The sequence below is a fragment of the Methylobacillus glycogenes JCM 2850 genome (assembly GCF_000617925.1).
GTDB lineage: Bacteria > Pseudomonadota > Gammaproteobacteria > Burkholderiales > Methylophilaceae > Methylobacillus > Methylobacillus glycogenes.
The window spans coordinates 57,672-114,604 of record NZ_BAMT01000004.1 but is presented as its reverse complement, the minus strand read 5'-3'; the positions used below and the strand labels follow the sequence as shown (position 1 = coordinate 114,604).

The 56,933-nt window shown below is 52.8% G+C and carries 53 protein-coding genes, 1 tRNA gene and 4 pseudogenes (2 of these 58 cut by a window edge); 29 read left to right on the top strand and 29 right to left on the bottom strand.

Going from position 1 to position 56,933, the window contains the following annotated elements; translation table 11 throughout:
- From JCM2850_RS07825 to JCM2850_RS07800, 5 genes are all read right to left on the bottom strand, one after another.
- Positions 1-2,038: the 5' portion of a cellulose biosynthesis cyclic di-GMP-binding regulatory protein BcsB gene (locus JCM2850_RS07825; protein WP_025870973.1), read on the bottom strand. It extends 242 nt beyond the left edge of the window; the window shows 2,038 of its 2,280 coding nt (coding positions 1-2,038); the start codon lies at positions 2,036-2,038; its stop codon lies beyond the left edge, outside the window.
- A gap of 35 nt (positions 2,039-2,073) precedes the next feature.
- Positions 2,074-4,275 carry a UDP-forming cellulose synthase catalytic subunit gene (gene bcsA / locus JCM2850_RS07820; protein ID WP_025870971.1) on the bottom strand — a complete coding sequence of 734 codons (2,202 nt, stop codon included), beginning with the start codon at positions 4,273-4,275 and terminating at the stop codon, positions 2,074-2,076.
- Positions 4,276-4,642: 367 nt separating this feature from the next.
- Positions 4,643-4,837 (bottom strand): hypothetical protein, encoded by a 195-nt coding sequence (locus JCM2850_RS07810; RefSeq protein WP_025870969.1) that lies wholly within the window; start codon positions 4,835-4,837, stop codon positions 4,643-4,645.
- A gap of 51 nt (positions 4,838-4,888) precedes the next feature.
- Complete coding sequence (locus JCM2850_RS07805) at positions 4,889-5,368, bottom strand: DUF421 domain-containing protein (RefSeq protein WP_036265753.1); 480 nt, start codon at positions 5,366-5,368, stop codon at positions 4,889-4,891.
- A 204-nt stretch (positions 5,369-5,572) separates the two neighbouring features.
- Positions 5,573-6,628, bottom strand: a complete 1,056-nt coding sequence (locus JCM2850_RS07800) for a methyltransferase (protein ID WP_025870964.1) — start codon at positions 6,626-6,628, stop codon at positions 5,573-5,575.
- A 273-nt stretch (positions 6,629-6,901) separates the two neighbouring features.
- Here JCM2850_RS07800 and JCM2850_RS22615 point away from each other — a divergent pair.
- Positions 6,902-7,464 (top strand): annotated as a pseudogene (locus tag JCM2850_RS22615) (DUF4142 domain-containing protein).
- 273 nt (positions 7,465-7,737) lie between these two features.
- Positions 7,738-7,989, top strand: a complete 252-nt coding sequence (locus tag JCM2850_RS07790) for a KGG domain-containing protein (RefSeq protein WP_234406156.1) — start codon at positions 7,738-7,740, stop codon at positions 7,987-7,989.
- A 286-nt stretch (positions 7,990-8,275) separates the two neighbouring features.
- Here the strand turns inward: JCM2850_RS07790 and JCM2850_RS17990 are convergent, their stop codons facing one another.
- Together JCM2850_RS17990 and JCM2850_RS17985 are read right to left on the bottom strand one after the other, a co-directional pair.
- On the bottom strand, positions 8,276-8,587 hold the full coding sequence (locus JCM2850_RS17990) for a hypothetical protein (RefSeq protein ID WP_159105138.1): 312 nt from the start codon (positions 8,585-8,587) through the stop codon (positions 8,276-8,278).
- On the bottom strand, positions 8,581-9,801 hold the full coding sequence (locus JCM2850_RS17985; RefSeq protein ID WP_081775000.1) for an iron-containing redox enzyme family protein: 1,221 nt from the start codon (positions 9,799-9,801) through the stop codon (positions 8,581-8,583). Before JCM2850_RS17985 ends, JCM2850_RS17990 begins: the two co-directional genes overlap by 7 nt.
- 345 nt (positions 9,802-10,146) lie before the next feature.
- Between JCM2850_RS17985 and JCM2850_RS07775 the strand changes: the two genes are divergently transcribed.
- From JCM2850_RS07775 to JCM2850_RS07755, 5 genes are all read left to right on the top strand, one after another.
- Positions 10,147-10,223, top strand: a tRNA-Met gene (locus JCM2850_RS07775).
- 422 nt (positions 10,224-10,645) lie between these two features.
- On the top strand, positions 10,646-12,829 hold the full coding sequence (locus JCM2850_RS07770) for a sensor domain-containing phosphodiesterase (RefSeq protein WP_025870959.1): 2,184 nt from the start codon (positions 10,646-10,648) through the stop codon (positions 12,827-12,829).
- A 171-nt stretch (positions 12,830-13,000) separates the two neighbouring features.
- Positions 13,001-15,256 carry a nitric-oxide reductase large subunit gene (locus JCM2850_RS07765; RefSeq protein ID WP_025870957.1) on the top strand — a complete coding sequence of 752 codons (2,256 nt, stop codon included), beginning with the start codon at positions 13,001-13,003 and terminating at the stop codon, positions 15,254-15,256.
- Between the two features lie 28 nt (positions 15,257-15,284).
- A complete protein-coding gene (locus tag JCM2850_RS07760; protein WP_025870954.1) occupies positions 15,285-15,617 on the top strand; it encodes a cupin domain-containing protein in 333 nt (110 codons plus the stop codon).
- Between the two features lie 179 nt (positions 15,618-15,796).
- Positions 15,797-16,312, top strand: a complete 516-nt coding sequence (locus JCM2850_RS07755; protein ID WP_025870952.1) for a hypothetical protein — start codon at positions 15,797-15,799, stop codon at positions 16,310-16,312.
- Positions 16,313-16,407: 95 nt separating this feature from the next.
- Here the strand turns inward: JCM2850_RS07755 and JCM2850_RS07750 are convergent, their stop codons facing one another.
- Both JCM2850_RS07750 and JCM2850_RS07745 read right to left on the bottom strand, forming a co-directional pair.
- Complete coding sequence (locus JCM2850_RS07750; RefSeq protein WP_088177741.1) at positions 16,408-16,974, bottom strand: PEP-CTERM sorting domain-containing protein; 567 nt, start codon at positions 16,972-16,974, stop codon at positions 16,408-16,410.
- 382 nt (positions 16,975-17,356) lie between these two features.
- Positions 17,357-17,563, bottom strand: coding sequence for a cold-shock protein (locus JCM2850_RS07745; protein WP_025870948.1), 207 nt, complete (start codon positions 17,561-17,563; stop codon positions 17,357-17,359).
- A gap of 263 nt (positions 17,564-17,826) precedes the next feature.
- Between JCM2850_RS07745 and JCM2850_RS07740 the strand changes: the two genes are divergently transcribed.
- Positions 17,827-18,225 carry a YgaP family membrane protein gene (locus JCM2850_RS07740; protein WP_025870946.1) on the top strand — a complete coding sequence of 133 codons (399 nt, stop codon included), beginning with the start codon at positions 17,827-17,829 and terminating at the stop codon, positions 18,223-18,225.
- Positions 18,226-18,331: 106 nt separating this feature from the next.
- On the opposite strand, the gene JCM2850_RS17980 is transcribed toward JCM2850_RS07740, so the two are convergent.
- The gene (locus JCM2850_RS17980; protein ID WP_025870944.1) at positions 18,332-18,604 is read right to left on the bottom strand and encodes a hypothetical protein; all 273 of its coding nucleotides are present in this window, start codon (positions 18,602-18,604) and stop codon (positions 18,332-18,334) included.
- A gap of 171 nt (positions 18,605-18,775) precedes the next feature.
- Between JCM2850_RS17980 and JCM2850_RS07730 the strand changes: the two genes are divergently transcribed.
- Together JCM2850_RS07730 and JCM2850_RS07725 are read left to right on the top strand one after the other, a co-directional pair.
- Positions 18,776-19,195, top strand: coding sequence for a hypothetical protein (locus tag JCM2850_RS07730; protein ID WP_025870942.1), 420 nt, complete (start codon positions 18,776-18,778; stop codon positions 19,193-19,195).
- A gap of 38 nt (positions 19,196-19,233) precedes the next feature.
- Positions 19,234-19,713, top strand: a complete 480-nt coding sequence (locus tag JCM2850_RS07725) for a nuclear transport factor 2 family protein (RefSeq protein ID WP_025870940.1) — start codon at positions 19,234-19,236, stop codon at positions 19,711-19,713.
- 1 nt (position 19,714) lies between these two features.
- Here JCM2850_RS07725 and JCM2850_RS07720 read toward each other — a convergent pair whose 3' ends face one another.
- Positions 19,715-20,788 (bottom strand): N5-glutamine methyltransferase family protein, encoded by a 1,074-nt coding sequence (locus tag JCM2850_RS07720; RefSeq protein ID WP_081774999.1) that lies wholly within the window; start codon positions 20,786-20,788, stop codon positions 19,715-19,717.
- Positions 20,789-21,002: 214 nt separating this feature from the next.
- Between JCM2850_RS07720 and JCM2850_RS07715 the strand changes: the two genes are divergently transcribed.
- A complete protein-coding gene (locus JCM2850_RS07715) occupies positions 21,003-22,481 on the top strand; it encodes an iron-containing redox enzyme family protein (RefSeq protein WP_081775008.1) in 1,479 nt (492 codons plus the stop codon).
- Positions 22,482-22,556: 75 nt separating this feature from the next.
- On the opposite strand, the gene JCM2850_RS07710 is transcribed toward JCM2850_RS07715, so the two are convergent.
- From JCM2850_RS07710 to JCM2850_RS17975, 4 genes are all read right to left on the bottom strand, one after another.
- Positions 22,557-22,832, bottom strand: a complete 276-nt coding sequence (locus JCM2850_RS07710; RefSeq protein ID WP_025870934.1) for a hypothetical protein — start codon at positions 22,830-22,832, stop codon at positions 22,557-22,559.
- Positions 22,829-23,641, bottom strand: coding sequence for an endonuclease/exonuclease/phosphatase family protein (locus JCM2850_RS07705; RefSeq protein ID WP_025870932.1), 813 nt, complete (start codon positions 23,639-23,641; stop codon positions 22,829-22,831). The genes JCM2850_RS07710 and JCM2850_RS07705 overlap by 4 nt, the downstream gene beginning before the upstream one ends.
- Before the next feature lie 94 nt (positions 23,642-23,735).
- On the bottom strand, positions 23,736-25,919 hold the full coding sequence (locus tag JCM2850_RS07700) for a VTT domain-containing protein (protein WP_025870930.1): 2,184 nt from the start codon (positions 25,917-25,919) through the stop codon (positions 23,736-23,738).
- Between the two features lie 141 nt (positions 25,920-26,060).
- The gene (locus JCM2850_RS17975; RefSeq protein WP_025870928.1) at positions 26,061-26,399 is read right to left on the bottom strand and encodes a hypothetical protein; all 339 of its coding nucleotides are present in this window, start codon (positions 26,397-26,399) and stop codon (positions 26,061-26,063) included.
- Positions 26,400-26,765: 366 nt separating this feature from the next.
- On the opposite strand from JCM2850_RS17975, the gene treS reads away from it, so the two are divergent.
- The 6 genes from treS (at position 26,766) to JCM2850_RS07660 (ending at position 36,909) form a co-directional block, all read left to right on the top strand.
- Complete coding sequence (gene treS / locus JCM2850_RS07690; protein WP_025870925.1) at positions 26,766-30,272, top strand: maltose alpha-D-glucosyltransferase; 3,507 nt, start codon at positions 26,766-26,768, stop codon at positions 30,270-30,272.
- Positions 30,269-31,513, top strand: coding sequence for an alpha-amylase family glycosyl hydrolase (locus tag JCM2850_RS17970; RefSeq protein WP_199898278.1), 1,245 nt, complete (start codon positions 30,269-30,271; stop codon positions 31,511-31,513). The genes treS and JCM2850_RS17970 overlap by 4 nt, the downstream gene beginning before the upstream one ends.
- On the top strand, positions 31,465-32,124 hold the full coding sequence (locus JCM2850_RS21845) for a DUF3459 domain-containing protein (protein ID WP_199898277.1): 660 nt from the start codon (positions 31,465-31,467) through the stop codon (positions 32,122-32,124). Before JCM2850_RS17970 ends, JCM2850_RS21845 begins: the two co-directional genes overlap by 49 nt.
- 8 nt (positions 32,125-32,132) lie before the next feature.
- Complete coding sequence (treY, locus tag JCM2850_RS07680; RefSeq protein ID WP_025870923.1) at positions 32,133-34,955, top strand: malto-oligosyltrehalose synthase; 2,823 nt, start codon at positions 32,133-32,135, stop codon at positions 34,953-34,955.
- A gap of 191 nt (positions 34,956-35,146) precedes the next feature.
- Positions 35,147-35,464, top strand: coding sequence for a hypothetical protein (locus JCM2850_RS07670; RefSeq protein WP_148301215.1), 318 nt, complete (start codon positions 35,147-35,149; stop codon positions 35,462-35,464).
- Between the two features lie 524 nt (positions 35,465-35,988).
- Entirely contained in the window at positions 35,989-36,909 is a 921-nt protein-coding gene (locus tag JCM2850_RS07660; protein WP_051525326.1) for an SDR family oxidoreductase, read from the top strand.
- A gap of 41 nt (positions 36,910-36,950) precedes the next feature.
- Here JCM2850_RS07660 and JCM2850_RS07655 read toward each other — a convergent pair whose 3' ends face one another.
- Positions 36,951-37,562, bottom strand: coding sequence for a DUF1294 domain-containing protein (locus JCM2850_RS07655; protein ID WP_025870916.1), 612 nt, complete (start codon positions 37,560-37,562; stop codon positions 36,951-36,953).
- 189 nt (positions 37,563-37,751) lie between these two features.
- Between JCM2850_RS07655 and JCM2850_RS07650 the strand changes: the two genes are divergently transcribed.
- Entirely contained in the window at positions 37,752-38,762 is a 1,011-nt protein-coding gene (locus JCM2850_RS07650; protein ID WP_199898276.1) for an alcohol dehydrogenase, read from the top strand.
- Between the two features lie 266 nt (positions 38,763-39,028).
- Here the strand turns inward: JCM2850_RS07650 and JCM2850_RS07645 are convergent, their stop codons facing one another.
- Entirely contained in the window at positions 39,029-39,442 is a 414-nt protein-coding gene (locus JCM2850_RS07645) for a hypothetical protein (RefSeq protein ID WP_025870913.1), read from the bottom strand.
- 171 nt (positions 39,443-39,613) lie between these two features.
- Positions 39,614-40,507, bottom strand: a complete 894-nt coding sequence (locus JCM2850_RS07635) for a LysR family transcriptional regulator (RefSeq protein ID WP_199898275.1) — start codon at positions 40,505-40,507, stop codon at positions 39,614-39,616.
- Between the two features lie 245 nt (positions 40,508-40,752).
- On the opposite strand from JCM2850_RS07635, the gene JCM2850_RS07630 reads away from it, so the two are divergent.
- Positions 40,753-41,073 (top strand): hypothetical protein, encoded by a 321-nt coding sequence (locus JCM2850_RS07630; protein ID WP_025870909.1) that lies wholly within the window; start codon positions 40,753-40,755, stop codon positions 41,071-41,073.
- Positions 41,074-41,313: 240 nt separating this feature from the next.
- Here JCM2850_RS07630 and JCM2850_RS07625 read toward each other — a convergent pair whose 3' ends face one another.
- Entirely contained in the window at positions 41,314-41,547 is a 234-nt protein-coding gene (locus JCM2850_RS07625) for a hypothetical protein (protein WP_025870907.1), read from the bottom strand.
- Positions 41,548-41,756: 209 nt separating this feature from the next.
- Between JCM2850_RS07625 and JCM2850_RS24265 the strand changes: the two genes are divergently transcribed.
- Together JCM2850_RS24265 and JCM2850_RS07615 are read left to right on the top strand one after the other, a co-directional pair.
- Entirely contained in the window at positions 41,757-42,209 is a 453-nt protein-coding gene (locus JCM2850_RS24265) for a fluoride efflux transporter FluC (RefSeq protein WP_439645852.1), read from the top strand.
- Positions 42,210-42,439: 230 nt separating this feature from the next.
- Positions 42,440-42,682 (top strand): hypothetical protein, encoded by a 243-nt coding sequence (locus JCM2850_RS07615; protein ID WP_025870905.1) that lies wholly within the window; start codon positions 42,440-42,442, stop codon positions 42,680-42,682.
- A gap of 567 nt (positions 42,683-43,249) precedes the next feature.
- Here JCM2850_RS07615 and JCM2850_RS21840 read toward each other — a convergent pair.
- Both JCM2850_RS21840 and JCM2850_RS21835 read right to left on the bottom strand, forming a co-directional pair.
- Entirely contained in the window at positions 43,250-44,161 is a 912-nt protein-coding gene (locus tag JCM2850_RS21840; RefSeq protein ID WP_199898274.1) for a phospholipase D-like domain-containing protein, read from the bottom strand.
- A complete protein-coding gene (locus JCM2850_RS21835) occupies positions 44,074-44,604 on the bottom strand; it encodes a phospholipase D-like domain-containing protein (protein ID WP_234406164.1) in 531 nt (176 codons plus the stop codon). The genes JCM2850_RS21840 and JCM2850_RS21835 overlap by 88 nt, the downstream gene beginning before the upstream one ends.
- 414 nt (positions 44,605-45,018) lie before the next feature.
- Here JCM2850_RS21835 and JCM2850_RS07605 point away from each other — a divergent pair, with 414 nt between their 5' ends.
- Positions 45,019-45,369: a hypothetical protein gene (locus JCM2850_RS07605; RefSeq protein WP_025870903.1), complete on the top strand. Its 351-nt coding sequence runs from the start codon at positions 45,019-45,021 to the stop codon at positions 45,367-45,369.
- A gap of 107 nt (positions 45,370-45,476) precedes the next feature.
- Here the strand turns inward: JCM2850_RS07605 and JCM2850_RS17955 are convergent, their stop codons facing one another.
- Positions 45,477-45,896 carry a superoxide dismutase family protein gene (locus JCM2850_RS17955; RefSeq protein WP_369384862.1) on the bottom strand — a complete coding sequence of 140 codons (420 nt, stop codon included), beginning with the start codon at positions 45,894-45,896 and terminating at the stop codon, positions 45,477-45,479.
- A gap of 235 nt (positions 45,897-46,131) precedes the next feature.
- Here JCM2850_RS17955 and JCM2850_RS07590 point away from each other — a divergent pair, with 235 nt between their 5' ends.
- Together JCM2850_RS07590 and JCM2850_RS07585 are read left to right on the top strand one after the other, a co-directional pair.
- Positions 46,132-46,401 (top strand): hypothetical protein, encoded by a 270-nt coding sequence (locus JCM2850_RS07590; RefSeq protein ID WP_148301214.1) that lies wholly within the window; start codon positions 46,132-46,134, stop codon positions 46,399-46,401.
- A 235-nt stretch (positions 46,402-46,636) separates the two neighbouring features.
- On the top strand, positions 46,637-46,897 hold the full coding sequence (locus JCM2850_RS07585) for a hypothetical protein (protein WP_025870899.1): 261 nt from the start codon (positions 46,637-46,639) through the stop codon (positions 46,895-46,897).
- Positions 46,898-46,914: 17 nt separating this feature from the next.
- Here JCM2850_RS07585 and JCM2850_RS21605 read toward each other — a convergent pair whose 3' ends face one another.
- The 3 genes from JCM2850_RS21605 to JCM2850_RS07570 all read right to left on the bottom strand — a co-directional run bounded on the left by JCM2850_RS21605 (position 46,915) and on the right by JCM2850_RS07570 (position 47,978).
- Entirely contained in the window at positions 46,915-47,079 is a 165-nt protein-coding gene (locus tag JCM2850_RS21605; RefSeq protein ID WP_159105137.1) for a hypothetical protein, read from the bottom strand.
- A gap of 163 nt (positions 47,080-47,242) precedes the next feature.
- Positions 47,243-47,437 (bottom strand): hypothetical protein, encoded by a 195-nt coding sequence (locus JCM2850_RS07575; RefSeq protein WP_025870898.1) that lies wholly within the window; start codon positions 47,435-47,437, stop codon positions 47,243-47,245.
- A 37-nt stretch (positions 47,438-47,474) separates the two neighbouring features.
- On the bottom strand, positions 47,475-47,978 hold the full coding sequence (locus JCM2850_RS07570; protein WP_051525313.1) for an SRPBCC family protein: 504 nt from the start codon (positions 47,976-47,978) through the stop codon (positions 47,475-47,477).
- 389 nt (positions 47,979-48,367) lie between these two features.
- On the opposite strand from JCM2850_RS07570, the pseudogene ybaL reads away from it, so the two are divergent.
- Positions 48,368-50,033 (top strand): annotated as a pseudogene (gene ybaL, locus JCM2850_RS17950) (YbaL family putative K(+) efflux transporter).
- A gap of 110 nt (positions 50,034-50,143) precedes the next feature.
- Here ybaL and JCM2850_RS17945 read toward each other — a convergent pair.
- A pseudogene (locus JCM2850_RS17945) lies at positions 50,144-51,234 on the bottom strand (GNAT family N-acetyltransferase).
- Positions 51,235-51,628: 394 nt separating this feature from the next.
- Positions 51,629-51,841, bottom strand: coding sequence for a YMGG-like glycine zipper-containing protein (locus tag JCM2850_RS07545; protein WP_025870894.1), 213 nt, complete (start codon positions 51,839-51,841; stop codon positions 51,629-51,631).
- Here JCM2850_RS07545 and JCM2850_RS21830 point away from each other — a divergent pair.
- Positions 51,804-52,061, top strand: coding sequence for a hypothetical protein (locus JCM2850_RS21830; RefSeq protein WP_199898289.1), 258 nt, complete (start codon positions 51,804-51,806; stop codon positions 52,059-52,061). The two genes, JCM2850_RS07545 and JCM2850_RS21830, sit on opposite strands and share 38 nt — an antisense overlap.
- A gap of 10 nt (positions 52,062-52,071) precedes the next feature.
- Here the strand turns inward: JCM2850_RS21830 and JCM2850_RS17940 are convergent, their stop codons facing one another.
- Positions 52,072-52,593 (bottom strand): EF-hand domain-containing protein, encoded by a 522-nt coding sequence (locus JCM2850_RS17940; RefSeq protein ID WP_159105136.1) that lies wholly within the window; start codon positions 52,591-52,593, stop codon positions 52,072-52,074.
- A gap of 456 nt (positions 52,594-53,049) precedes the next feature.
- Here JCM2850_RS17940 and ompR point away from each other — a divergent pair, with 456 nt between their 5' ends.
- Together ompR and JCM2850_RS07530 are read left to right on the top strand one after the other, a co-directional pair.
- Positions 53,050-53,778 (top strand): osmolarity response regulator transcription factor OmpR, encoded by a 729-nt coding sequence (ompR, locus tag JCM2850_RS07535; protein ID WP_025870891.1) that lies wholly within the window; start codon positions 53,050-53,052, stop codon positions 53,776-53,778.
- Between the two features lie 76 nt (positions 53,779-53,854).
- Positions 53,855-55,219: an ATP-binding protein gene (locus JCM2850_RS07530; RefSeq protein WP_025870889.1), complete on the top strand. Its 1,365-nt coding sequence runs from the start codon at positions 53,855-53,857 to the stop codon at positions 55,217-55,219.
- Here the strand turns inward: JCM2850_RS07530 and cysG are convergent.
- Positions 55,149-56,541, bottom strand: a pseudogene (gene cysG, locus JCM2850_RS17935) (siroheme synthase CysG). The gene JCM2850_RS07530 and the pseudogene cysG sit on opposite strands and share 71 nt — an antisense overlap.
- A gap of 292 nt (positions 56,542-56,833) precedes the next feature.
- On the opposite strand from cysG, the gene JCM2850_RS07515 reads away from it, so the two are divergent.
- A protein-coding gene (locus JCM2850_RS07515; RefSeq protein ID WP_025870887.1) for a PhoH family protein crosses the window boundary here: on the top strand, positions 56,834-56,933 show its 5' end (the start). It continues 872 nt past the right edge of the window; 100 of the gene's 972 nt are visible here — the first part of the coding sequence; it begins with the start codon at positions 56,834-56,836; its stop codon lies beyond the right edge, outside the window.

Genomic DNA, 56,933 nt, shown 5'->3' with positions numbered 1-56,933 from the left:
TGAGCTGTGCCCACTGCCCATAACCTATCAAGGTTGCCACCCCTTGCTTGAGAATGGCAGGAGAATTGGCCGAGAGCACTGTCACGACATTGCCATCAATCTCCTTGGTTGCGGCAAAACTATATTTGTTGAACTGGCCAGACAGCGCAATCTCGGCGCTGGTGTACTTGGCAGGTGGCGTATTGCGTATGCCCATGTTTTCCAGGGTGGAGCGCAGCCATTCATTGCCTTCACGCACTTCCACCGTGGCAGATTGGATAATCGGCACTTCCACCGCAATGCGCGAGGGGAAATCGGTCACCACCAGGCTAGCCACATCGCGTGGCAATTGCTTGTAAGAGCCTATCCAATACTGGTGCTTCATTTCAGGCGCTGGGCCTACACCAAACCACACATTCATCAGCGGACGGCGGAACACCTGGGTCAGCTTGGCCACCAGGGTCAGGCCAGAGCTCAGGGTGTCTGAATTATCGTCTGTCATCTGAATGGCAATACCCTTGCCCAGCGGGCCTTCGGTATAAATACTGCCTGTACCGGAAAGCAGTGCCAGGTCTGGCTCGCGCAATTCATCGCCACCAAACTTCTGCAAGGTAGTGTCTTCATACACGGTCAGCGCCAGGTTGCCATCATAGCTAGCTGGCACTTGCCGCCATTGCTCACAGGCACCAGCACGGGTTTGAATTGCAAGGTATTCCAGCCTGGATTGAGCGACCCAGCAGATGGTGACCGCATAGTTCTCATAGATGCCGCCACGCGGGTTATTCAGCGGAATCGCGCCTTGCATCACGCCATTGCTGATGATGTTGAGCGAGGATTGGGGTGACATGCCACTGGCATAGGTCAAGTGTACACGCACCTGCATGCGGCCTTGCCAGCTATTGTTCCAGACCCGCAATACTGGGCCATCATTATCCTGCCCGCTGTAAGTCGTGGTTTTGTAGCCCAGCGCGCGCAAGGGGAAGGCACCGCTGGAAGCCAATGGTAGGTCAAAGCGTTTTTCCAGCGAGCGTGCGGGTGGCATTTTGAGCTTGTCTATGCTGGTCCAGGCATGGTCAGGCCAAGGCAGGCCGCGCAAGGCAAAGGCCGTGGCGAGTTTTTTCAGGTCCTTGCCGTTATTGGCGGCCAAAATGACCAATTGCCGGGTCGGGTCACCCGGCATGGCACGCACCGCGATCACGGGCTTATCTTGTTTGCCAATATTGAGGCCTTGCAGATAAGAGCCAAGGTTGGCAAAACTGCCCATCACCACCGCAGTGCGGCTATCGGCAGGGAATTGGCCGAGCAGGTTATGTGCCTCAAGCGGGTAGACATCATGACTGATACGCACGGGGACAAAATCGTAGAAGCCCGCGACGCCTTGCGCCAACAAGCCCATGGCAGCCACTTCATCCGGGGTAGGCTTGGCTGCGGTCATGATGGAGACTGCAGGCCTGTCGTGCCAGTTGGCCTTGCTGAAGATTTCACTGAGACGGCTTAAGCTGCTGACCACTGGCTTAGGCGTGGCGTTGATCTTGAAGCCTGATTGCTCAAGATTGACCTGGGTCCAGAGCTGAGGTGCATGTGGAAACTCGCAGGCCTCGGTGTAATGCTGATTGGCCTGCAACTGGAAATCGTTGAAACCACTTTTGAGCTTTTCCACAGGCACCTTGAGCGTAAAGTCATAGCGATTGCCCTCCTGCTGCAGCGGATATTGCTGTATGGCCTCGCCATTCAGGTAAACCACCAACTGCGAGCCCGCAATCAAGCTGCTGGACACCGTGCCGCGCAAGCGTAGCTCTACGTCTTTGGCCTGCCAGGTAGGCGGCACTGGCAAGGAGAAACCCAGTTGGCCACTCTCACCTTTAAGGGTGCTGATGCGGCCACTGCCAATCAGCTTGGCCAATGAGAAATTGAATTCCTTTGCACCAGCCTGAGCACTAGCAGGGCTGGAAGCGGCTTCTGCCAAGCTGGTCTCCAGTGCAGCTTCTTCCGCGTGCCCAGGAATGGCGGTAGCGGCCAGTTGCAGCGTCAGCCCCAGCAGGGCGAGGTATTTAGTCATGGCAGGCATGCTTGGCATAGTCACTCCTCGGTGTTTCAGTTTTTTGTTTGTTGTTTCTGTTTGGAAATCAATTCGCGCACCAGCGCACTCAAATGTGCAACCCCATGTACAAAGCCGAATTTCAGCAGGTAAAGGAAAGCTTTGGGAATGCTGCGGCCCTGGTGACGGTTGCGGTTGTTGCGTATCAGTTGCTCGCTGGAGCCAAAAGCAATATCAATCGCCGCACGCTCATCCTCGCTGCTGGCAAGCTGATAACTCAAACCCATGCCCATACTGAGGCTGGAGACCGCAAACACCGATAACACCCTGGCCTGCAGGCTTACCCCACGTTGGGGAAACTCCAGCGTCACTACATCATTAAGGTTGAGCTGCACATGCGGATGCCCCGCTCTATCGATCTTCAGCCCCATGCCTGAGGCCGAGGCGTTGATTGTGTAAGCGGGGATACGATTGCCTTCACTATCATGCACAAATAGATTTTCCTGATGTGGCACCCGTGGCTCGCTACGCAGCTGGCGCTTCTCGTGCATGATGCCCAGCGCGCCCATGAGGAAAATAAAGTCCAGGATGGCCCAGAACATGACAAAGGCAATACCGCCCTCGCCCCAGGATTCCTGATGGTAGCGTATGGTGCCGCAGACCAGCGCCGTGACATTGAGGGCCAGGATGAAATAGAAGGGCTTGGCCAGACCGGAAATAAAGTTTCTATCCAGCACTTCACCTTTGGGCGTGACCTGGAACGAAGGCGAGCGTGGATTCTTCATGACCTCCCAGATGCCACGGGAGATATACACGGACTGGATGATTTCATAAAGCTGGGACATAAACGGCCAGCGCACCCGGCCATAGAAATACTGTGTTGAAATCAGCGAGGCGATCAGTGCCGGGCCGGCATAACTGATCAGCTCAATGGCGGTGGCATCGCACAAATTGATGTGGAATACCAAAAACAACGGCGGCGCCAGCAACATGATGAAACGTGAGCTGGCAAAACCCCAGAAGAAGGTGAAATTGGTATAGAGCAACCTGTGTTCTATCTTGAGGCCAGGCTGACGCCAGGGATTTTTCAACAGAAAAATCTGGAACATGCCCTGGCCCCAGCGTACCCGCTGCAAAATAAAACCTGCATAGGTTTCAGGTTGCAGGCCAGACACCATGGGCCGATTAAGGTAAGCGGTTTTGTAGCCCAGGCTGAGAGCATCTATGGTGGTTTCGGCATCTTCGGTAATGGTCTGACCAGAAATACCACCCAACTCATTAATCACCGAGCGACGCAATACCGCAGCAGAGCCGCAGAAGAAGGAAGTGCCCCAGAAATCCAGCCCAGGCTGCATGACGTCGTAGAACAGTTCGTTCTCTGCCGGGGAGGCTTCGTAGGTATTGAGGTTTTTTTCTATGGGGTCGGGGCTGACAAAATTATGCGGGGTTTGCACCAGGAATAATTTGGGGTCGGCCAGGAAGAAGCCCACGGTTTTTTCCACAAAATCCCGCGTCGGGATATGGTCGCAATCCAGAATCACCAATAAGTCACCATTGGTATGCTGCAAGGCGCTGTTGATATTGCCTGCCTTGGCATGCAGGTTGCGCGCACGGGTAATGTATTGGGCACCAAATTCGCTGGCAATTTCCTTAAGCTCTGCCGCGCGGGCGCGCGCCTCGGCCGCCTTGCTTGCCACTTTATCGTTGCATTTCTGCTCGGTGCCACCATCATCCAGAATATAGACATGTAGTTTTTCTGCCGGATAATCCATCTGCGTAGCAGCAATGACAGTGGCGCGCAGGATAGAAGGCGCTTCGTTATAGGTGGGGATGTAAATATCTACATCGGGCAATACAGAAACATCTTCAGGCATGGGTAATGCCTTGCGCCGGAAGGGGCGGCTATTGATGAAATAACCGAATAAAGTATTGATCAGGCTGTAGGCCTCAGCCACAAATAACAACAGTCCGGCAACCATGGAAATCACCCCCCACTGCGTGGGCAGGGTTTCGGTGGCGCGCCAGTACATATAGCGCATGAGCAGGAACAAACAGATATAGATCATCAACAGGCGGATGATCTCGCGCTGATCTTCCGGATGAGGAAAGCGCGAATAGGTGTAGACCAAGGCCAGTAGCAACAGCGAGAAAATGGAAATCAGCAGCTGCACGTTATGATCCGTGCGCAGAATGCACAAGAACAGGAATACACCCATCCCTGAGAGCCAAAGTAGCGTGATTTTATTGATATTCTTCAAAGCTAACGCGTATTCCCATCAAGGATGAATATGATAGAAACCTGGCACTAAGCAGCCTCTCTCCCTAGCTCGCTCCTAACAATCAGCCTGCATTGCCCACCAAGCAAAGACTTGACCTCATTTTGCATACTTTTTTTGAGAGTTGCAAATATGAAAGTTGTACTTATGAAACAAGTGTTTCATTGGCTCTTGCATTAACAGAGCATCAGAAGTAAATCTAGTAAGAATGGCATGGCTGAGCTGCTGCGCTGCTCACACGCCAATGCTGGATCACAAAATGTGATACAACGGGTGATCAATCTAAACTTCAAGCAAGGCGCGCTTGCGGCTGAAATTTAGCCTTGCAACCTAGCCTTGCAATTTAGCCCTAAAGGTCGGGCGCAGCCCCCAACTCCCTGCGCTTGCGGATTTCTTCAACAATCTCGGCCACTTGCCAATTGCGTGCCAGAAAAGCTTCAACGACTTGCTCCTCATGCGCATCCAGTGGCTCCAAACCAGCTTGTTGCAGAGCCAGTGCAAAATGACCAAGATCCAACTCGCGTGCATCTTCTTGACGTTGCATAGTCTTACCTCCTTTGCTTAAGGCAGCGTATCCTACAAAGCCCTGCCATCATCAGCGCCGCTCGGGGCGCTTGATCACGCTGATCAGGCCATCGGTTTCCAGGCGCATTTCCTTGACCTCAGTCAGGCTTTCCAGCCCTTCCTCGCGCAGTTTGGCCATCAGCTCTTCATGCGTAATCCATTCCCGCCTGAGGTTACGCCACTGAATTTCTCCGTTGAGTACCAGCATCATGCTGCTGGATTCGGTAAAACGGCGCACCAGCGGGAAGCGATAGCCAAGATAATCCAGCACTAGGTTCCAGAACAACAAAGTACTGATCAGCAAGGCGCCATCCAGCACGGTCTTGGCATCTCCCGTCATGGCGTTTTGCGAGGCATCCGCCACTATGACCACAAACAGAAAATCGCCTATGCCCAAGCTGCCCACATCGCGACGCAGCACAAAGCGAAAAATCAGGAACAGGAACCAGAACACTAGGCTCCCGCGTATAAAGATTTCCCCTGGGGGAACACTCAGGCTCAATATCTCCATGGCGCTGGCACCTTATTCACAGAGTTTATTTTCAGGTTAGATAGTTGCTGGTCTCCACAACTGGCGTTAAAACATCACTACGGCGTTATGCGTTATGTGCTGCTTTCACCTGAGTTTAAGCACTACGTGGAAGACTTGCGCAATATAAACCCCATCCCAACCATAAGCTGTAGGCCCATGTCGCCAGCGCTTGTAGGAGAGCACTTATCGCAAGGGCTTGTGTAGTGCCAGCACCACCGCAGCAATACGATCTACTTGCTGAAAATTCTCAGCACCCAATAAATCACTTTCAATATCAGGGTCCAGCTCTTCATATTCATAAACCAGCGAGCTACCCTCTAGCAGGGTTTCCACTCCTAGTCGCAAGGCATCACGGCCATGCTTGATTGCCACGCAGGCATAAAGCAGCAATGTGCCACGCACTGCCAACCGGGCGATAGCCTCTTCTACGCTAGCCAATATCCGTGTCATTTCATCGCCACTGGCAGCAGTGGCCACAGACGGGGTATCTGGGTGAGACTTTGCGTCTGCCTCAGCCAGGGGCAAAATGCTTTGGTCAGGATATGGTTGTTTGAGCTTAGCCAGATTGGCCACGATCAGGTCAAATTCACCAGGCAAGGATGACAGGGATGCGCCCTGCTGCCATTGCAGCTGCGGCTTACCATTACCAAGCGCACTGGCGCTGGCCAGAAACAGTGCCAGGGGGTTGCTGTCCACGCCCGTGACTACGGCCTGGGGCAAGCGGGTGGCCAGCACCATGGCCAGCCCTCCAGCGCCACAGCCCACATTCACTGCGCGGCGCACGGCTGGTTTATGCAGGGTGAGATAATGATCTATCCAATTATAAAAACGATAGTCATCTGGCCCCAGGTGCACGGCATAGTCATCTTCGGCAGCATGTGCGCTATGCAGTAACAGGCAGCCATCCATGCTGGCCACAGCCACCCTGCTGCGCCAGTAATCGCCATCAGGGACAATGATGGCGGTCTCTCTCAAGCGTGAAAACCAGGGTTCTGCCAACAGTGGCGGTGCAAATTGCCGCCCCCAGCCAAATACTCCAGGCAGATCAAAAGCCAGTTTGTTATCGACTCGTTGGTTTACTACACCATGGCTGGCGCTTGAGATTGCAGTGAAGTGATAATGCCTAGCCTTTAAATCCAATAATAACTCTGCCAATAGTTGCTGCAATGCATGAATCTCAGGGTGCTCCAGCCTGGTGTGAAATGCTGCTTGGGTTAAGGTTTGAATGATGGATTGCATTGCTACTCCTTCTTGATAATGGCTAGCCCGCACTAAGATTCAGCAGCAGCCTGGCCGCCATCGCAAGTTCTCTTTACCTTTGCTTAGCCCAGAATCAGTTTCAAGCTAGAGCATGGCTTATTGCCATGCTGTCGCCATTACTCCTACAAGGGAATCAGCCTAGTCTGATTTACGCGTCAGTCACTCTGTCCGATGATGCATACAACATCTCTTAGCTCGCAACCTATAGCGGACGCAAGTTATTGCAGACGCAATCAATAGCGGAGTAGCCTCATGCGCCAACCTACTTTCAAACATTGGATAAACCACCAATGGCCCGCAGCCTTGGCTTTGCTGTTATTCAGCGTGCCCATGCTGCTCAATTCTGCCATGGCGGCTGAAGACCTTTCCTCACGTGACCGTGGTTATCTCAAGGATATCGCCCAAGCCAGCCTGGTACAGATAGAAGCCAGCGAGTTGGCAGTGGTGAAATCCAGCAGTCAGGATGTACGCCAGTTGGCGCGTGAGGTTATTCGTGAGCATATGCTGGTAAGCGATCAACTCAAGCAACTGGCGCAAGCCAAGCGTGCAGAATTGCCAGACCAGCCCTCATTGATACAGCAGGCAAAATTCAGATTACTCTCCGCCAAGGATGGTGTGGAGTTTGATCAGGCTATGCCAAGGCGATTGCGGTGAAAAATCAGGAGACCGTGGTCAAGCTATTTGAAAAAGTGGCGGCACGCGCAGATGATGCCGACCTTAAATCTTTTGCGCTCAAACATCTCAGCCCTATGGAAGCCAAGCTGGACTATGGACGCAATCTGCGGGCTGCGCTTAAAACCGATGCTGGTGAGTAATCATTTGTTTGAATAATACAAACTTTTTTTCTATACATTTGATTAGCCAGCCTGGGGCTATTATTTGGCAATGGTGATACTTTTGACCGTGATTTTTTTGACCTAATAAAACAAGCATTCACTGCTTTTCAGGTTTTATTTTCTGACACGCTTATAAGACATAGGCTTATTAAATCTAACGCCGTGCTCTTCAATAATGAACTTACTTTCCTTCACGATCGGAAAGACAGGTAGCTAAACCCTACCAATTCTTAAACTTCGTTATGGAGGTTCATGATGGTTCAACAGCAAACACCAGCGCCGCGTGGTTTCGCGGCAATGAGTCCACAAAAGCAGCGTGAAATTGCCAGCATGGGTGGTAAAGCCGCTCACGCCAAGGGTACAGCTCACGAGTTTGATTCCAACTCTGCACGCCTGGCTGGCCGTAAAGGTGGACAAGCTGCCCATGCCAAGGGCACAGCCCATCAATTTACATCCAAGGAAGCTCAGGCTGCTGGCCGCAAAGGTGGCAGACGCGCAACTTAAGGCAACACTATCCGCCTGATGTGAACAAAGCCAAGCATTGCTTGGCTTTTTTGTTGTTTCACCACCATGCTTGCTGCACTACATTCATGGTTATAACACTCTCTGTCATACACTTTTCTCTCATCCGGCGATGACTAGTGCGTGATCAATATGCGCCGCGCTATAAGCGTTTTTATCAATGAAAACTGTCAATAAAAAAGCCAAGCAAATGCTTGCTTGGCTTAGTCTTTGGCATCAGATGATTGCCTATTTTATTTCAGTCATTTTTCATGCGAGCAAAGACTGACTATTCAGCTTGGCGCATCAAGAAAAAGGCATAGTGCTGCGAATATAATTCGCTGCCTTTTTCCAGTATGGACTTATACACTCGGGCAGCCTTAAGCCCTTCCTGTGTGTGATGCATCTGGGGTGACATCAGGCTGATCACACACGCCATTACCTCATCCTGGCTGCTGGCGGTGCTGACACTATCCAGACTTGGTTGCTCAGCATGTACTACCTCGGGCATACGCTCCTCAACACTAGTCAAATGCTGTGTATCCACGTAAGCCAAGCGCTTGCAATATTCCTCAGCCTTGCCAAACCAATCATTCAACACCTGGGCCTCATAGCATTGGGCAAAATACCGCCACGCTCCATGGTCTGCCACAAGCGGGTTTGAGCCAGGGTTTCACCTTGCATCCAGCCTTCATTGCATAAATGCTGCATCAGGGAAACCAGCGGCAAGCTATCTGGCCAGCGCCCGCGTATTCCGCGCTCCATGCAATCAATGCGGTAGACGCGCTCAATGAAAGCAGCGCGTGGCTGCATGACGGCTAAAAACGCCTGCTGCAAATCAAAACTGGCCACAATATCATCGATATTCATGCCTAGCTGATTAAGCTTGTAACCATTATTAACACGCTGCATCAAGGCCAGGCGCTCCTCCTCAGAGGCCGCATTTTGCAACAGTGGTTGCAATAACCTGATGGCACTGGCAATGCATGCATCATCCTCAGTGGCATGCAGGGTGAAATAGTGAGGCTGCACATCCAGCTCACTCAACTCATAGGCTGCAATCAGCATGGGCAGGGATACTTGCTCGTAGCCCAGATTGAAACCTATGATTTCTGGCAGATATTCTTCTACATGGTGTCCCAAAGCCAGGCGTATCAAGCCTTGTACATAGTACTGCTCATCCATCTGCTGCCACTGCTGACAACCATTGCTGTCCAGCATGTGCTGATAAAGCCTGACCTGATTGCACTGTTCACGGCCTTCGCCCAGACTCTTGAGGTAAATTTTGCACAGCGGCGCATATTGCGCATCGCGCCAGAAACGTAAAAAACCATATAACCAGGCACCTTCCACCATGCGCGTAGGCGCAATCGCTTGCAGAAAATGTAGGGCATGGGATTGATGATTGAAATAACGCCTAGGCTGACCTTTATGCCTATCCTTGAGATAAGCCCGGTAGTCGCGACTCAAAGTCGCCGCGCGCTTTTCCAGCACACGCTGCAACTCATTTAATTCTGCTGGCAAGCCCTCTGGCAGACGCGCAGCTTCAAGCAAACTCGCATCCAAAAACTCACGCGCAGCCTTGCATGCTTGAGCATCAGCCTGCTGACGAGACAGCGTGTGATAAAGCTGACGCACATTGGAAGGTCGAACAAGAGCGGGGGATTCAGCAACTTCAAGAACAGGTTTGTTACGCTTAAGCACAAGTTTTGGTATCTCTCGCCCGAACACCAGATTAGACAATGTTCCGACCTCAAAACCCCGGCCTAGCGCAAACTCTTCCATGATCCATTCCCCCGTATATTCAAATGACATGCATTGATGAAGGCATTTTGCGCTTTAGCAGAAAATGGGCCATCAGACGGATGCCCAATTTCACGTAGGACAAACAGCACGGCGCAAAACAAACGGTCCAATAGATTTCATTTTTATCATATCAGCATAGAATTACAGATGAAAGTATGAATTTTTCCCTTTATATTCAGGCAATCACTCAAAACCAGTCTGCTGGCTATTTGCAGCCATTTTGATGAGTTGAATCGCTGCTACGCATGAGCAATTCATACTCATTGATAAAGAATCTTGCCAAAACCCCATTTCCTCTTTGACAGCCGCGATACAAAAAAATAGAATAGCGGGCTTGGTCAAATCCAATGGCCTGGTGATGTAGCTCAGCTGGTTAGAGCACAGGATTCATAATCCTGGGGTCGAGGGTTCAAGTCCCCCCATCACCACCAAATACCTGCCCCAGGATATCCTGGAGCATAAAAACCCGCTTTACGGCGGGTTTTTTATTGCCTGAATTTCCTCCATTTCAAATCGCTGTACCACTGATTTCAGCTCGACTTCTAATCAAGACAATTCATGCAATCTAGACAGTTCATGCCCAACCCAGAGCATGTGTGAGGACTTGGGTGTTATTCCGTGGGTGATTCCATACTGATTCAGCTAGTAACTCAGCAAAATCAAATGCATCAGTAGCATTTTCATTTTTATCATATTAATATTCCCCTGTGACAGCCTTGCCCGTTTCCAGCTCGGCCCAAGTAATAACAAGTCTTAATATTGACGCATGAAGTGAAAACAATCGTGTCCTGCTAACATGGTGAGATTCACAGCACGTCATTGTTCTATATTTACTTTCTTATAGGATGCTCTGATGAAATGCCCAGCGATCCCATTAGATGAAGAGCAACGTTTACAGGCTCTGGCGGCTTATGGATTAGGGCCGGAACAGCCTTTACCTGCACTAGACCCTGTGGTGCAAATCGCGGCCCGCATGTTCAACATGCCAGTAGCGGCGATCAATATGATAGGCAGTGACCATGTATTTTTTGCTGCCAGCGTGGGTGTAGGCAAGGTGGATATGGGGCGGGATGTATCGTTTTGCGCCCATGCCATCAATCAACACAATGTCATGGTGGTGCCTGATTCTCAACTGGACGAACGCTTTCACGATAACCCCCTGGTGGTCGGTCCGGTCAATTTACGTTTTTATGCTGGCATTCCCCTGCTTTCCCCGGATGGTCATGCCTTGGGGGCACTATGTGTGATTGATGCCAAGCCTAGAGAGTTCTCCAAGGAAGATTGCGAGCGCTTGAGCGAGTTGGCCAAAATGGCTGTTGACCGCCTTGAATTGCGCCGCATGGAAATTTCTACCGAACAGTCACGCCGTCCTTTTGAAGAGTTTGCGCGCAACTCACCCACTGCCGTAGTGTGGTTTGATACGCACCGCCGTATCGTGACCTGGAATCAGGCAGCAGCCACTTTGCATGGCTATGACTTGGCAGAGGGCGAGGGTTTGTCTATAGATCAGTTAATCCCTGCACGAGAGCACGCGCTTTTCCACCAACTATTGTCGCAAGCCATAGCCAATGGCACTTTCGATGGCATTGCCATGCCAGATAGCGTGCATGGTTTGCGCAAGGATGGCAGCGAGTTTGAGCTGGGGCTTTCACTCTTCTGCTGGCAAGAGCATGGCCAGCTGGTTTTCAATGCCCATTTGCATGACATCACCGCCAAAAAACGTGAAGAAGCTGAATTACATAGGCTGGCCACTACCGATATTCTCACTGGGCTTGCCAACCGCGGACGCTTCTATCGTGAAGTGGAGCAGGCGATTCTCGACAAAGAGAAAATCGCGGTCTTTATGCTCGATCTTGATGGCTTCAAGGATGTAAATGACTCTTTGGGACATCTGGTAGGCGACCATATTCTCTGCCAGGTGGCGCAAAGGCTGGCCAATGGCATAGGTATCTCGGGCTTGGTAGCGCGCATTGGTGGTGATGAGTTTGCGCTATTGATGCCACTGGTTGATAAACCTGTGCAAGCCGCCTCTATGGCACAGCTGCTCATCGACAGCCTGGCCAGGCCCATTATCATCAATCATCACGAAATCCGTATTAGTGCCAGTTGTGGGGTTGCCATGTCGCCACTAGACGCGATGGAGGCCCTGGAGTTGATTGGCGATGCAGACCTGGCGCTATTCCATGCCAAGCGGCTTGGGGGGGCGCAAGCGTATTTGTTCGAGAAAGCGCTGCGCATGGAGGCGGTGGCACGTCATCTATATGGTTTGGAGTTACACCGCGCTGTGCATCAAGGTGAGTTGGTGCTGTACTACCAATCGCAGACTCGCCTGGCTGATGGCGCTTTGGTGGGGGCGGAGGCGCTGCTGCGCTGGCGTCATCCCAAGCGGGGTTTACTCTCCCCTGCGGCCTTCCTGCCCGCGCTGGAAAATGGGCCGCTGGCCGCCACCGTAGGTTACTGGATTCTAGATGAAGCCTGCGCCCAGGCCGCGCAATGGCGAAGGGCTGGGTTTGGTGATTTCAGAATGGGCGTCAATCTGTTTGGCGCGCAATTCCGCGTGGATGACCTTGCCAGTCATGTGATGGCGGCCCTGGAACGGCACGGGCTACCACCCTCTGCGCTGGAGCTGGAAATCACTGAAAACATTGTGCTGGAGCATAACGAGCTGGTACTTGATTCCCTACGCCGTGTGCGCGAGTTGGGGGTGGGCGTGGCCTTTGATGATTTTGGCACGGGTTACGCCTCTCTAAGTTTGTTGAAGCAATTCCCCATAAGCCGCATCAAGATAGACCGCTCCTTTGTCCAGGGCATGCTGGAGTCACAGCAAGACAGAGCCGTGGTCACGGCGGTAATTGATATGGCCAATGCCTACGCGCTCGAGACCATCGCCGAAGGCATAGAAACTGAGGCCCAACAACAGGCTTTGTTCAAGATTGGTTGCGGTGAAGGCCAAGGCTATTTGTTCTCGCAACCATTGCCTGCCGCGGAATTTGCCGAGCTGTTATGGCAGGGGCAGGGCTGGAAAAAAAATGCCTGATTAGCCCCCTATTTCGCCCCCTGCTCAACCGCACCAGCCTGTGACTGACTAAATTCCTCATCAAATAACTACAAGTCATTATTGTTGCGCAGCATTAACCCTGTTTTGATTGTGGTAAGGTATTCTCACGATTGCGGCGTTATTCATCTGAATAATAACAAGGAGAAACTCATGGGAGCCTATAAAAAGCTTTGGTTCATCCTCATCGCAGTGCTGATCTTTACCTTCAGTATTCTGGGTTATTACGGCAGTGAAATTTATCGCCTGGCGCCGCCCATCCCCGAGCGTGTTGCCAGTCAGAATCACAGCCTGGTGTTCACTAAGGCCGACATTCTGCAAGGCCAATCACATTGGCAATCCATAGGCGGTATGCAATTAGGCTCTATCTGGGGCCATGGCGCTTATCAAGCACCAGACTGGAGTGCAGACTGGCTGCACAGGGAATTGGTCGCCTGGCTAGACATTGCCGCCAGAGAAACTTTTCAGGCGCCTTACCGTGAGCTGGATGCTGTGCAGCAAGCTGGCCTGCGTGAATTACTCAAACAGGAATATCGCGGCAATAGCTTGAGTGACGATGGCAGTCTGACCCTCACGCCCAGACGCGCCCTGGCGCTACAACAAACCGCGGCTTATTACGAAGCCCTGTTTTCCGATGCTGCATCACTCAAGCAAACCCGCATCGCCTTTGCGATGAAAGAAAACACCCTGCCCGATGCAGAAGCCAGGCAAAAACTCTCACAATTCTTTTTCTGGACAGCTTGGGCCGCTGCCACGGAGCGTCCGGACAGCAAAGTCACTTATACCAATAATTGGCCGCATGAACCTTTGATTGGCAATCAACCTAGCAGTGAGAACATTCTCTGGTCCATGGGCAGCGTGGTGCTGTTGCTGGCAGGGGTGGGATTTTTGGTACTGGGTTGGTCTATATTGCGCAAGGAGGATGATGTTGCGCCTGTGGCGGGCAAGCTAGACCCCATCACCAGCTTCAAGCTCACCCCCTCACAGCAGGCCTTGGGCAAGTATTTATTCATCGTCGCGGCCTTGCTGGTGTTTCAGGTCATGATAGGTGGTTTTACCGCCCATTACACCGTGGAAGGCCAGGAGTTCTACGGCATAGATGTGTCACGCTGGTTCCCTTATTCGCTCACCCGCACCTGGCATATTCAAAGCGCCCTGTTTTGGATTGCCACTGGCTTTCTCGCGGCGGGTCTGTTTTTAGCGCCATTGATCAACGGCGGCAAAGATCCGGCTTACCAGAAACTGGGCGTCAATATCCTGTTTGTGGCCTTGCTGGTTGTGGTCGCTGGCTCTTTCCTCGGCCAGTATTCCGCTATTGCGCAGTTCTTACCTATCCATTTCAATTTCTGGTTTGGTCACCAGGGCTATGAATATATAGACCTGGGCCGTTTCTGGCAGATTGCCCTGTTTGTAGGCTTGCTGGTCTGGCTGGCGCTGATGCTGCGCTGCATGTTGCCAGCACTGAAAGCCCATGATGGTGACAAAAACCTGCTGGCCTTGCTTACCGCCTCGGTGATTGCCATAGGCCTGTTCTATGGCAGCGGCTTGTTTTATGGCGAGCACAGCAATCTTTCGGTGATGGAATACTGGCGTTGGTGGGTGGTGCATCTATGGGTGGAGGGCATTTTTGAGGTGTTTGCCACCGCTGCGCTGGCCTTTATCTTCATGTCCCTGGGGCTGGTGTCACGCACCATGGCCACCACGGCCAGCCTGGCCTCGGCTTCATTGTTCATGGTGGGCGGCATACCCGGCACCTTCCATCACCTGTATTTCGCTGGCACCACTACGCCTGTCATGGCCATAGGCGCAAGCTTCAGCGCACTGGAAGTAGTGCCATTGCTGGTATTGGGCCATGAAGCCTGGCACAACTGGCATTTGCATACTCGCGCCCCCTGGCTCAATAATTTGCGCTGGCCTTTGTGCTGCTTTGCGGCAGTGGCGTTCTGGAACATGCTGGGGGCTGGGGTGTTCGGCTTCCTGATCAACCCACCTATTTCTCTGTATTACATTCAAGGTCTCAACACTACAGCTGTGCATGCCCATGCGGCGCTATTCGGTGTCTATGGCTTTTTGGCGCTAGGCTTTTGCTTGCTGGTACTACGATATATTCACCCACAAACCATATTCAATGACAAACTCATGAAAACCGGGTTCTGGGCACTCAATATCGGTTTGCTGATGATGATCTTTTCCAGCCTGCTGCCTATAGGCGTGTTGCAATTCCAGGCCAGCTTCAACGAAGGCTTATGGTATGCGCGTAGCGAGGCATTTATGCAGCAGCCCTTGCTACAAACGCTACGCTGGGTCAGAACCTTGGGCGATGTGGTCTTTATCGTCGGTGCCTTATCCATTGCCAGCCAGATAACGCTAAGCCTGTATCGTGGCCTTGCTGTAGCGCGCAAGGCTTGAGATTCACCTGCCTGAGGAGATAGCAACCATGAGTATCCAGCACTTTGCACCCAGCGAAATCATAGATATACGCCCGTTTGGCAGTGATTTTGCCAATGCCACCTCGGCCACCCTGATACGGGAAAGTCATATTGAGGTATTCCGCTTTGTGCTCAAAGCGGGCAAAACCACACCTGAGTACACGGCGGCAGGGGCCGTCACCATTCAGTGTCTGGAGGGGAAAGTCGAGCTGCGAGTGCAAGGGCGGGCGCAAGTCCTGCAAGCTCAGCAACTGGTCTATCTCTCAGTCGATGAGCCGCATACCGTCATCGCCCTGGCTGACTCCACACTGCTGGTCACCATATTGCTGAAACGCGAGTAAACAGCACCGCCCGTCTATCAGTCCTGGGCCAGCTCCAGGGCCACAAGGGCACATTGATTCCTACGTCCAGGCTCTTGGTTTCCTACTGTAAATCAGGCGGCTAACGGACAGCCCAACTCCTGTTTGGCGCGCATAGTAGCTGTGCGCAATTATTCAAACAACATATTCAGGAGATCATCATGACTAGAACCGTTACCGGCTTGTTCAACGATAGAGACAGCGCAGAGCGCGCATACACCAGAGCGCTTGATGCGGGATACAGGGCAGAAGAAATTGATGTGGTGATGTCTGAAGAAACCCGTGAGCGCTATTACGGCAAAGATGCCACCTTGGTCACCGAGGTGGGTAATAAATCTGCACAAGGCGCTGCCATAGGCGGTGCTTTGGGTGCATCCGTCGGCGCCATTGCCGCCGCAATCGTAGCCACTGGCACTGTATTGACCCTGCCTGGCTTAGGTTTAGTCGTCGCTGGCCCATTGGCCGCCGCTGTAGCGGGTGCTGGCGCGGGTGGGGTTTCCGCTGGGCTGGTAGGCGCCTTGGTAGGTTGGGCAATTCCTGAAGACCGCCTGAAGGAATACGAAGCTGGGGTGAACAGTGGCGGCATTCTGATTGGCGTAAGGTCTAGGTCTGATGAAGACTCACAGCGCTTTGTCAGAGACTGGAACGAGAACCAGGGGCAACATATATACCCTTAAGTAAAGCGTATCCAATCTTGAGCTAAAGATTACTCAGCAAACAAAAACAGGGGCTTAAAGCCCCTGTTTTGCCATGTTGTCACGCACTCGCGTGATTAAACCGAATTTCTACGCTTGGCGGTAAAGCCTAGCATGGCCAAGCCCAAACCCAGCATGGCATAGCTGGAAGGCTCAGGCACTGGCACCAATACTGCGGTTACATCAGGGGTGAAGCCCACCTGGGTAAAGGTACCGAAATAGACCAGACCATTAGAGGTTTCTGCGGTGACTTTAGCGCCAACAAAATCCAGGCTGGTTGCGCCATACCCTGAATTGATGGCGGAATCTGGATCCCAAGAGAAGCTGAAGACATCGAAAGTGTTGAAACTGGTAAACGTAAAGCCAAAGTGCGCGCCACTACCAAAGAAAGTGGCAGTACCACCACTTGGCGCGTTGATGCTGAATGGTGAGCCATCAATCACCAGGTGGCTGCCATCAGTAGTGCTGCTGGTTGAAAAATCGAAAGTGAGCTTGGTGACATCATAGCTAGAGCCATTGAAAGCCAGAGTATTGATGCTAAAGCCATCCGCGCCAGGTTCAGAAACAAGAATGGAACCAAAAGCAAATGCCTGAGTGCTGGCGAAGCCAAGACCTAATGCGAATACAAGGTTGCGCAATTTCATTATATTTCTCCCGGGAACCCCAGGCTGACAGCCTGAGCTTTGCTCATATTTGCCAAACTGCAAAATTGAAAGCAAGCTCAATTTACGCCTTTTTATTATATCCAAATATAGTCCGTTCAGACTAATATCCCGCCGTACAAATGCATAAGCAAATATCTAATTTATATATGGTTTTTTGAAATTACGATAAAAATGATCGGCCCATACAGCTGGGCTCAAGACTCCATCGGGCTTACAGGGACATGAGCAAGATCATTGAGTATTTCGACAGGTAGGCATACAAGCGCTATAGCGCTGGCATGGTGATGCTGTTGGGAGATTTTCAGCAGATACAGACAACAAAAAACCCGGGCTAGCCCGGGTTTTTTGTTTGATCTCGGTATTACTCAGGCTTGATGTTGCTAGCCTGCTTGCCCTTAGGGCCTTCAGTCACGTCAAAGCTAACGCGCTGATTTTCTGCCAGGCTCTTGTAACCGCCTGTGTTTTGAATTGCCGAGAAGTGTGCGAAGAGGTCGGAACCGCCATCATCAGGAGTGATGAAGCCGAAACCCTTGCTGTCGTTGAACCACTTAACTGTACCTGTTGCCATCTGTTAATTCCAATAAATTCATTAAAACGAGCGCTTATAGTACACGCTTAATCCATATAAGTATTTTTTTTATTTAGATAATATCAAAATATCTGCAAATTCATGTCGCTGCCAGCATTAATCCGCGCATAGCCTACCGCAACATCCTATTGTTTCCATTAGCTTTTCTCAATAAATCCAACTTCTTTTCGCCTACGTCATGTCATTGAATTTTAATACATTAGCGTGGTCATTAAGAGGTGCACCTAACAAGGAAAAGCATCATGAGCCATGTAGACCTGGAAATAAATGATCAGCTGGACAGAGTGCGGCGCTCAACAAGCGATGAAATCAATGCCGAGATAGACCGTAAAACCGAGCGCAACATTGCGCAATACTCAGCATTAGGTGAAGAAGCTATTAAAAACAGAGTTCAAGCCCTGGATGCCGAATGGGATATTGAACGGGTCTTGGAGGTGAATGCCTCCACCCTGGCCTTGACTGGGGTGGCGCTGGGCGCATTGGTCAACAAGAAGTGGTTATGGCTTTCTGCCGGGGTATTGGGGTTTTTGCTGCAACATGGCATACAAGGCTGGTGCCCGCCCTTGCCCGTATTACGCCGCATGGGCATACGCACCGCGGGGAAATTGACAGAGAGAAATACGCATTGCTGGATCAATTAAGCTAATGCAGCCAGGCGGTAATCGTTATGATGACCGCCTGTTCACTACTGCACCGCATCAAACAGCGCTTTAAGCCCAAAAAAAACCACTCATAAATGAGTGGAATTTAATGAACATGTCCTGCCATCTGGTGAGCAGCCTTAAGTGCCGGACGCAAATCCAGAAACTCATGCAAGCCCCGCGCTCGGAAAGCCTGAATGGCCGCCTCCAGCATTTCCAATGACACCTGGCCCTTGGGCAAAGTCACCATTTGGCTGTGCGCGCTGTCATCCCGAAAAATCTCAATCACAAGTTCATGATTCTCGAACACCTCAATACCTGAGCCATCACGCTCATGCACATCGGTAAATGTCTCAATACGATTGGCTGGCATACCCATGATTGCGCTCCTTATTTTCTGCTAATTGCTCAGCTAGGCGGTTTAATGATTAAATCTAATGATTAAATCTTAAGCAGCGCCGAGACCATGCACTATCCTGCTTAGTCCTATATGCGTATGAGTGCTGGCCTACATGAGATGCATCTGAGCTTGTGATGGGAGACAATTAAGATGTCGCATTTGATGATTGTGATAGGCGTAACGGTTTTTCTTATGCTGCTCTGGCTGGATTACTACACCCTGAACAAAGCCAGCCAAATCTACCTGAAGGTCAAGCAGAACAATAAAACCCTGCTTCTCGCTCTACTCTGGAGTGTCTTGTTGACGACAATGCTGAGTCTGCTACTCCCAGACTCTATTTTTACAGTGTCAGCACAGAAAAAAGTAAGTCTTTCTCCCTACTACCTGCTCTATCTGATTATTCCCGCGCTGGGTTACCAAATCTTGCTGCGCAATCAGCAAGGCCAAAAACTCAGTTTCAAACAAACACTGGGGCTGTATACCATTAAATTTGCCTTGTTTACTCTGGCCATCATCATCCCGCTGCTAGGCGCATTTTTCATCTTTATGATGATGTTTAAAGATTCCTAAACCCTGATCCACGCTTGATTACCATTAAAGGAACGTCAATGACAACCAACACCGAAGCGCGCCCACCCTTACCGCCTTTCACAGCAGATACTGCCAAACAAAAAGTACGCTTGGCCGAAGATGGCTGGAATAGCCGTGATGCCCAGCGGGTGGCGCTGGCTTATACCCCAGATAGCCTATGGCGTAACCGCGCCGAGTTCATTTCAGGTCGGGAGCAGATTGTGGCGTTTCTTGAACGCAAATGGCGGCGTGAACTAGATTACCGTTTGATCAAGGAGTTATGGGCTTTTAGCGAAAACCGCATTGCCGTGCGCTTTGCCTATGAGTGGCATGATGATTCTGGTCAGTGGTTCCGTTCTTATGGCAATGAAAACTGGGAGTTTTCTGCCCAAGGCTTGATGCAAGCCAGGCATGCCTCCATCAATGACCTGCCTATTACAGAGGCTGAGCGCAAGTTTCACTGGCCACAAGGCAGACGCCCGGATGAACACCCTGGTTTGTCTGATTTGGGCCTTTAATTCAAAGCCTGCGCACGCTGAGCAAAACCGCAGCTATACGCTCTGCCTCGACATAGGCTGGGCGCTGTAATTCCTCGGCAAAGATATCCGGATCTATTTCCTCATATTCAACACTGAAAGCCGCTGCCTGTGGTGCCAGCATGGCTTGCAATGCCTGTAAAAACACATCCACCCCCTCGACGATAGCGACCCCGGTGTAAAGCAGCAGTACACCCCCGGTCTCCAGCCTCGGCAAGGCTGCCTCCACAATCTTCAGCGACAGTTCCGCGCCCAGCAAGCCACCACCATGGCGGTAAGTACGCGCGGCATCGTCCACCAGATAAGGCGGATTGGCGACAATCAAATCAAAATTGCCTGCCACATCCTGCAGCAGATTACTTTGTTGCCACTGCAGATTATCAGCCCCGCTGGCGCGCCCATTGATGGCGGCCACACTGAGCGCGCGTGGGTTGATATCCACCCCGCTCACGCTAGCTTGCGGGTAACGCAAGGCCAGCAAAATGGCCGCAGCGCCACTGCCTGTGCCTATATCGACGGCTTTTGTGACCTTGCTTGGGTGAGTGTCCAGATACTGCGTAATGGCACGGGCAAAGCGATACGTATCTGGGCCAAAAAAGATGGCATCCGCTGCCAAGGTGGGAAAGGCAGAATGCAGCAGCAAGACATCGCCCAGACTAGATACCCGCCACAAACTGCGCCAGGTTTGCGCTTGGGATTCAAGAGGGTTTGATACTCGCTGAGGCAGCGTTTGCTGCTCTGAATCTTTCTGCTGTAGGTCTTTCTGCTCTGGCTCGTCCTGTTCTTGAGCCACTTGGCCTTCAGTCACTTGCGCTTGCAAGGCACCGGCCTCTTGCAACAAATTGAACCATGGCTCTGGCAATGTGGCGGCAGTAAATGGGCGGCTCCACCCCAGAGCATCTCTTAAGTTGTGCGCCCAAGCACTTGCTGGCCGCTGATTGATGCTGGCGTGGGTGCTGGGGGTGACAGTGATGAAGTGGTATTGCGCCTGTTTCAAGCCTTGTAGCAAGGCTAGCAGGCCGTCAGCCGTGCTTGATGAAATTTCACTGGAGCTCATGAGGTAGATGTCTGGAAGTTGAAATCCCGCACAGCCTAACAGAGCCCGCTGGTTTTGAATGTCGTCCCAGTCTGACATTAGTTTAATCCAGCACCTGATAACCGCGCTGCCTGCCCACCATGACAATGATCCACATATGAAACAAGTAACCCAGATAGCTAGAGCTTAATTGCCGCTGTTGATCAATATCATGCCATTCGAGGAAACACTGTCCATGCAGACCCAAATGCTAGGCGCATCCATCAAGCTGAAACCAGCCACTGGCAAACATCACCGCGATTTGTATTTTGAGTTGTTACGCAATCTGGGTGCTGAGCATAGCCGCCAGCATGCGCGCGAATTGCTGCAACAACAGTTGCTACAGTGCCGTGAGACTGCGCCACCAATCCCAAGTGACCCTGCCACACTGCAAGCCTGGATAGTGGAAAGCAGCCGTGAGGCGGGTTTGCAATATCAGGCCTATTTGCAGGAGCGCCAGCAGGGTGCCCCCAGGCGCTACTTCAGCAGCAAGGCGCATGCGCTTTACTTCATCAAGCATGTGGCCCCTACCAAAATGGTCGATGGCTCCTGGCTTTACGGCTTGTTGCCCTATTGGAACGACCCGGCCTATGCCGCTTTGATTGATATTTATCTGGAAGAACTCGGCGATGGCGTTGAAGCACAAAACCATGTCGCGCTGTATCGCAAACTATTGCGTACGCATGGGGCCGAGCAATGGACAGAGCTGCCTGCCGAGTACTTTACCCAAGGTGCGATACAACTGGCGCTGGCCAGTGTTGCCGAGGAATACTTACCCGAGGTAGTGGGATTCAACCTGGCCTATGAGCAATTGCCGCTGCATTTATTGATTACTGCCGCTGAGCTGGATGAACTCAATATAGACCCTTATTACTTCACCCTGCATATCACCATAGATAACGCGCTCTCTGGCCATGCCGTCAAGGCGGCAGAAGCAGTGTCACAATTGTTGCCGCGCTATGGCAGCCCGCAGGAAGTACAGCGCCGTATGATCCATGGTGCCAGGCTGAGCAATTGCGGCCTGGGCACGCTGGACATCATCAATGCTTTCAATCTGGAAGAAGAAGTCATACAAATTATGCGTGACAAGGCCACTTTAGGCCAGTTCATGCATAACCATCATTGCCGCATAGGCGGCCGTGGTCTGCATGAATGGCTAGCGGACCCACAACAAATCCCTGGCTTGTTACAAGCCTTGCAGGACGGCAAATGGATTATGCGCCACCAGCCCCCCAGCGAATCGCGCTTCTGGAAGCTGATAGATGGTGAGCAAGGCCAGATGTTTGGCGTATTTTCCGCCTATGAAAAACAAGTGCTGTTTGACTGGATAGCGGGTGATGCGCTGGAAAGCCTGCCCAAACGTGAACGCCTAGGCCCTTCTTGGCGCGTTCAGCAACGCGAGGCCGCCAAACTGGCGAGCGCGCCTACGGCAGCCAACCATCCCGGTCACGACAGCCCGAATGTGATTCCATTACCTACCCCTAAAGGCCAGGAAAAAACCCGGGTAGAACACTCAAACTCGCAGGAATTACGCCTGTTCCAGCAACAAGTCGATGCCGTGCGGGACAAGCCCAGCCTGATGCGCCTGCTCTCAGCCTGGATGGCACCCTCTCTGCACGACACCCCTGCCGGGCTGGCAGCCACCCGCATGTTCAAGGCAGAAATGCTCAATTAATTTGCCCGCAATTAACTTCACAACTGCCAAGCAGACCTGACGACTGATTATCCAGGGCTGGTCTGCTTGCTTGATTTATTTCTTGTGCGCTGACGGGCTTTGCTCCTGTGATTGATCTGCGTCTGCACTTTTGCGTACCCCTAATATATTCATGATCGCCAGGCCAAACTGCAACACGATCAAGGCATAAGCCCCCGCCACCCAGCCCCACACCACCCACAGCAGATTACTGAGCAAAAACAGCCAAAACCCCCAGTTGCGCCTGGCCTTGACGGGCGAACCCACCAGCCCAGCCGCAAGTATCGTCACCACCATGGCAGGCCATTGCAGGCTATCCAGCGTCAAAATCATAAGGGGTTATCCGTTTCTGTGTGCAAGGCGGTGTGCGGGAATTCGACTTCAATCACAATAGGCAGATGATCGGAAATATGGCGGATTTCCTTGCCATCCAGCGTATGGGCACGCACTTGCAGGCCCGGTGCGTCACACCAGACTCTATCGAGCTTGAGCAGCGGAAAAAACGAGGGAAACGTGGGCTTGCAGCGCAATTGTTTGAAATGCGCATCCATATAGCGGATCAGGCGCGAGGGGTATTGCCATTCATTGATATCGCCCATCAAAAGAATAGGATTGGGCTCTGAATCTTCCACCGCCTGCATCAGCCGCAGTAAATTGCGCGCCTCGGAATAACGCTCAAAAATGGAAAGCGAAAGATGCGTCCCGATCACGCGCAAGCGGCCCCAAGGGGTGGCAATCAAGGCATCGGCGGCCATGCGTGGCTCTAGTGAGGGGCGGGTTTCCAGATTGTGAATCAGGCCACGCACGATGGGGTAACGGCTCACAATCAGGTTGCCATACCAGCCACAGCCTGCCGCAATGCCTGGGCTTTCATTTGCGTTAGCTTGTGCAGGCCCGTCCTGAGCAGTATTCATGCCCTCCAGCATGCTGGGGCATGCCAAATGGTAAGGCCGCTCCAGCTCGGCAAGGAATGTCAGGTCACTCAGCGAGCCACCACGAGAAGTGCGGGTTTCCACCTCCTGAAATACACCGATATCAATATCCAGCTTCTGCATCATCAACCGGATGCGATTGAGGTCACGTTGACCATCCAGGCTGCGCCCCCCATGGATATTGAAACTCAGCAGCCTTACTCTCTGCATGCCTGATTCCTTTTTTTGATATTCATTGCGGGTTGCAGGCTTAAAGCCTCACGCTAGCGCCTTCATCCTGGCACCTTCATCTTGGAACAAGGCATCACCTCCCTGCCTTGCCGTGACGCTGCTGCCAGTAACGTGAAATAAAATGCGTCAGTGCCACCACGCCTAGCCAAAGCAGCAAGCCCAAGCCCACCATCATCAGATTGCCGGGTTCAGGATGCTTGAACAGATCAACGGCAGATTTGCCTATATAAACCGATACCAGCGTGCCGGGTAACAAGCCCAGCAAGGTCGCCACCAGCAGGTGCCAGAACTTCACACGCATCATGCCCAGTGCCAGGTTGACCACGGTAAAAGGTGCAATCGGCAGCAGGCGCAATAGCGTCAAGCCCATCACGCCGCCCTGGCGTGCATAGCCAGAAATCTTGCTCGCATAGCGTCCCAACAGCGAGCGCAAGGTGCGCTCGCCCAGCCCCAGGCCTGCGGCCCAGCCTATGCTGCAACTGATGAGGGAGCCCAGCATGGCCACAGCAAAGGCTTCCAGTGGTGCAAACACAATCACCACCGTTCCTGTCATCACCATATGCGGGAAGAACAACAGCGTGCCCAGCACATAAGCCAATATGCCCGCAGGCAAGGCCCACGAGGTGTTACGCACCTGCTCCAGTATGGGCACGACTTTCTCTGGCGAGGCATACTCCGCCAGTGGTGTCACTTTCCAGGCCAGGGCCAGCGCCACAACGGCCACCACCAGCAGAATCAGTTTCCAGGAAATGCGCATACGTTTGAAATGCCAGCTACGGCGGCTGGTCATGAAATAAGGCAACAAGGGTTTGCCCGAATCAGCAAAGCGCTTGGCAAACCGCGTCAGGGATTGGTGGCGGTAGCGCTCATCATCAATGCGCTGCAAATGCTGGCGGCTATGCGGCAACTGTTGCAGAAACTGCTGCACAGGCTCGCCGCGTTGGATAATGCGTTCAATATCGGCAATTTCAAAACCCGTATGCTCACGAATCAAATCATCGCGCATGGCGGCAATCTGGCTGCGTTCATGAGTGCTGTCGCCATAGATCACCAAGTCGCATTCGCTATCCAGCGACATGGAGCGGTAATTGAGATTGCTGGAGCCTATGCGTAAATATCGGTCATCCACCACCATGAGCTTGGAATGAATGCGTACGGTGACTTTCTCATCGCCTTCGCAACTCACCGGACAAGTCAGCAACACGCGGTTTTCCATGCCTTGGGCACGTATGACATCCATGAATTGCACGCGGCCGTGATACATGGATTTCTTTTCCATAAAGCCCTGGCCATCATAAGGCGCTAGCAACAGCGCGCGCAGGCCAGGCTTTTGCCGCATGCGAGCGCATAGTGCATGGGCCAGAGGCTGCCAGGTAAAGAACTGGTTTTCGATATAGATAAACTGCTCGGCCTCGGCAATCATCTCCAGGTAGAGTTTTTCAATCTGCCTAAGCAATGGCTGGCGTTGAAAGCGTGGCAAGGTCAGCGCAATCGCCAGGCAGACATTACGCATCACAGGCTTGATGCTGCCCGGCCAAGAGAGAGGCTGACCGGGAGTGATGTCCTTGCTCAATGGTATGGCACGTTCGCCACCGCCGAAGTGCCAGCGGTAACGCGCCAGCCGCGCCAGTTCACGCGCAGCTTCACCCGCCACCAGCATCTGTACATCGTGATATGGGTCAAAGTGGTGATTGAGGCCGAGCTTGATGCTGCCATCCGGGTCTTCGCGCTCGGGGTTGGTGGCATGGTGAGCACGGTCATCCCAGCGGGCAATGGCGACATCCATGCCGCCGCAAAAGGCAATTTCATCATCAATAATGACAATCTTCTGATGATGGCTGGCACCCAGCGGCAAGGCATTGTCGAAGATGAAATGCAGATTGTCAGAACCGCTGAGCTTCCATTTGGCCTCAGAAAAGCTCTCGCGCTCTGCCGCCATAAACACCGAGTAATTCCAGCGATTCAAATAAATCTGAATCTCCGGCACCTGCTCGGTTTTCCAGTGCAGCAATTCAAACAGCGTCAGCGGACAGCCTTCGCGCACATCCTTGCCCCGCAGCAACTCTATGCGGCTATCGATATCCCAACCAAGCAGAAAAATACTGTGCTTGGCCTGGCAAATGGCTTCATGCAAGGCACGGTAATAGTTGGCGCAATCAATCACCGGAGCCAGATAACTGGCATGGCAAGTGCGCCAACAATTATGCCCCTCGCGGAACAAGGGTCTGCTGGTGAGTGCTGTGGCGCTATCGGTCACTTCTGGAGTGCCCGACGGGACAGTTTCCCTGATGGCATGCGTGCTATGGCTTTCTCCCTGGTATTAACTTTTTACTGCCCTGGCTTGATCAGTCTGCAACCCTGCCTCATCAGGTCAAGGTGGCATGTGACTCATAGATCATCAATGTCGTTGTGGTGTCTGACGCTGATCAATATCGGGCATCTTCTCGTTTTGCTGGTGTGGCAATCCTTCTGCAGGCACTTCCGGCGGCACAATCACGCTGTCACGCTCGCCCGGCATTGCAGGCGGTTGCTTCAAGCTATCGGCATCGGTATTGCAGTCCGGCTTGCTGGTTTTTGCCGAGCTATCACAGGGCGGGACAACATTATTAACTGGTGCTGACTTCTTCCCTGGTGCTGGCTTTTCCATTTGTACCGGCTCTGCCGCTGCCTGCTGCATGGTGACCACCCCTGGCAAACCCAGTATCAAACCTATCAGTATGACGATGATCTTGTGCATCTCGACCTCCTGGCTAAAACCGCCTGATTAAGTAAACAAGGCTTGCCTACGGTTGCATTACGTACTGATTAAGAATCCTCAGCCGCAATAGGTTTCCTGGGCCCAATCTCAGCCATCCAACTCAAGCAATTGTTTAAAAACAACAAACAGTCATTGTGTCAACCCATTCCTACAGTGAAATCAGTGGCAGGCTGATCGGCTGATGCTAGTGCTCATCCATAAGATGAAGCTGTCATTGCACTCGCAGCATGGTGATGACTAACGAAAGCTAGGACTGAAGGCATTAATCAAAGAGTGCATTAATAAAAAATAGATTTCTCTGCATGTACCGACGGCCCCGTATCCACCCCCAGAAGGAGCAAACTGGTGAACAGCGAAGACCGCCATAGCCGCAAGAAGCCAGTGCAATCCCAAGCCCACCCTGGCCGACGTTTCACGGATGACCCTCTTTGGTACAAGGACGCGGTTATCTATCAGGTGCACGTGAAATCCTTTCTTGATGCCGATAACGATGGCATAGGTGATTTCGCTGGCCTGATCAGCAAGCTGGATTACATTGCCGAACTCGGCGTCAACACCATCTGGCTATTGCCCTTCTATCCCTCACCACGGCGCGATGATGGCTATGACATTGCCGAATATCGTGGCGTGCATACCGACTATGGCACGGTGGCCGACGTAAAACGCTTTATTCATGAAGCGCACAAGCGCCGCTTGCGCGTGATCACCGAGCTGGTGATCAATCACACCTCGGATCAGCACCCCTGGTTTCAGCGTGCCCGCAATGCCAAGCCAGGCTCTGCCGCACGTGATTTTTACGTCTGGTCTGACACCGATACCGCTTATAGCCAGACCCGCATCATTTTCACCGATACCGAAAAATCCAACTGGACCTGGGACCCGGTCGCCAATGCCTATTACTGGCACCGCTTTTTCTCGCACCAGCCCGACCTCAATTTTGATAACCCCGCCGTGCTGCGCACCATTATTCGCATCATGCGTTTCTGGCTGGATATGGGGGTGGATGGCCTGCGCCTGGATGCGGTGCCCTATCTGATAGAGCGTGAAGGCACCTCCAACGAAAACCTGCCGGAAACCCACGCCATCCTCAAGAAAATCCGCGCCGAGGTGGATAAAAATTACCCGGACCGCATGCTGCTGGCTGAAGCCAATATGTGGCCCGAGGACGTACAAGCTTATTTTGGTGATTCCGACGAATGCCAGATGGCTTTCCATTTTCCGCTGATGCCACGCATGTATCTGGCCTTGGCGCAGGAAGACCGCTTTCCGATTACCGACATTTTGCGTCAGACCCCGGAAATTCCACCAGAATGCCAATGGGCGGTGTTTTTGCGCAACCACGATGAGCTGACGCTGGAAATGGTGACGGAAGAAGAACGCGCCTATATGTATAACTTCTATGCAGGTGAGCGCCGGGCCAGGCTCAACGTTGGCATACGCCGCCGTTTGGCACCGCTGCTCAAGCGTGACCGCCGCCGTCTGCAATTACTCAATAGCTTGCTACTCTCCATGCCCGGCACCCCAGTGATCTACTACGGTGATGAGATAGGCATGGGCGACAACATACACCTGGGTGACAGAGACGGCGTACGTACGCCCATGCAATGGACTCCAGACCGCAATGGCGGCTTCTCACGCGTAGACCCGGCCAGGCTGGTGCTGCCCTGCATTATGGATAACCAGTATGGTTACCAATCCATCAATGTTGAGGCGCAGCAGGCAGACCCGCACTCCCTGCTCAACTGGATGAAGCGCATGCTGGCCATACGCAAGCAGTACCAGGCCTTTGGCCGTGGCCCGCTCAAACTGCTCTACCCCGATAACCGCAAAATACTCTGCTACCTGCGTACCTATTCACCCAGCGCACCTGAGGTGAGCACGACAGGCGACAACGAGGCTCAGGCCGAGCTGACGCATACAGAGTTGCACAATGGCGAGAACCAGCATACGCAACACAGCCAGGTCATACTCTGCGTCGCCAATATGTCCAGTGCCGCCCAGGCGGTGACGCTGGATTTGAGTGAGTTTTCCGGCTTGTATCCGGTAGAGATGATCAATGGCTCTATCTTCCCCTGCATCACAGCGCAGCCTTATGTGCTGACCCTGGCGCCATTTGATTTCTTCTGGTTCCGCCTGACCCCAGCCGAACAACTGGCAGCGCCACCCGAGGGGCGTCAGGAGCATAAGCCGGAGTACTACACCCTGGTGCTGGCGGATGGCCCCAAGGATATTTTCCGCGATGAGCCCAGGCATATTCTCGAGCAAAGCATTTTGCCGGCTTACCTTGCCGACCAGGCCTGGTATAGACATAGCGAGGATGCCAAGCTCAGTCTGTCCTTAATCGGTCAGTTACCTGGCCATGCATCTGCAGATCAGGAGAGCGATGCTTTCCTGCTGGCAGAGGTCAGCAGTGCAGGCGAGCAAGCCTATTTTCTGCCGCTGGCAAAAATTGCAGACAGCAATAGCGCCAGCGTGCGGCCCATACTCAACGCCACCCCCACATCAACCCTGACCCGCGTGCGCCAAGGCCCGGTCATTAGCATGCTGAGTGACGCCGCCGCCCTTGATAGCTTTGCCTTGACGCTGCTGCACCATCTACAGAGTGAAAGCCGTTTGCCAACAGCAGAGGGTGATATACGCTTTGCAAAACATGTCCAAGAACATGCCCAGGCTCATGCCCAGGCGCATTACTGGCAGCCCAGCCTGCCGCGCGAGACTGAAATCAGCCGCCCCGCCCACGCGCAGGGCAATAGCACCATCGTCATTCACGATGTAGCGGCCATTAAGTTATTACGCGAGATGACACCAGCGCCGCATCCGGCCCTGGACATGGCCCATCACCTCCAGCAAGCGGACTTCCGCCATACCCCGGCGCTGATAGGTTCAGCCAGCATAGAGCGTGCTGATGGCAGCAGCACCCCCTGGCTGCTGGCCTATGAATTTGTCCACCATCAGGGCGATGGCTGGCAATGGTCGCTGGATAGACTGGAACGCCTGCTCAAGCATAGTGAGGCCAACGAGGTGCTGGACAAGGATGTACTGCATAGCGAAAGCCCGGATTCTCATGCGCTGGCCGATACCAGCCCCATGAAGGAGTTGGATCTGTTTGCGCGCATGCTGGGCAAACGTTTGGCGGATTTGCATGAGGCCCTGGCCAAGAAAACAGCAGACACAGATACAGCCCCTCATGCCTGTTTTGCCCCTGAAACCATTACCGCGCAGGATGCCCAAGCCTGGCAGCAACGCATCACGGCGCACCTGCAGCAGATTTTGCGCCTGCTGGCAGAGCCACGCTGGCATGACAGTCCTTATGCCAAGTTGATACAACAGGTATTGGCCAGAGGTGATGAGCTGCAAGCCCTGGTGGATGATCTGGCGGAAAAAACCCAAGGCGAAGTACGCACTCGCATCCATGGCCACTTGCATCTGGCTCAGGTATTGGTGATTTCTGGCGATGTGATGTTTATCAACTTCGAGGGCGACCCGGCCAGCAGCCTGACGCAACGACTGGCCAAGGACCATCCCCTGCGCGATGTCGCCAGCCTGCTGCGCTCTTTTGCCTATGCTGCCGCGCATATGGAAAAAACCGACAAGGCCAAACCCGCCAGTGATGGTGCCAAACGCCGCAGCAAACTGCTGCGTGCCTATGAACAGCACTCCATCCAAACCCTGCTCAGCAGTTATCACCAGCAGCGCGGCCTGGCCCCAGCCGAAGAGCATTGCCTGCTACGCCTGCACATGCTGGAAACCGCGCTGCGCGAAATTGCCCATGAAGCCAGACAACGCCCTAGCTGGCTGGATGTGCCTCTGCACGGCCTGCTGCAATTACTCCACAAGGAAGCTACCACATGATGCCCAGCACCAAACCCCATGCTGATCAACAGCCCACGCATGCCTTGCATGCGCTACCTGCCGGGGGCACGCTGCTGGCAAATGACCTAGTGGAATTCCGCATCTGGGCACCGCATGCCGAGAGCGTGAGCGTGGTGCTGCGTGAAAACGAGGATAGCCCGCCCCAGGAGCATGCCTTGCAGGCAGAAGGCAGCACAGGCTATTTCCGTTGCCGCGTTGCTGGGCTAGCAGGCACTCGCTACCGTTACCGCATCCGCAACCGTGATGGTGAGGAATTATTGGTACCAGACCCCTATGCCCGCTCACAAACTCTGGATGTACATGGGGAAAGTGTGGTGCACAACCCCTTGAGTTATGCCTGGAAAACCGAGGACTGGCAGGGTAAACCCTGGCACGAAACCATACTCTACGAACTGCATGTGGGCCTGTTGGGGGGCTATCGCGGCGTGCAGCAACATCTGCCTGCCCTGGCGGCGCTGGGGATTACCGCCATAGAGCTGATGCCTCTGGCAAGCTTTCCCGGTGATCGCAACTGGGGTTACGACGGTGTGCTGCAATTTGCGCCGCAATCCAGCTATGGCAGCCCAGATGAGCTCAAGGCGCTGATTGATGAGGCGCACAGCCTGGGTATCAGTGTGTTTCTTGATGTGGTGTACAACCACTTTGGCCCGGATGGCAATTATCTCTACCACTATGCGCCGCAGTTCTTTTGCGATGACAGGCATACGCCCTGGGGCAAGGCCATCAACTATGCCCTGCCTGAAGTCCGCGCCTTCTTTATCTCTAACGCGCTTTACTGGCTACAGGAATTCCGCTTTGACGGTTTACGCTTTGACGCCTGCCATGCGATTTGGGATAAATCACTACTGGAAGAAATAGCCAGCAGCGTGAACCAGACCTTTGCCGGGCTGCGTCATGTGCATCTGGTGGCTGAGAATGATGACAATGCGGTCAATCTGCTGCAAAGCGGTTTTGTTGCGCAGTGGAATGACGATAGCCACCATGTGCTGCATGTGCTGCTGACTGGTGAAACCGAAGGCTATTATTCCGATTATGCCGAGCAAGCCTCCGCCCGACTGGCACGCTGTCTGCGCGAAGGCTTTATCTATCAGGCGAGCCTTCGCCGCACCGGGGCGGTACGCCACGAGGAGAAGCCAGCGCCAGCTTGCCGCCCACCGCCTTTGTCAACTTCATGCAGAACCATGACCAGATTGGCAACCGACCTTTTGGCGAGCGCCTGATTGACCTCGCCGATGAGCGCGCCCTGCACGCTGCCAGCGCCTTGCTCCTGCTCAGCCCTGCAATCCCCATGCTGTTTATGGGGGAAGAATATGGTGCCGAGAACCCGTTTTATTACTTCACCAGCCATACCGACCCGGAATTGGCCAAAGCCGTATGTGAAGGCAGGCGCAGGGAGTTTTCCGGCTTCAGCAAATTCAGCGACCCCACCCTGGTAGAACAAATTCCTGACCCCAATGCCTGGAAAACCTATCAGGAATCTGCGCCGCTGGAACCCGCAAGCAACAATGCTGCGCATAGTCAGTGGCGGCAGTGGTATCAGCACTTGCTGCAACTACGCCACCAGTTTTTGCTGCCAGTGCTGGAGCATTGCAAGGCCGTGCACGCCGAGGCCATGGGCCCCAGTGCCGTCTATGCCCGCTGGCAGCTCACCAGCCAGCGTCAGCTTGCCATTGCGGTTAACCTCGGGCAGCAGGCAGTAGAGATGGACTGGGCCACTCTCAGCCCGGGTGAATCCACCATTATTCTTGATTACGCCGATGCCGCTGCGGGCTTGCAACAAGGTCAGTTGCCCGCCACCAGCTTTATCGCCATTTTTGATAAGTCTGTTTGAGGACGCACATGCGCAAAACCCATATCCGTGCCACTGTGCGCCTGCAACTGCATGCAGACTTCACTTTTGCCCATGCCGAGCAATATGTGCCCTACTTTGCCAGCCTGGGCATCAGCCATTACTACGTATCCCCCATCTTTGCCGCGCGCCAGAGTTCTACCCATGGCTATGATGTGGTGGACCCAACCCAGGTCAATGCCGAGCTGGGTGGCGAAGCCGCCTTGCGCAGCCTGGTCAAGGTATTGCGCGCGCATGAGATGGGCCTAATTGTGGATATTGTGCCCAACCATATGGGGGTGGGTGGCTCGGAAAACCCCTGGTGGCAGCATATGCTGCAATGGGGCAGGCAAAGTCCGTATGCCTTCTGGTTTGATATAGATTGGGATTCGCCAGACCCACAGCTACATAACAAATTGCTCGCCCCTTTTCTGGGCGAACCCTATGGCGAAGTGCTCAACAATGGTCAGCTGAGCCTGGATTATGTAGACGGCCAGATCGTGGCGCGTTATTTCGACACTCTGTTCCCCATCGCGCTCAAGGACTATGCCACCATTCTTGCCAGCAGCAAGAATGCGGCGCTGGCCAAGCTGGCTGAACAGTTTGGCCGCCTGGATTATCAGGCCCCCTTTGATGAAATTGCCGCAGGTGCGGACAAAGTGCAGGCGGCGCTCAAGCTGTTTAGCGAGCAGGAATCCGGCTTGCAAGCCCTGCGCGCTGCCATGCAGCAGCTCAGCGCTGATCACGCCCAGCTACATGAATTGCTGGAACGGCAGAACTACCGCCTGACCTGGTGGCGCAATGCGGCCGATGAAATCAACTGGCGGCGCTTTTTTGAAGTCAGCGAGCTGGCTGGCGTACGCGTAGAACTGAATGAGGTGTTTGAGGCTACCCATGCCAAGCTGTTCCAGCTTTACTCACAAGGCATTATTGATGGCGTGCGCCTGGACCATATTGATGGCCTGGCCCACCCGCAGGAATATTGCCTCAAGCTCAGGGCCAGGCTTAAATCCCTGCTCAAACACAGGCCCAAGCAGCTACAGCAGCAACCCTACATCATTGCTGAAAAGATTCTTGCCGCCGGGGAAACCCTGCGCAAGCGCTGGAATCTGGATGGCACTACAGGCTATGAATTCATGGATCAGGTCAGTGCCTTGCTGCACGACCCACGTGGTGCCGTACCTTTGAGCAATTTCTGGCAGAGCGCAACGCAGGATCAGTATGACCTGGCGCGCCATGTGCGCAGCGCGCGCTACCAATTGCTGGCAGAAAATCTGGTTGGCGAATTCAACAGCACCGCTGCTGCCTTGCACCGCATCGCGCGTGCGCAGTTGATGTCGCGCGATTTCTCACTGGCGGCAATCAAGCGGGTGTTGACCGAAATTCTGGTGCATTTCCCGGTGTACCGCAGTTACATAGGCAAAAGCGGGCCAGACCCGACAGACCGCAAACTATTCGCACAAGTGGCCGCCAGCGCGGTGCGTACCCTGGGCCAGGTAGACAAGCCCTTGGTCAATATTCTGCTGGGCTGGCTCAGTGCCGATCTGGTCAAGCAGGACCCGGATAGTGAGCTGGCCGATCTATCGCAACGTGCCATGACGCGCTTTCAGCAACTGATGCCACCGCTATGCGCCAAGTCCATGGAAGATACGGCCTTTTACCGCTTTGGCCGTTTGCTCTCGCGCAATGAGGTGGGCAGCGACCCTGACGAATTCAGCCTCAGCCCCGAAGCCTTTCATGCTGCTTGCAGCCAGCGGCTTAAGGATTATCCGCACAACCTGCTGGCCACCGCCACCCACGATCACAAACGTGGCGAAGATACCCGTGCCCGCATTGCCACGCTCAGCCAGTGTGCTGAACGCTGGGCCAGCCTGGTGGCGCAATGGCAGCTCATGAATGCGCGCTTTCATATCAATATCCATCCCGAAGAAAACCAGAATGTGATTTACAGTGCGCCACGGCCTTCGCACGAAATCATGCTCTACCAGACGCTGGTAGGTGCCTGGCCGCTGGATTTGGCACCCGATGACAAGCCCGGCCTCAAAGCCTATGCCGAAAGGCTGGATCAATGGTTGATCAAGAGTGTGCGCGAGGCCAAGCGCCTCTCAGGCTGGATGCAGGCCAATCTTGATTACGAGCACGCATGCAGCCGCTTGCTGCATAGCGCGCTAGACCCTGAGCTCAGCCAGGAATTCCTGCAATCGGTATTTGCCTTTGTGCAGGACATTGCCGCCGCTGGCGCAGTCAACAGCCTGGCACAGGCCACACTGAGGCTGAGCACCCCAGGCATTCCCGATCTTTACCAGGGCAGCGAGTTATGGGATTTCAGCCTGGTAGACCCCGACAACCGCCGCCCCGTGGACTATGCCTTGCGTGAGCAATTGCTACAGGGGCATCTAGGTGTACAGGGCATCAGCATTGATGACAAGCTGAGTGACTGGCGCAATGGTGCCATCAAGCAGCACCTGATTCATGCGCTACTGGGGCACAGACAGCGCCACCCGGCTTTGTTCAGTGAAGGCAACTACCAGCCGCTCACACTCAGCGGCCCCAAGGCAGCGCAAATTTTTGCCTTTATGCGTGAATATCAGGGCCATGTGCTGATTGTGGCCGTGCCTAGGTTCAGCCTGAGCCTGCTTGCGGATAGCCACCAGCTCAAACTCTCTACCACACAATGTCAGCACACGCTCTTGCACCTGCCCAGCCAGTTTAATGGCGAGGCACTGGACTTGTTCTCTGGCGGGCAACGTCATATTTACTCGGGCATGATCAAGTTGGAGGAAATCTTTACCAGCATGCCAGTCGCCGCCCTGGCATTGGCGCCAGTAAGCTAAACCGCAGAAATGAATGACCATTTCTCAGCCAGCGCTGCCGGGCAAGACTCTAGGCGCTAGCATGGTACTGCATAGCGATTCTGACAGTGTTATCAGCCACCAGCCTATGCTGTGGCTAGCCTGCCAGAACTAGCATGGGTATTCCCTAGGCAAGCCTATTAATGCCTGGCCAATCAGAAATGGAGCATGTCATGGCAAATCAAGCTAGCGCACAAACCGCGCAGGAGAAGCGTCTGCACCCTGAGGGCACACCCGGCAACAAATTGCAGCATGCTGAAGAAATCGGCCAGCTGGAACAAGCCAAACACAAGCTGGAAACGCATTTGACCCAGCACCACACCCAGACCAATGCGGGTGGCAAGCCCATACAACCTGACCCTGAAGAGCCTTATCAACCTACCGAGCCTGACGAGCCGGATGTGCAACCGGAAATCATTGATGAAGATGATAGCGATAGCCGTGTTGCGCCTGCGCCTGAGGGATTTGTGCTGCGGGATGATGAGCGTTGATATGAGCTAGGGGGCTATGGGATGAATGCTGGCAGAACATTAGACGCTGACTGTAATTTCCAGCTATAGCGCGTCCACTCTGACATTACCAATCAGACATTACTAAAAAAACTCCCAGCGCCCCAGTAGCCAATGGCTGAGCCCCAGCATCAGCACAAACATGAATGCAATCGAAAGCATGATGCAGATATCTAGCTTGGGTTTCATCTGCGCGCCTTTCACTGAGCTTGATGGCTATATGCATGGCCTAAAGTCTTATTTAGGTCATGTCTGGCTTGAGCATATTCCCACGCTCGTCATGCCACTACGTGAAATGACATAAGCTGCTGTTACACATCACAAAACCCTGATTTTCACACTGTTTGTTAGACATTCTCACACCCATATAGGACGGCGGGGGATGCTTGGCCCCGCGTCATTACCACATCATAAGTCCAGCACCATGACTGCCAGTGTTATTGCAGATTTACTCGCAGCTGGACATTCCCCCTCATTTCAATTGCCTGAACCACAAGGAGCCCATCATGAATTTGGACCAAGTAAGCCAGCAAGACGCTTATGATCAAAACCAGCATGATCAAGATCACCGTGATATCAATCAGCCCGCCCAGCATCAGCGCCTACAACCCGGACGTGAAAGCGAGATGGAGCCCAGGCCGCAGTATCTGGACCCGGCTTACCAAGGCAGTCACAAGCTCAAGGGCAAGGTCGCCATTATTACGGGCGGTGATAGTGGCATAGGCCGGGCGGTGGCTATCCACTTCGCGGCTGAAGGTGCCAAAGTGGTGATCAATTTTCTTGCCGATGAAGAGCAGGAAGATGCAGACAAAACCCTGGCCTTGATAGCCGAGCAAGGGCATGAAGGGCTGGCGGTACAGGGCGATGTATCCGACCCGGCGTTCTGCCGTAGCTTGGTAGCACAGACGGTGCAGCATTTCGGCCAGTTGGATATTTTGATCAACAACGCCGCACAACAATATCCCCAGGGCAGCGTAGAAGACATTTCGCCTGAACAGCTGGAGCATACTTTCAGGACCAATATCTTTTCGATGTTCTATCTGACCCAGGCGGCCTTGCCCCATTTAAAGGCGGAGGCGCGCATCATCAACACCGCCTCGGTAACAGCGTTCAAGGGTAATGCCGCGCTGATTGATTATTCCGCCACCAAAGGCGCTATCGTGGCTTATACCCGCTCACTGGCAATTGAGCTGGCAGAGCGCGGCATTACCGTGAATGCCGTGGCCCCTGGCCCCATCTGGACGCCATTGATCCCGGCAAGCTTTAGTCCGGAAAAAGTGGCCAAGTTTGGCGATGACACCCTGCTCTCCCGCCCTGGCCAACCCAGCGAGGTGGCCCCGCTCTATGTGTTGTTGGCCAGTAATGATGGCTCCTACATCACTGGCCAGATCATGCACGTCAATGGCGGCAAGCTGGTGAATAGCTGAGGCTGGACTCATTGTTTTGGCATTCAGCGGTCTTGTGGCATTCACTGTCCTGGCGTCATGATCAGCCAGGACAGTATTGCCAGATTGATGCATAGCGTTAGCCAGAACACCCGGCGAAATGAAGGTTTGCTCGACTTGTGCCTTAGTAATTGCTGGGCCATCAAGGCACCAGGCCAACCACCCGCCAGCGCCAGCAAGTGCAAGGTGCTTTCCTGTGTGCGCCATGCCGCGCGTTTGGCAGCGGATTTGTCCAGCGCATAGACAACAAAGGTCAGCAGACTGGCCGCCAGATAATACTTCACCATCAAGGTAGACAAGGCTCCGCTGAAGCTGACGTAAGCCAGGAATAAACCAAATGCCAGCAACAAGGTGCCAGTCAGCGCCCAGCCGGAACCATTTTCAGCACGCACTTCCTCTCCCACCAGCCGCACCTCATTGGCAAATGGACGGCCTTGGGCGTCCTTGCCCAGCACATAGGTCACCAAGTCTCCGGGTATGAGCCTGCGTTGATTGCCCGCGCCCTTACGTGTGGGCGCATGTCTGCGCGTAAATGACTTGATATGCAGAAAAACCTGCCGACTGCCATCGTTGGGCAGAATAAAACCATAGCCTTTTTCATCGTCCCACTGCTTGATTTTGCCTTGATACCGCATGCCTGCTAGCGCTCCGTTTTTTGATTCATGTCATGCTTTACTGTTTGGCTAGGCCTTTCCACGCCTCAACCTGCAAGCCGCATGATAGCAGTGGTTGGTGGCTGGCATTTTTTAAGTATGATGGCTGAACGCAGGGCCCGCACTTTATGCCCTGGCATATCCCCCAACGAGCACAATGGAGAGCATCTCATGGCAATGATAGCAATGGCTGTACCAGCGGCAGGTGGCAAATTCCAGCGCGTAGAGCGCCCTATCCCCCAACCCGGCGCGGGTGAACTCTTGATCAAGGTGCATGCCTGTGGCGTCTGCCACAGTGATGCCTTGATTGTTGAAGGCCATTGGCCGGGTTTGCAATATCCGCGCATCCCCGGTCATGAGGTCATAGGCTCGGTAGAGGCAGTAGGGGCAGGAGTAGGCGGCTGGAAAGTGGGAGACCGGGCAGGCGTGGGCTGGTTTGGTGGTGCCTGTGGTCATTGCCAGCACTGTCGTCGCAATGCGCCCTTTGCCTGCAGCCAGGGCGGCGTAACCGGCGGCACCCGTGATGGCGGTTATGCCTCGCACATGCTGGCGGCAGCAAGCGCGGTAGCCCATGTGCCCAGTGATCTGGATGCGGTGGAATCGGCCCCGCTGCTTTGCGCGGGCATCACCACCTTCAACGCCCTGCGCAACTCCGGTGCCCAACCTGGAGATTTGGTCGTGATTCATGGCGTGGGTGGTTTGGGCCATCTAGGCATTCAATTTGCCCATCGCATGGGGTATAGAACCGTGGCGGTCAATCGCGGCCGCGAGAAAGAAGCGCTGGCACGCTCGCTGGGTGCGGATGATTACATTGATAGTGATGCTGGTGACGTGGCGCAGGCCTTGCAGGACCTGGGCGGTGCGCGCGCCATCATTGCCACGGTGACCAATGCCGCAGCCATGAAAGCCATTGTCAAAGGCCTGGGGGTCAATGGCACCATGATGGTGATAGGTGCCGTCGGCGCTTTTGAGGTAGATACGCTGGACCTGCTAGGCAAGCGCGCTGCGGTCAAGGGTTGGTATTCCGGTGTGGCTGCGGACTCTGAAGATACTCTGGCTTTCAGCCAGCTTTTTGATATCCAGTCGCAGAACGAGATTTATCCGCTGGAGCAGGCCCAGGCCGCTTATGACCACATGATGAGTGGCAAGGCCAGGTTCAGGGTGGTATTGAAAGTCAGTTAGATTTAATCCGTCACCCAATATCCATAATTCGAGTGCCGTCATTTGAGCGAAAAAAAGGGCTGTGCATGCACAGCCCAAATTGCTATTCAATGTGAGAAAGATAGCCTATGCACTTTAAAAGTTGCAAGTGACAGCCGCAAGAATCACCGGGCCGTATATGGCCTAGTACTGTCTGCTCATCTAGCCTGTAGCAGTAATCTCTAGCCTGGTTTTACTCAATATTCAGCAAGTAAAAATGGCACAAACCCAGTTTCTTACCGCCATGCTCACGCGGCATTCGCTGTATCGGGCACTTCTGCCTGCATTTCCTGCCAGTGTTCACGTCTGGCTTTCATAATGGCCCAGATACCAGCGGGCACTACTACGCTGGAGGCCACCAGCCATAACAGCAGCAAGAGTGAAAATCCTCCGCCTACCCATGAAAGCAAAACCCCGGAAAATATCATGCTGGCGAGCAGGCAACCCGAAACTCCATAAAAGCGATAGCCCGCATATTGGGTATAGCGCCTGACTTTGGGATTGGGATGCTGGATATTGGCAGAATATACAAAAATGGAAACGCCTATCCAGACAAAGAAAATCGGAAACAAAGGCATGCATAGCGTCGCCAACACCGCACCCAGATTAAATATTTGCGCAGAACGTAGCTGTGATTTGGCACTAAAGGTCAGGCATTGCATAGAATTTCCATAAAGCTAAGGCGTAAACCTATTATGGAAAATAAACTTCATGCTGAATAATGAAACTTAACCGCCAATCAATTCAATATCAATCATATTAAATTTATGGCTTGATTGTGGGCCTGCTACCGCAAGGACTTGGCCTACTGAGCTGGGCATTGTCCAGACGTTTTATTGCAGATATTCCCGCCCTGCATCCGGATGCACAAACTCGTTATGCTGCGACCAATTGGAAGGCGCCTGAGCTACGCGCTGCAAGACCTCTATATATTGCTCCAGCTCGGGACTAGCTCCATCGCGGGGATAAACGAGATAAATGGGGTGGGAAAACTCCGGCACTTCAGGCACTCGCTCCAGCACACCTTCATCCAGAAACTTCTGCACCACGCGGGTACGGAAGTAACCACTGCCGCCATACTCCAGAATATGCAGCAGGGCCAATGGGCCAAGATTGACGGCCATGCCGGCCTTGAAGTGCCCGGACAAGGCCAGATCATGCTGGTTACGGAAACTTTCGCCCCAATCAATAAAGATATAAGGGCCGGGTTTGTGGCATGAGCGTACACAGATGAGCTTTTCTTCGAGTATCTGCATCACCTGCATGCCTGGCCAGTAATCTGGCTCATGTACCAGCGCAGCGTTCAAATCACCCGCCACCATTTGTGCGTGCAAGGTGGCAGGTTCGCCCACCTGACTGCGCACATAAAGCTGGGGAAAGCTTTGTTTGAGGCCTGACACCCATGACAGCAACAAGGGATTCCACAAGCTCATTTCCCCGCCTATGCTCAAGATGGCGTTACTACCTTCGGGAAAAGGCAACATGCGGCGGGCAGACTCCCAGGTCTGGATAATCTGGCTGGCATAGCTGACAAAGCGCGTGCCATGTTCGGTCAGCCTGGCACCAGTCTTATTGCGGATAAACAACTGGCACCCTAGTGCCTGCTCCAGGTTTTTCACCCTGACAGTAATGGCCGTCTGAGTAAGATGCAGCTTCTTGGCAGCATTGATGAAACTCCCTGTGCGGGTAATTTCAATGAAGGTGGTCAACAGGTTGATATCTATCATTAAGATATTTTATATCAACAACCGTTGAGTTTATTTTTCTTGATACTAATGCTTGCAGCACCAAACTCGCCCCCTTCTTACCTCATTTTTTAATGCGTCAGCCTGTACACCACCATTTCACCTCTATGCCTGTTGCAGACTCCTACAATGCAATCAGCGCGCGCCTATCACTCTGGGCCTGAGTCCTTGCTACATTTGGGCACGCAGGTATTTTTGCTAGACGTTTATCGTGGCAGGAGGCCATCATGGACACTCAAATTTTCAATGTGGTGATTGTGGGGCCAGAAGTACACTTCAAGGTACGCTCTGCAGGTAAGCATTATGACTTTGCCTTGACCGAAGGCGCGCTCGCCGCTTGCGCTCGCCAGATAGGGCAAGACGTCCATGAAGATCTGGCCAAGCTGGAAGTGTTTGAGCAGTATGAGGATTACATTCGGCCTATTGTAATGGATATCCTAGATCAGGCCGACCAGCAGGATACGGATGCGTTCATTATAGATACGGCTGACATTGAAATTGCCATCAATAATGGCGCGCTCGCTGCCCAGCAAGCACTGAAAAAATAAACAGAGAACACCCTCACTTTTCTCACAGGCATGCTGAGCACTGGCAGGCGTATTTGCTAGAAATGGTCACCTTTATTGATAACTATTACCGTTTAGATGCTCGCAATAATTAAGGTTATTCAAAGTATGTTTGCCATAGGGTGAATTGCAGAATATTTTGGTCTAGACTTGCAAGCGGCTGCTATATCTTAGTGATTTTAGGTTTTCAAACTAAGACCAGGCAGGTGTGAACTCAGAGATTCAATAAGTAATCAGACGAAAAGTCACTTTTTCTATCCAGCCATTTTCCGCCGGAACAGACTCCACTGCATACTCATTGCCCACCATTCCAATGGCCGCTACGACAATTTTCTGAAATTTTTCCAGCGCAGTTGCAGAGGTATCAATAGGCAGGATGCTAAACCCGGCACCCGCCTCCAATGCCTCAACTTGGTGCAAAGGTGATGCGGTCTTAAAATCGTCTAAGGTAGCCATGTTTTGATTCAGTCATGTGATTCAATCATGAGATGCATCATCATGGAAAATTCAGCACCTCTACACTATCCCCCATAGGCTGAAATGCGCGTAGGAAAGCATTAATTATTTCTGCGATCTATTGCGCGGAATATTTCAATTTTTTCACATTCAGCACTTCTTAACTCAAATTAACAATTGCCTTAACCCATACTCCATCAGGGTTAATTTTGCACTTTCATGATTATCGGTCAGCAGCTTTTGCAGCTGCTTGTGATACTCTCTTGCTCACTATCGTATTGAGAAAAACCTATGCAACACATTTGCTTAGTTGCCTTGGGGGGTGCATTAGGCTCCCTGGCCAGATACAAATTATCCGGATTAATTTTGCAGCAGGCAGCACAGCTCAAATTTCCCTTGGGTACTTTCACTGTCAATATTCTGGGCTGCCTGGTAATTGGAGCGCTGGCAGGATTAGCGAGAGAAGTGGCAGTTTTAGCACTGAATGGCGATTATTTTTGTTTACCGGATTGCTGGGTGGATTTACAACATTTTCGGCATTCGGTTTAGAAACCATGATGTTAGTTAAGCAGGGAGAATGGGTTATTGCGCTCAGTTATATCTCACTCAGCATCATAGTCGGTTTGGCTTTATTGTTTGCAGGATATTACTTGCTTAAATAAAACACCCTGCTGCCGCTTAGAATAAAAAGCTAATTCACAAATCTTTGAAATTACCAAAGGCGCTTTTATAAATCGCCCTTGGTATTTTTTTCTTTATTTTTTATTTTATTTACCTATAATCACCAACTTAAGCAGATATAAATACGTTTTACCGCTAAATTTTCTGCTTGATTTAGTGCTGATGCGCACTAATATTTTTTTCACTTTACTACTATAAGGACACCATTTTAATGGCTACCACTACCACCAAAAGAGAGAAACTTCAGCAAAAAATCGATGCATTGACTCAACAATTGCAACAACTGGAACAACCCTCCCAGCAACTGACCCGCAAGAGTGAAGGCGTGCCGGAAGTGATTGCAGCTTTTGATGCGGCAGTGAAGATTAACAAGACAACTCCGGTGGAATTATTTGAATTGTTGTTGAAGGCCAAGCGCACTGGCTTGACCTTGATCAAGAAAGACGCTGTTTAATCTAGTCAGAGCAAATTCTGCCTAGTGTGCGGTAGAACGATGCAAGCTTGGTTGTTCGATATGGCTTGTCGTTCTGCCGCTAGTTTTACTGGCTTTACCCCAGATTTACCCCGGCTTTAGCTGCATCTGGTTCTGCGTATTCACCCTCATGGTGATGCCCGATTGGCGGCAAGCCATCACGCATTCACTATGCAACTCTTCCTGCCGCTCAGCATTCCTCGCAAACTTGGCTACCGCTTAGACAATGCATACGCACTGCTATCAAGACTTGTTTGGCCAAGCGTTCCACCTCTACTGATTAAGACTCTGCTCAGCCATGAATAGGCAGCAAACCCGCAGCGTAAACAGGCACTGAAAAAAATTTAAAATATTTTGCGTTGTGAGGTCAGGGTTTTGCTTGCTGGACAGTTATATAGGTAAGCAGCGTGATTTGGTCTTGATCATTAGCTGCGATAGCTGAACCTCTCTTAATATTAAACGCTGGCATGAGCAGTCAGTAGTGCAAGACTGCTTATGCCGCGCTTCTTTACGTTCAGCGCCTGCTGGCTCTCGGGCAATATGCGGGAATTACAGCAGCCAATCTATAGGCAATATAGACAGCATTTTCACTGTGAAACGTTGCAGCCAAGTGGTGCCAGGGTCCACGTCATAGCGCTGCTCTACGCCATGCTCAAAAGACTGCCAATACAACTTTTCATGGGCATCTAGCCTCACCTGATAAGCACCTTGCGGCACGCTGGTCGCAAAAATCTCTTGCACTTTTTTAGCCAGACGCGGGCTTTCGATGACAAAACCCAGCTCGGTATTGAGCCTGGCCGAGCGTGGGTCAAAATTGAATGAGCCTATAAATACGCGCTCGCCATCTATGGTGAATGTCTTGGCATGCAGGCTGGAGCCTGAGCTACCAAACGGCCCCAGATAATTGGCCATGCTTGCGGAACTGCCTTGAGCACGCATTTCGTAGAGCTGAATGCCGGCTTGCAACAGCGGCACACGCCACTTGGCATAACCTGCATGCACCGCAGCCACATCGGTAGACTCAAGCGCATTGGTCAGTATGCGTACTTGTACGCCACGTTTAGCCATGGCAGAAAAGCCATCCACGCCGACCTGGGTGGGCACAAAATAAGGCGAGACCAGATCAACACTCTGGCGCGGGCTGCGTAGTATGCGTGCGAGGTCGACTATCATCAGCTCATCCTTGGGTACATCTCCAAGAATCTTGGCCGGACTATCACTGAGCAACTCCACCTTGGCCCAATCGAAATCCTGGCGCCCATCAAGAAAATCGCGAATAAACTGGCTTTCGCTGAGCGCCTTGAGATAGCCTTCCCCGGTCACGGTTTGCTCAGCGCGTGCTGCCGCTGCCGTCAGCGCCTCCAATTCGCCAGCTACCGGGGCTGGCAACAAAACACTGGCCGGATAGGCCGAGGCGCTGGCCCAATAGCGATCAAAATCTTTGGAGGTGTCATTGACCACCTGCCTATGGCCATTACATCCAGATCAGCAAACAGCACACCTTCACTGGCACCAAAATACTCATCACCGACATTGCGCCCACCTATGATGGTGACCTGATTGTCTGCGGTGTAAGACTTGTTATGCATGCGCCGATTGAGGCGGAAAAAATCCGTCAGATAACCTAGGCGCTTAAAGGTACGGAAGGGGAAGGGATTAAATAGCCGCACTTCAATTTGAGGATGACTATCCAGCGCCGCCAGCCTGGCATCCATACTGCTATTGATGCCGTTGTCATCAATCAACAAACGCACGCGGACACCACGCTCGGCGGCTTGATGCAGTGCGTGCAGCAATAGAATGCCAGTATTGTCGTTACGCCAGATGTAATACTGCACATCCAGGGTTTTCTGCGCGGAGTTGGCCAGCAGAATACGTGCAGCAAATGCGCTATAGGCATCCACCAAGGCATAATGCCCGATTGATCCGCATGGCTGCGCAGCAGGGGTGACATGGTCTGCCCCAGCATGGTATCTACCGAGGCATCAGGCGTGAGCGCCTGTGAAGGTGGTTTATCTTGCAGCCGGACTTGTGGTAGCGCACAGCCGACCATGGACAATAGCAAAGGTAGCAGTAACACCCAGTGTTTGCATTGCAGCAAAGAGGGCCGCAAGCACAGTCTCCTTACGGCAACAACTACCAAGTTACACGCTCCATACGGCCTCTCCTACTCTTGCCATGCAGGACCAGCCTGCGGAATTTTTAGCTTAACCCAGGGTCAACATTCAGTCTGGCTTTGGTCAAGAGGGTGCAGCATGCCAAGCGCGAGATGTTTTCCCTCTGATGCCATCGCCATCAACAAGAGAAAGAGATGACGCATGACAGAACCCAAACTGATATTGCCTCTATATCCTGTGACTGACATCACCATAGGCCCATTACCCGAGCATCGTATGATAGTGCTGCGGCCGGATTTTCTAGCACCTCTGACGCCATCACTGTCGCAATCACAGTCTCAAACCGTGAACAGCAAGCAAACTGCTAATAAGCGTCAAGCTGCGAGGGCCACTCCAGTCGCGCAGCAAGGCCGCACTTATGTACTCAGCCGCTCGCAGGCGCGCTATCTGCAGGAGCAATTACAACGCAGCCTGCAGATTCTCGATGCGGAACTGAGTGAGCATACGGGCGCAGAAACAACTAGCTCGCGCCCCGCGCAGCCTGATCGGTAGCCGCTTACTTAATGACCCCGCAGGCGACTCGCCCTGCCCCACCGCCCAGCTTTTCTGGATGATCTGAATGATTATCCCCACCCGCATGAATGATCAAGCATGGCCATTCACGTCCTTGAGCTTGAGGCGTGGCGCCAGTACGGGCTGGTTGGCAGCGCCGCTTTCATCGACAAATAGCGGTGGCAGGTCACCCAGGTGACCATCCCCCAGGGTGTGCCATGCTTGTTGGCATTGGCGGGGTCCAGATGGCCGCCCGCACCGCCTGCGGCCACTTTCTTGCCATCTTTTTCATTGGTATCGCAGCTGGGGTTTTGATGCAGGTGGAAACCATGCAGACCTGGGGTCAAGCCTTTCAGCGCAGGGGTAAACACTACGCCAAACTTGCTTTCGGTCACCAATACCTGGCCCAGGGATTCACCTACGCCGGACTCATCCACCAATCGAACTGGCACGGCAATATCGGCCAGGGCCAGGTTGCTTAAAAACATACTTGTGAACAGCAGGGGCAATGCCCATTGTGATTTCATAACTTCTCCTATTGTTGGTATTGGTCGAGTCCAGTGAACACGGTGGTATTTAAAACAAGTGCTTAAACCCTATGCTCAGCACACAGGCATCAACACCGCCATCATCCCGCTTGCAAACGTCAAGGGCTAGCCCTATGACATCAGGAAAAATTGAACAATTCAGCCTGACGATAATCAATGCATAATATCAAGCGAATCGGCAACCTTGCCAATAATAAAGACAATAGGAGATCCCATGAATTCAAGCCATGCAAAGCGCTGGAGCAGCCAAGTATGGATGTGGTTGGGCATTGCTGCTTTAATTGCACTGGCCTTGCTCTACTACGCGTTGGCACCCAGCCCTATCGCCAATAGTGCAGAACAAAAGGCAGACCGCTCCGCTATCAAGGATTGCTGGAAGCGTCACCAGAATTCGCCCTTGTCCCCCACTGAGCTGAAGTTTGTGGCCGAGGCCTGCGAATTCATGGAAAACGAATTCATCCTCAAATATCGTCAAAACCCCTAAATCTACAATCTATATCACGCTATTGAATCTGTGCTCCAGCTATGTTTGGGGCCAGCTTAGAGTAGGTGGCTTTTTGTAGCAGGAAATAATTATTATCCCTATGTGAAATGTCACTACCGAGCGCTAGGGAATATGTTAAAAAGCTAAATGCTGCTACGAGTTAAAAGACGAAGGCAATATAAACAGCAGCAAACTAAAAGATTCGGGGAAGCTTAGCTAGGAAAATAAACAGACTATGGAAAGAATTCCACTGCTACAGGCACAAGTGAATGCGCTCTCTTTGCAATTGAATCAACGCACGCTGGAAAGTCTGGAGTATAGACTCTTGATGAAAGCAGTGGTGGATTCCCACCCTGACAAAAGTGCTTTGCGCTCCTCGATTATTCAACAGCGTGACAAGCTTCTACGACAAGGCTTGATAGGCAGTAGCATTGAGGGTGGTGACGACTACCTCAACAGTTATATTGAGAAGTGGCTGGCGCTTTGCAACGATTAAGTATTCACTGCGGTGCTTCAATCCGCTCTCATCTGCTTGAACTCAATACTGCAGTAACCTGAACGTTGCGCCTGGGCTGGCGTGCCCATGACTTTGTAGGCATTGCCCGCATAATGCAATGCCTCTTCTGCCACCACCTGAAAATCTTCCAGCGCGCCTTCGCTGTCATCCGTGGGCAACAAGGTGAAGCCTGTGCCTGCAAGGTGACCTTGTGATGGGGTGAAGGGGTTTTAAGCTTGGTAACTAGGCTATCCATGCCAACTCCTCTGTGATTGTCATTGAGATTTGCCAGTCAGTTTTCACTAGCAAGCGATAGGTTTTACTGCAACAGCTTGACTCAACTCACTACTTTTCTACATACCCTGCCAGCGCCTCAATGCTGACAGCGGCAGAGCTCAAATCTGGCCGTTCTGCCTCAAACTGCGCCTTGCCTAGGCGATAGGCTTCTTCCACATCCGCTGCATTGATCTGACTGCTCCACAGTGGCGCCGCTTCATCCGCTGCGGCTTTTTCACGTACATTGATTTGAAACAATCCCATACTTCACCTCAGTATTTGTACAAACGCTATACATAAATTAATGGCGCACGGCGCTTTCAGTCTTGTTTGATACATGTCCACGCCAGCCGCCAGCAGGGGCTTTGCGCGATTCCAGCAGTTCACGATAGCGTTGCAAATCTTCACCCAGTTTGCGCTCTATGATGCTGGTCACGCGCTCTGGCATCTCGCCGCTGCCAAACTCAATCTCAATATGCACGCGGGTGGCATGTTGTTCTACATGCTGAAATGACACTACCCCTGCATTACTGATGCCAGAAACACTACGCCAAGCAATATGGTCATCGGGCACCTGATCTATGATTTCAACTTCACACTCACCTGCGAGGCCACCCAGTTGGGCCAGCCACCAGATATGCGTGTCATCGAGTTGTCTGACGTTGATGACGCTGTGCATGAAATTGGGGAAAGTCTCAAATTGCGTCCACTGGTTATAGGCAATATTGACAGGGACGTTGACATCGATGGTCTTCTCTATGGTGGGCATGATGGACTCCAATCGGTCTACAATGATCTGATGCATAGGTAACAAGCCTCTCACTCACCATTTGCTTTGCGCCCAGCGCTCGCTTTGCGGGTTCAAGACTGATGCCATCAGTGTAAGCAGTGCTGGCCACAGGCATGAGCTAGCCTAGTCCTAATTTTCTGTCAGATATTGCAACCGCTTTGTTTGCCCTCGACACAAAATAAGCCCAGCTGGTGCAAGCACTTAATGAAACTTGCACCTGGCATTAACCCGCATAAACGCTGTGATTTATCGCCAGTTAATGGCGAAATTTCATTTAAAAAGTTGCAAATCTACACATTCTTGGGTTAATTTCACACGGCCTGTGGACGACGGCATGGCGTAGACCCCTATGCCCGTCCGCGCGCGTTTCTCATCTCAAGCACGTTGAAAGGTGTCACCCCCGGATGGAGCATACCCCCCTAATCGCCACCATCGTTGGAGGTCTAGTGCTTGCCTTTGTTTTTGGCATGCTCGCCAACCGCCTGCGCATGCCACCGCTGGTAGGCTATTTGATTGCCGGGGTGGTGGTTGGCCCTTACACCCCAGGGTTTGTTGCTGATGCGCACTTAGCCCAGGAGCTGGCAGAAATTGGCGTGATTCTGCTGATGTTTGGCGTGGGGCTGCATTTTTCCCTGCGTGATCTGCTCTCGGTCAAATCCATTGCCATCCCCGGTGCTATCGTACAAATTGCCATTGCCACACTGCTGGGCCTGACCCTGGCATTGGCCATAGGCTGGCCCTTGGGCGAAGGCCTTATTTTCGGCCTGGCCTTATCCACGGCCAGTACCGTGGTTTTGCTCACCGCCTTGCAGGAAAGACGCATACTGGAAACCAAGCGCGGCCAGATTGCCATAGGCTGGCTGATTGTTGAGGATATAGCCATGGTGCTGACGCTGGTGATGGTGCCAGCCTTGAGTGGCATGCTGGGAGGTCAGGGTAATGATCTAGATGGCAGCGAGCTTTTCAGCACGCTAGCCTTGACCATAGGCAAGGTGGTGGCTTTTGTTGCCGTGATGCTCATCGTTGGCCGACGCGTGATTCCCTGGTTGCTGGCGCGCACTGCCGCCACTGGTTCACGTGAGTTATTCCGCCTGGCGGTGCTGGCGATTGCGCTTGGCTTTGCCTTGGGTGCCACTTATATCTTTGGTGTGTCGTTTGCGTTGGGGGCATTCTTTGCCGGCATGATACTCAGCGAGTCAGAACTCAGTCACCGCGCTGCCGAAGAATCCTTGCCCCTGCGTGATGCGTTTGCAGTGCTGTTTTTTGTTTCGGTGGGCATGCTGTTTGATCCGTCCATCCTGATTCGTGAGCCCTGGCTGATTCTCGCCACCTTGTTCATTATCGTGATTGGTAAATCGCTGGCGGCATTTGCCATTGTGCTCGCCTTCCGCCACCCGCTGGGCACTGCCCTCACCATCTCAGCCAGCCTGGCACAGATAGGCGAGTTCTCCTTTATTCTCGCCACGCTGGGTATTTCACTGGGGCTGTTGTCTGATACTGGCCGCGATCTCATTCTCAGCGGCGCTATTCTTTCCATCCTGATCAATCCCTTATTGTTTGTTGGCCTCGACAAGCTCAAGCCCTGGTTATTGCAGCGTGAGGAAAAACGTCCGCTCAAGGGTGAGAGTGGCACGCGCACCATTTCCTATCCTTATCTGCATGCCCATGCCGTGCTGGTGGGTTATGGCCGTGTGGGCCGTCTGGTTGGCGCTTCGCTGGTGCAGCAGGATCAACTTTATCGTGCTGGAAGATCAGCCTGAAGTGGTGCAGGCCTTGCGTGAACAAGGCACGCCTGCCTTATGCGGCAATGCCGCCGCCCCAGGCATGATGGAGGCCGCCAACCTCAAATCCGCACGCTGGCTGCTGGTGGCCATCCCTGACGCCTTGGAAGCCGGACACATCATAGAATATGCCCGCAAGATCAATCCGCAGATTGAAATTGTCGCCAGAGCGCATTCCGACGCGCAGATAGCGCACCTGGAAAAGCATGGTGCTTCCTACACCATCATGGGCGAGCGTGAAATTGCCAAAGGCATGGCCAACTGGGTGCGTGCTGGCGTTGAGTGGTAGGCTTTAGCTAAGCAATAACATCCAAGCAATAACACCTAGGCAATAACATCCAAACCCTGAGGTCGAGTCGCCAGCCATGCTGAATAGGTTTATGCAGCATGGCCCAGCGATCAAATATCCAGCTTGCGAAATGGCGCGCGCTCGTCCAGCTCATGCTGATATTGCTGCATCCCTAACTCCTCGCGTGCCAAAAAGCGCCGGACAGCCGCATCAAAATCGGCATGGGCCAAGGTATGGAATGAACAAGTTGGTCTGGCACTGAAACCACGGGCCAGCTTGTGCTCTCCCTGAGCGCCACCTTCAAAATAAGTGATGCCGCGCTCTATACAAAACTCCTGCGCCTGGTAATAGCACAACTCAAAGTGCAAATTGGGCACATAGCTTAATGCGCCCCAGTAGCGACCATACAAGCTCTGCCCATCAAACAGATTAAGGCTGCGCCTATACGCCTGCCATCACGCTCGGCTATCACCATTAAAATATGCTCGCCCAGGGTGAGGCTGATTTCTTCAAAGAAGGCTTTGGTGAGGTAGGGTGTAGAGCGGTGCTCCAGATAAGTGTTGATATAACACTTATAAAAAAAGTCCCAATCGCGCTCGGTAATTTCTGTGGCACACAAGCGCCTGCAGCTGACCCCGGCCTCTTGCACCTTGCGCCGTTCCTGCTTGATTTTCTTGCGCTTGTCATGAGACAAGGACATAAGAAAGTCATGAAAACTGGCAAAGCCGGGGTTGTGCCAGCGAAATTGCATACCCTGCCGCTTGGCCCAGCCCAGTTGTTCCAGGCTCTCCGCACTGCTGTCATCCGGAAACAACACATGCACCGAGGACAATTCCAATTGCGCCATACACTCGAGCAAGGCATGCGCCATGGTCTGGCGTATTAGCGGATCTGGCGAGAGCAACCGCGCCCCGGTTAAAGGCGTAAATGGAATGGCGGCGATGAGTTTGGGGTAATACGCCATTTTCTGCTGGGCATAGGCCTCGGCCCAGGACCAATCAAATACATACTCGCCATAGGAATGATGCTTGAGATAAAGCGGCACCGCACCGATTAACTGACCAGCGCGCCTGACCAGCAAAGGCATAGGCTCCCAGCCAGTACCCTCACCCACCGAGCCGCTACGTTCCAGGGCGCTGAGAAATGCGTGGCTTAGTTGCGGCGAACCATCACTGAGGGCATCCCATTCGGGTTGCGCCACTTCGCGCACGCCGTCACTCAGACTTATGGTGATTTCATGCTGCCCTGCCTCAGTCAATGCCTTGCTCCCCTTATATCTTGCCCATGATTAACTTGCCTATGATTAACTCGCCCATCTTCAGCAGCACGGCCACCTGCTTGCGCTGCAGGCTCAGCATACTAGGTTTTGACATGACTATGAATGGCTTTAGCCTGCACCCTCCCAGCCCAGGCACAACAAAAGGTGCTGATGCAGCAGGCAAAAAAAACACCACTACTCGCCATCGCAACTCAAGGTTGGCAACAGCAAAATAGTGGTGAAGCGGAGACTGGGCAGTGGAGCTGCCAACTGTCGCTATAACACGACAGCCTAGTAATTGTTGCTTAAGCCTGCTGAATCATCAGCCAGACCTGACTTATTTGCGCTTTCCGGCAGAATCCACCCCGTGGCCGATCACACCGCCTATGGCAGCACCACCCACGGTTCCGAAAGAGCTACCCCCGGTCAGTACAGCCCCAGCAACACCGCCTATGGCAGCGCCAGTGGCGGCATTTTTCTGTTTGGTCGACAAACCGGAGCAGCCGGTCAGCATGACAATGATCATTGCACTCATGATGGTCTTATTCATCACTTTATCCTCACAAGTTTCAGGCACCTGGGCCTGTGTACTTATTGATGAGCAAATTGCAGGCCAACATAAAAACTTATTTAATATCAATAATATAAAATTCTCAGGTGCTAAAAATCAGCTAAATTTGTCGCTAAAAAAAGACAAAATAAAAGCACTGTCCCGGCAAGGCAGTGCTTCAAAGTCATACACAAGGAAGTTTATTATTGGAATTCGCTAGTACTTACCGCCTACAGTGCGCGTTTCACGTTTACTGCAGTCACTTCTTTAACCCTTGCCGTTGCTGGCTCGGCAATATCCTGTAATTCTTTTTTCTCTATGGCTTTATGCTGACGCTCAGCAATACGTGCCTGCACGGTTTCCAGCTCGTTCATGGTAATGACACCGTCGCCATTCAAATCAAACTGCATGAAATGACGCGCAACTTGCGGCAAGGTCTCAGACGCTTCTTCACGTGAGATCACACCATTGTTGTCTTTGTCCGAACTCTGAAAACGCTCAAGAATCCGTTGACGCATAATACGGCGGCGCTCTTCAATCTGCGCATGGGCAGCGTCCACACTACGGGAATACTCGTCCAGATCACGACGCAAACGCATACGATCTTCCAGACTGATCTTGCTATCCAGGGTCTGGTGTATGTGTGCCGTTGGCACTTCCTGAATATCGGCATCACTAATGAGCACTTCAGCAGCATCGCGTGAACCTGCAGCCCAGGCATGCCCTGCAACGGCAAGTAATGCGACAGCCATCAAGCAAAGCTGCTTTTGATGTAGTAGAAAGTCACTGGTCAGTATCAACATACAGCTAAACCATACACTTACAGATCATGTGAGTCGCCTGCCTTTTATGCTTGCCTAAACCTCAACACCTGGCGCACTCAAGCAGCACAGGACCATACACGTTAAAATTTATAAAGCTCATCGGTTTAGCACGGTTTGAACATTCTGAATTTTGAATATCACACGCACGCTATTGATGGGGATGCACCCGAATGAGGCGTCATGATCACCCATTGATGTAAACTGAATGTTTCATAATGACGACTCGATGTAAAAATTTGTAACAATAATGGTGACTTGAATTTAGCCGGATCATACCAATAACATGCAGATATGCAGCAAAGCAGCGCTTGAGCATGCATACAGCAGATAAGTATTACTAAATAATCCTTTTCAGATAACCCCATTTCCGCAGAAAATACATATATGCAGACACCCGCGAAAAAAATATTAATGGTGGACGACGACCTGCGCATGCGCGAGTTGTTGCAACGTTATCTTGGCGAGCAGGGTTTTACCGTAAAAACGGTTTCTGACGCTGCGGAAATGGATCAGGTGCTGGCGCATGAACATGTCGACTTGTTGGTACTCGACCTCATGCTGCCGGGTGAGGATGGCCTGGCCATCTGTAGACGCCTGCGCGCCAATGGCAGCACAATCCCTGTCGTCATGCTCACAGCCCGCGGCGATGAGATAGACCGCATCATAGGTCTGGAAATGGGCGCCGATGATTACCTGCCCAAGCCCTTCAATCCACGCGAATTACTTGCCCGCATCAATGCCGTCATGCGCAGACATGGGCGCTTGCCCCCTGGCACCCCAGTAGCCGAGGCCGACCATATCAGCTTTGGTGATTTCATTTTTGACCCATCAACCCGCACGCTTACCAAGAATGGCGAGCCTGTCACCATTACCAGTGGCGAGTTTGCCTTGCTTAAGGTATTTGTTGACCACCCACGTCAGCCGCTTTCACGTGATCGCCTGATGCAACTGGCGCGCGGTCGTGAGCTTGATGTGTTTGACCGTAGTATTGATGTGCAGGTGTCACGCCTGCGCCGATTGATAGAACCCGATCCTGCACATCCACGCTACCTGCAGACCATGTGGGGCTTTGGCTATGTATTTGTGCCGGATGGTGAAAGTCAGAAGAGCTAGGCGACTGATTGCCAGCACAACGTTTTCGCCCTTTACTCATGCTCATCACCCCATGCTCTTCACTCGTCGCTAAAACGTGAATCTGCTACCCCGTACCCTGCTGGCCCGCGTCATGCTGCTGATTGCCCTGTTGCTGGCCGCAGGGCAGTTTGCCGCACTCAAGCTGTTCGATTACTTTGAAAGCGAGCCGCGCGCCATGGCCGCAGCCCTGCAGGCCATCACGGTAGTCAACTACACGCGGGCCTCCCTGCTTGCCGCCCATGAAAACCGCCGTCTGGCGCTGCTGTCCGAACTCTCAGGCCGTGAAGGCGTGCGCATTTATGCTGCCGATATGCTGGAAGAAATCGAGCCGCTGCCGAATGACCATCTGATACACCTGATTGCGCAAAAGATACGCGAGCGGCTAGGCAAGGACACCCTGGTGGCCATGAATCATTTCGGTATCCCTGGGCTGTGGGTGAGCTTCAACCTCGGGCAGGATGATTATTGGGTGGTGATTCCACGCATACAGGTTAACCGCCCCTTCCCCTGGCAATGGCTGGGCTGGGGGGCTTTGGTGATTATGCTGTCACTGCTGGGTGCCTACTTGATTGCCTCTAACATTCACCATCCGCTACGCTTGCTGGTCAAGGCCGCTGGCCGCTTGAGTAGCGGTGAATATCCCCCACCTTTGCCTGAAGAAGGCGCGCATGAGCTGCGTGAAGTCAGCCGCACCTTTAATGAAATGACCGAGGCCCTGGTCAGGCTGGATAATGAACGTACGCTGTTATTGGCTGGTATTTCGCATGATTTGCGTACACCTCTGGCGCGCTTGCGCTTATCGGTAGAAATGCTGCCGGATGAATCCTGCGCCAGCCTCAAGACCGGGATGATTCAAGATATAGGCGATATGGATAACATCATCCATCAGTTCCTCGATTTTGTGCGCGGTATTGAAGGTGAACCGACGCAGATGATGGACCTCAATGCCTTGCTGACTTCGATTGCCGACAGGCATATACGTGCAGGTCGCAAGATTGCCATGTCATTGGCCCCTACGCACTTAATCCCGCTCAGGCCACTGGCCATGCAGCGTCTGCTGGGCAATCTGGTGGATAACGCCTTTGCCTATGGCGGCGGCGAGGTGACATTGGCAACGCGTATCACGGCAGGCAATATCATACTCAGCGTGCTGGACAACGGCCCCGGCATCCCTGCCTCGCAAATGGAACGTCTGCTGCGGCCATTTGAGCGTTTAGATACTGCACGTGGCAATATGAGTGGTAGTGGCTTGGGCCTGGCAATTGCGGACCGCATTGCCAAACTGCACCGCGGACAACTCACCCTGCTCAATCGGCCGCAGGGCGGTTTGGAAGCCAGACTGACGCTACCTATTCAGCCGCAGGTGACGGTGCAAACCAAGCAAGCTTTTCGCGTAAACGCACAACCTCCCCGACAATAATCAGGCAAGGCGCACGCAAGCCTGCGCCCTCCACTTGCCCCGGCAGGCTGGCTAAGGTGCCCGCCACCACGCGCTGACGCTGGGTGGTGCCCTGCTGCACTATGGCAATCGGTAGCTCAGGCGCTGCGCCATGCGCAATCAACTGCTTGCAGATTTCCGGCAAGCCCACCAGCCCCATATAGATCACCACTGTCTGGCCTGTTCTCACCAAAGCTGGCCAATCAAGATCCACACTGCCATCCTTGAGATGCCCGGTGGTGAAGAGGCAAGATTGTGCATAGTCTCTATGCGTTAGTGGAATCCCGGCATAACTCGATACACCATTGGCAGCGGTAATTCCTGGCACCACCTGGAAAGGTACCTGGTGTTCCATGAGGGTTTCAATCTCTTCTCCGCCACGGCCAAAGATAAACGGGTCACCACCCTTGAGCCTTAGTACACGCTTGCCTTCCTTGGCCAGGCGTACTAACAACTGGTTGATATCTTCCTGCGGCAAAGTGTGTTGATCGCGTGATTTGCCGACATAAATCAATTCAGCATCGCGCCTGACCAGTTCCATCACTTCCTTGCTCACCAGCTTGTCGTAAACGCAGACATCGGCCTGCTGCATCAGACGCAGCGCGCGGAAGGTGAGCAGGTCTGGGTCACCCGGGCCGCCTCCCACTAAATAGACTTCGCCAAAATGCAATTCGCCGCTGCCCATGGTTGCAGCTTGCAGTGCCTCTCTGGCTTGGGTTTCCTGGCCGGAGAGCATCAGCTCTCCTATGGGGCCTTGAAACACATCTTCCCAGAAGATGCGCCGCTGCTGGCCGTTGCTGAAGCGTTGCTTGACTACATCACGGAACTCGCCCGCCAGTGCCGCCAAGCGGCCATAGCTGGCAGATCATGGTTTCTATGCGCGTACGCAGCATGCGCGCCAGGACAGGCGCGGCACCACCGCTGGAAACAGCCACCAGCAAGGGCGATCTATCGACAATCGAAGGCACGATAAAGGTACATAACTCGGGCGCATCCACCACATTGACCGGGATATTGGCCGCCTGGGCCGCCAGCGATACTTCACGGTTGACGTCCTCATTATCAGTAGCGGCGATGACGACTACCGCCCCTGTCAGATGCTGGGGTGAAAATACCGCCGCCACATGGCTGATGTGCGCCAATGACAACATGTCTTCAAGCTCGGCATGCAGCTCGGGTGCGACCACGCAAATACGCGCCCCGGCCTTGTGCAAGAGTTTGACCTTGCGGCTGGCGACTTCGCCGCCGCCTATGACCACTGCAAGACGTTGGCGGAGTTTGAGAAAAATAGGCAAGGTTTCCATGCGCGACATTTTACCCCGCGATTGGCATTCTGCAGCAGCTAAGCTAGAATGCGTCCTTACCATACTGTTTTTTCTACGCTATTTTGCAGCCTGCAACGTCGACCCCCCACTCAAGCCGCGCATTTTTATTCATCTCCGCGCACTCCACCAGCAGCATGAATACGCCAGTCACTGGCTTGACCGATAGTTTGGGCCGTCAGCAGCAGGTCAGATTGCACCAGCATTTCCCTCATAGCCCCATCTCATCAGGCGCAGCTTGCGCCTGCACTGACTCACTCAATTAGGATTTGCCTTGGAGTTCACCCTAAACCCTGAAGACAATCTGCGACTCGCCAATTTGTGCGGTGCGCTGGATGAAAACCTCAAGCAAATCGAGGATGCCCTGGAGGTGA

Excerpts from the sequence above, each read along its gene's own strand:
- JCM2850_RS07810 (WP_025870969.1), bottom strand. The coding sequence starts at position 4,837 with ATGCAACGTCAAGAAGATGCACGCGAGTTGGATCTTGGTCATTTTGCA.
- JCM2850_RS07805 (WP_036265753.1), bottom strand. The coding sequence starts at position 5,368 with ATGGAGATATTGAGCCTGAGTGTTCCCCCAGGGGAAATCTTTATACGC.
- JCM2850_RS07800 (WP_025870964.1), bottom strand. The coding sequence starts at position 6,628 with ATGCAATCCATCATTCAAACCTTAACCCAAGCAGCATTTCACACCAGG.
- JCM2850_RS07790 (WP_234406156.1), top strand. The coding sequence starts at position 7,738 with ATGATGGTTCAACAGCAAACACCAGCGCCGCGTGGTTTCGCGGCAATG.
- JCM2850_RS17985 (WP_081775000.1), bottom strand. The coding sequence starts at position 9,801 with ATGTCATTTGAATATACGGGGGAATGGATCATGGAAGAGTTTGCGCTA.
- JCM2850_RS07770 (WP_025870959.1), top strand. The coding sequence starts at position 10,646 with ATGAAATGCCCAGCGATCCCATTAGATGAAGAGCAACGTTTACAGGCT.
- JCM2850_RS07765 (WP_025870957.1), top strand. The coding sequence starts at position 13,001 with ATGGGAGCCTATAAAAAGCTTTGGTTCATCCTCATCGCAGTGCTGATC.
- JCM2850_RS07760 (WP_025870954.1), top strand. The coding sequence starts at position 15,285 with ATGAGTATCCAGCACTTTGCACCCAGCGAAATCATAGATATACGCCCG.
- JCM2850_RS07755 (WP_025870952.1), top strand. The coding sequence starts at position 15,797 with ATGACTAGAACCGTTACCGGCTTGTTCAACGATAGAGACAGCGCAGAG.
- JCM2850_RS07750 (WP_088177741.1), bottom strand. The coding sequence starts at position 16,974 with ATGAAATTGCGCAACCTTGTATTCGCATTAGGTCTTGGCTTCGCCAGC.
- JCM2850_RS07745 (WP_025870948.1), bottom strand. The coding sequence starts at position 17,563 with ATGGCAACAGGTACAGTTAAGTGGTTCAACGACAGCAAGGGTTTCGGC.
- JCM2850_RS07740 (WP_025870946.1), top strand. The coding sequence starts at position 17,827 with ATGAGCCATGTAGACCTGGAAATAAATGATCAGCTGGACAGAGTGCGG.
- JCM2850_RS17980 (WP_025870944.1), bottom strand. The coding sequence starts at position 18,604 with ATGGGTATGCCAGCCAATCGTATTGAGACATTTACCGATGTGCATGAG.
- JCM2850_RS07730 (WP_025870942.1), top strand. The coding sequence starts at position 18,776 with ATGTCGCATTTGATGATTGTGATAGGCGTAACGGTTTTTCTTATGCTG.
- JCM2850_RS07725 (WP_025870940.1), top strand. The coding sequence starts at position 19,234 with ATGACAACCAACACCGAAGCGCGCCCACCCTTACCGCCTTTCACAGCA.
- JCM2850_RS07720 (WP_081774999.1), bottom strand. The coding sequence starts at position 20,788 with ATGAGCTCCAGTGAAATTTCATCAAGCACGGCTGACGGCCTGCTAGCC.
- JCM2850_RS07715 (WP_081775008.1), top strand. The coding sequence starts at position 21,003 with ATGCAGACCCAAATGCTAGGCGCATCCATCAAGCTGAAACCAGCCACT.
- JCM2850_RS07710 (WP_025870934.1), bottom strand. The coding sequence starts at position 22,832 with ATGATTTTGACGCTGGATAGCCTGCAATGGCCTGCCATGGTGGTGACG.
- JCM2850_RS07705 (WP_025870932.1), bottom strand. The coding sequence starts at position 23,641 with ATGCAGAGAGTAAGGCTGCTGAGTTTCAATATCCATGGGGGGCGCAGC.
- JCM2850_RS17975 (WP_025870928.1), bottom strand. The coding sequence starts at position 26,399 with ATGCACAAGATCATCGTCATACTGATAGGTTTGATACTGGGTTTGCCA.
- JCM2850_RS17970 (WP_199898278.1), top strand. The coding sequence starts at position 30,269 with ATGATGCCCAGCACCAAACCCCATGCTGATCAACAGCCCACGCATGCC.
- JCM2850_RS21845 (WP_199898277.1), top strand. The coding sequence starts at position 31,465 with ATGCAGAACCATGACCAGATTGGCAACCGACCTTTTGGCGAGCGCCTG.
- treY (WP_025870923.1), top strand. The coding sequence starts at position 32,133 with ATGCGCAAAACCCATATCCGTGCCACTGTGCGCCTGCAACTGCATGCA.
- JCM2850_RS07670 (WP_148301215.1), top strand. The coding sequence starts at position 35,147 with ATGGCAAATCAAGCTAGCGCACAAACCGCGCAGGAGAAGCGTCTGCAC.
- JCM2850_RS07660 (WP_051525326.1), top strand. The coding sequence starts at position 35,989 with ATGAATTTGGACCAAGTAAGCCAGCAAGACGCTTATGATCAAAACCAG.
- JCM2850_RS07655 (WP_025870916.1), bottom strand. The coding sequence starts at position 37,562 with ATGCGGTATCAAGGCAAAATCAAGCAGTGGGACGATGAAAAAGGCTAT.
- JCM2850_RS07650 (WP_199898276.1), top strand. The coding sequence starts at position 37,752 with ATGGCAATGATAGCAATGGCTGTACCAGCGGCAGGTGGCAAATTCCAG.
- JCM2850_RS07645 (WP_025870913.1), bottom strand. The coding sequence starts at position 39,442 with ATGCAATGCCTGACCTTTAGTGCCAAATCACAGCTACGTTCTGCGCAA.
- JCM2850_RS07635 (WP_199898275.1), bottom strand. The coding sequence starts at position 40,507 with ATGATAGATATCAACCTGTTGACCACCTTCATTGAAATTACCCGCACA.
- JCM2850_RS07630 (WP_025870909.1), top strand. The coding sequence starts at position 40,753 with ATGGACACTCAAATTTTCAATGTGGTGATTGTGGGGCCAGAAGTACAC.
- JCM2850_RS07625 (WP_025870907.1), bottom strand. The coding sequence starts at position 41,547 with ATGGCTACCTTAGACGATTTTAAGACCGCATCACCTTTGCACCAAGTT.
- JCM2850_RS07615 (WP_025870905.1), top strand. The coding sequence starts at position 42,440 with ATGGCTACCACTACCACCAAAAGAGAGAAACTTCAGCAAAAAATCGAT.
- JCM2850_RS07605 (WP_025870903.1), top strand. The coding sequence starts at position 45,019 with ATGACAGAACCCAAACTGATATTGCCTCTATATCCTGTGACTGACATC.
- JCM2850_RS17955 (WP_369384862.1), bottom strand. The coding sequence starts at position 45,896 with ATGAAATCACAATGGGCATTGCCCCTGCTGTTCACAAGTATGTTTTTA.
- JCM2850_RS07590 (WP_148301214.1), top strand. The coding sequence starts at position 46,132 with ATGAATTCAAGCCATGCAAAGCGCTGGAGCAGCCAAGTATGGATGTGG.
- JCM2850_RS07585 (WP_025870899.1), top strand. The coding sequence starts at position 46,637 with ATGGAAAGAATTCCACTGCTACAGGCACAAGTGAATGCGCTCTCTTTG.
- JCM2850_RS07575 (WP_025870898.1), bottom strand. The coding sequence starts at position 47,437 with ATGGGATTGTTTCAAATCAATGTACGTGAAAAAGCCGCAGCGGATGAA.
- JCM2850_RS07570 (WP_051525313.1), bottom strand. The coding sequence starts at position 47,978 with ATGCATCAGATCATTGTAGACCGATTGGAGTCCATCATGCCCACCATA.
- JCM2850_RS21830 (WP_199898289.1), top strand. The coding sequence starts at position 51,804 with ATGACAATGATCATTGCACTCATGATGGTCTTATTCATCACTTTATCC.
- JCM2850_RS07545 (WP_025870894.1), bottom strand. The coding sequence starts at position 51,841 with ATGAATAAGACCATCATGAGTGCAATGATCATTGTCATGCTGACCGGC.
- JCM2850_RS17940 (WP_159105136.1), bottom strand. The coding sequence starts at position 52,593 with ATGGCTGTCGCATTACTTGCCGTTGCAGGGCATGCCTGGGCTGCAGGT.
- ompR (WP_025870891.1), top strand. The coding sequence starts at position 53,050 with ATGCAGACACCCGCGAAAAAAATATTAATGGTGGACGACGACCTGCGC.